Origin of the sequence: Pseudomonas sp. WC1 (assembly GCF_050586565.1) — a bacterium.
GTDB lineage: Bacteria > Pseudomonadota > Gammaproteobacteria > Pseudomonadales > Pseudomonadaceae > Aquipseudomonas.
This window is the reverse complement of the sequence record NZ_JBOBDQ010000026.1, coordinates 1-54,630: the sequence shown is the minus strand read 5'-3', so window position 1 is coordinate 54,630 and position 54,630 is coordinate 1. Positions and strand designations below refer to the sequence as shown.

53 protein-coding genes and 1 pseudogene (1 of these 54 only partly in view) are annotated in these 54,630 nt (G+C 64.8%); 27 read left to right on the top strand and 27 right to left on the bottom strand.

The window, feature by feature from the left end:
* The 3 genes in view from ACQ4OD_RS13935 to arsH are tightly spaced (at most 27 nt apart) and all read left to right on the top strand, a layout consistent with a single transcriptional unit that may run on beyond the window.
* A protein-coding gene (locus tag ACQ4OD_RS13935; RefSeq protein WP_258598145.1) for an arsenic transporter crosses the window boundary here: on the top strand, nucleotides 1-972 show its 3' portion. Its footprint begins 312 nt before the window's first position; only the last 972 of its 1,284 coding nucleotides appear in the window; the start codon falls outside the window, past its left edge; it ends in the stop codon at nucleotides 970-972.
* A gap of 27 nt (nucleotides 973-999) precedes the next feature.
* Nucleotides 1,000-1,470 carry an arsenate reductase ArsC gene (locus ACQ4OD_RS13930; RefSeq protein WP_139670753.1) on the top strand — a complete coding sequence of 157 codons (471 nt, stop codon included), beginning with the start codon at nucleotides 1,000-1,002 and terminating at the stop codon, nucleotides 1,468-1,470.
* Between the two features lie 12 nt (nucleotides 1,471-1,482).
* Nucleotides 1,483-2,184 (top strand): arsenical resistance protein ArsH, encoded by a 702-nt coding sequence (gene arsH, locus ACQ4OD_RS13925; protein ID WP_139670755.1) that lies wholly within the window; start codon nucleotides 1,483-1,485, stop codon nucleotides 2,182-2,184.
* 170 nt (nucleotides 2,185-2,354) lie between these two features.
* Here arsH and ACQ4OD_RS13920 read toward each other — a convergent pair whose 3' ends face one another.
* Nucleotides 2,355-3,077: a tellurite resistance TerB family protein gene (locus ACQ4OD_RS13920; protein ID WP_258598141.1), complete on the bottom strand. Its 723-nt coding sequence runs from the start codon at nucleotides 3,075-3,077 to the stop codon at nucleotides 2,355-2,357.
* A 277-nt stretch (nucleotides 3,078-3,354) separates the two neighbouring features.
* Between ACQ4OD_RS13920 and ACQ4OD_RS13915 the strand changes: the two genes are divergently transcribed.
* Genes ACQ4OD_RS13915 through ACQ4OD_RS13900 form a run of 4 tightly spaced genes read left to right on the top strand, consistent with a single transcriptional unit; the run spans nucleotide 3,355 to nucleotide 5,471 of the window.
* Nucleotides 3,355-4,008: a hypothetical protein gene (locus ACQ4OD_RS13915; RefSeq protein ID WP_139670759.1), complete on the top strand. Its 654-nt coding sequence runs from the start codon at nucleotides 3,355-3,357 to the stop codon at nucleotides 4,006-4,008.
* A gap of 22 nt (nucleotides 4,009-4,030) precedes the next feature.
* The gene (locus tag ACQ4OD_RS13910; protein WP_139670761.1) at nucleotides 4,031-4,555 is read left to right on the top strand and encodes a hypothetical protein; all 525 of its coding nucleotides are present in this window, start codon (nucleotides 4,031-4,033) and stop codon (nucleotides 4,553-4,555) included.
* A complete protein-coding gene (locus ACQ4OD_RS13905; RefSeq protein WP_430944444.1) occupies nucleotides 4,552-5,106 on the top strand; it encodes a hypothetical protein in 555 nt (184 codons plus the stop codon). The genes ACQ4OD_RS13910 and ACQ4OD_RS13905 overlap by 4 nt, the downstream gene beginning before the upstream one ends.
* 50 nt (nucleotides 5,107-5,156) lie before the next feature.
* The gene (locus ACQ4OD_RS13900; protein WP_139670763.1) at nucleotides 5,157-5,471 is read left to right on the top strand and encodes a hypothetical protein; all 315 of its coding nucleotides are present in this window, start codon (nucleotides 5,157-5,159) and stop codon (nucleotides 5,469-5,471) included.
* A 97-nt stretch (nucleotides 5,472-5,568) separates the two neighbouring features.
* Here ACQ4OD_RS13900 and ACQ4OD_RS13895 read toward each other — a convergent pair whose 3' ends face one another.
* From ACQ4OD_RS13895 to ACQ4OD_RS13885, 3 genes are read right to left on the bottom strand one after another with little or no spacing between them, the layout of a single operon-like run.
* Entirely contained in the window at nucleotides 5,569-6,807 is a 1,239-nt protein-coding gene (locus tag ACQ4OD_RS13895; protein ID WP_139670765.1) for an MgtC/SapB family protein, read from the bottom strand.
* Entirely contained in the window at nucleotides 6,792-7,601 is an 810-nt protein-coding gene (locus ACQ4OD_RS13890; protein WP_139670767.1) for a helix-turn-helix domain-containing protein, read from the bottom strand. Before ACQ4OD_RS13890 ends, ACQ4OD_RS13895 begins: the two co-directional genes overlap by 16 nt.
* 2 nt (nucleotides 7,602-7,603) lie before the next feature.
* Complete coding sequence (locus tag ACQ4OD_RS13885) at nucleotides 7,604-7,822, bottom strand: hypothetical protein (RefSeq protein WP_198754523.1); 219 nt, start codon at nucleotides 7,820-7,822, stop codon at nucleotides 7,604-7,606.
* A gap of 315 nt (nucleotides 7,823-8,137) precedes the next feature.
* Here ACQ4OD_RS13885 and ACQ4OD_RS13880 point away from each other — a divergent pair, with 315 nt between their 5' ends.
* Nucleotides 8,138-9,064, top strand: coding sequence for a universal stress protein (locus tag ACQ4OD_RS13880; RefSeq protein WP_430944443.1), 927 nt, complete (start codon nucleotides 8,138-8,140; stop codon nucleotides 9,062-9,064).
* Between the two features lie 28 nt (nucleotides 9,065-9,092).
* On the opposite strand, the pseudogene ACQ4OD_RS13875 reads toward ACQ4OD_RS13880, so the two are convergent.
* Nucleotides 9,093-9,641, bottom strand: a pseudogene (locus ACQ4OD_RS13875) (GNAT family N-acetyltransferase).
* A gap of 181 nt (nucleotides 9,642-9,822) precedes the next feature.
* On the opposite strand from ACQ4OD_RS13875, the gene ACQ4OD_RS13870 reads away from it, so the two are divergent.
* Genes ACQ4OD_RS13870 through ACQ4OD_RS13860 form a run of 3 tightly spaced genes read left to right on the top strand, consistent with a single transcriptional unit; the run spans nucleotide 9,823 to nucleotide 12,772 of the window.
* Nucleotides 9,823-10,749 (top strand): universal stress protein, encoded by a 927-nt coding sequence (locus ACQ4OD_RS13870; protein ID WP_430944442.1) that lies wholly within the window; start codon nucleotides 9,823-9,825, stop codon nucleotides 10,747-10,749.
* Nucleotides 10,740-12,107: an MBL fold metallo-hydrolase RNA specificity domain-containing protein gene (locus ACQ4OD_RS13865; protein WP_430944441.1), complete on the top strand. Its 1,368-nt coding sequence runs from the start codon at nucleotides 10,740-10,742 to the stop codon at nucleotides 12,105-12,107. The genes ACQ4OD_RS13870 and ACQ4OD_RS13865 overlap by 10 nt, the downstream gene beginning before the upstream one ends.
* A gap of 20 nt (nucleotides 12,108-12,127) precedes the next feature.
* Nucleotides 12,128-12,772: a hypothetical protein gene (locus ACQ4OD_RS13860; protein ID WP_250888425.1), complete on the top strand. Its 645-nt coding sequence runs from the start codon at nucleotides 12,128-12,130 to the stop codon at nucleotides 12,770-12,772.
* A 219-nt stretch (nucleotides 12,773-12,991) separates the two neighbouring features.
* On the opposite strand, the gene ACQ4OD_RS13855 is transcribed toward ACQ4OD_RS13860, so the two are convergent.
* Together ACQ4OD_RS13855 and ACQ4OD_RS13850 are read right to left on the bottom strand one after the other, a co-directional pair.
* A complete protein-coding gene (locus ACQ4OD_RS13855; protein ID WP_430944440.1) occupies nucleotides 12,992-13,561 on the bottom strand; it encodes a GNAT family N-acetyltransferase in 570 nt (189 codons plus the stop codon).
* Nucleotides 13,562-13,760: 199 nt separating this feature from the next.
* A complete protein-coding gene (locus ACQ4OD_RS13850; RefSeq protein ID WP_139671358.1) occupies nucleotides 13,761-14,186 on the bottom strand; it encodes a potassium channel family protein in 426 nt (141 codons plus the stop codon).
* 286 nt (nucleotides 14,187-14,472) lie between these two features.
* Here ACQ4OD_RS13850 and ACQ4OD_RS13845 point away from each other — a divergent pair, with 286 nt between their 5' ends.
* Entirely contained in the window at nucleotides 14,473-16,551 is a 2,079-nt protein-coding gene (locus tag ACQ4OD_RS13845) for a PAS domain-containing protein (protein ID WP_430944439.1), read from the top strand.
* A gap of 94 nt (nucleotides 16,552-16,645) precedes the next feature.
* Nucleotides 16,646-18,016, top strand: a complete 1,371-nt coding sequence (gene chrA, locus ACQ4OD_RS13840) for a chromate efflux transporter (protein WP_111532429.1) — start codon at nucleotides 16,646-16,648, stop codon at nucleotides 18,014-18,016.
* Nucleotides 18,017-18,198: 182 nt separating this feature from the next.
* Here the strand turns inward: chrA and ACQ4OD_RS13835 are convergent, their stop codons facing one another.
* From ACQ4OD_RS13835 to ACQ4OD_RS13820, 4 genes are all read right to left on the bottom strand, one after another.
* Nucleotides 18,199-18,885 (bottom strand): anti-sigma factor, encoded by a 687-nt coding sequence (locus ACQ4OD_RS13835; RefSeq protein WP_139670785.1) that lies wholly within the window; start codon nucleotides 18,883-18,885, stop codon nucleotides 18,199-18,201.
* Nucleotides 18,882-19,430, bottom strand: a complete 549-nt coding sequence (locus ACQ4OD_RS13830; protein WP_111532427.1) for a sigma-70 family RNA polymerase sigma factor — start codon at nucleotides 19,428-19,430, stop codon at nucleotides 18,882-18,884. Before ACQ4OD_RS13830 ends, ACQ4OD_RS13835 begins: the two co-directional genes overlap by 4 nt.
* 103 nt (nucleotides 19,431-19,533) lie before the next feature.
* Entirely contained in the window at nucleotides 19,534-20,061 is a 528-nt protein-coding gene (locus ACQ4OD_RS13825) for a DUF3455 domain-containing protein (RefSeq protein WP_430944438.1), read from the bottom strand.
* A gap of 388 nt (nucleotides 20,062-20,449) precedes the next feature.
* Nucleotides 20,450-21,364: a LysR family transcriptional regulator gene (locus ACQ4OD_RS13820; protein WP_046855927.1), complete on the bottom strand. Its 915-nt coding sequence runs from the start codon at nucleotides 21,362-21,364 to the stop codon at nucleotides 20,450-20,452.
* A 207-nt stretch (nucleotides 21,365-21,571) separates the two neighbouring features.
* Between ACQ4OD_RS13820 and ACQ4OD_RS13815 the strand changes: the two genes are divergently transcribed.
* The 6 genes from ACQ4OD_RS13815 to ACQ4OD_RS13790 all read left to right on the top strand — a co-directional run bounded on the left by ACQ4OD_RS13815 (nucleotide 21,572) and on the right by ACQ4OD_RS13790 (nucleotide 30,949).
* Nucleotides 21,572-22,597: a zinc-dependent alcohol dehydrogenase family protein gene (locus tag ACQ4OD_RS13815; RefSeq protein WP_139670793.1), complete on the top strand. Its 1,026-nt coding sequence runs from the start codon at nucleotides 21,572-21,574 to the stop codon at nucleotides 22,595-22,597.
* A gap of 208 nt (nucleotides 22,598-22,805) precedes the next feature.
* Nucleotides 22,806-24,185 carry a hypothetical protein gene (locus ACQ4OD_RS13810; RefSeq protein ID WP_258598118.1) on the top strand — a complete coding sequence of 460 codons (1,380 nt, stop codon included), beginning with the start codon at nucleotides 22,806-22,808 and terminating at the stop codon, nucleotides 24,183-24,185.
* Between the two features lie 79 nt (nucleotides 24,186-24,264).
* Nucleotides 24,265-25,917, top strand: coding sequence for a VRR-NUC domain-containing protein (locus ACQ4OD_RS13805; RefSeq protein ID WP_258701609.1), 1,653 nt, complete (start codon nucleotides 24,265-24,267; stop codon nucleotides 25,915-25,917).
* On the top strand, nucleotides 25,914-28,169 hold the full coding sequence (locus ACQ4OD_RS13800; RefSeq protein WP_198754508.1) for an ATP-dependent DNA helicase: 2,256 nt from the start codon (nucleotides 25,914-25,916) through the stop codon (nucleotides 28,167-28,169). The genes ACQ4OD_RS13805 and ACQ4OD_RS13800 overlap by 4 nt, the downstream gene beginning before the upstream one ends.
* A gap of 79 nt (nucleotides 28,170-28,248) precedes the next feature.
* On the top strand, nucleotides 28,249-29,886 hold the full coding sequence (gene pgm, locus ACQ4OD_RS13795; protein ID WP_139670798.1) for a phosphoglucomutase (alpha-D-glucose-1,6-bisphosphate-dependent): 1,638 nt from the start codon (nucleotides 28,249-28,251) through the stop codon (nucleotides 29,884-29,886).
* Nucleotides 29,887-30,061: 175 nt separating this feature from the next.
* Nucleotides 30,062-30,949 carry a pirin family protein gene (locus tag ACQ4OD_RS13790; protein ID WP_139670800.1) on the top strand — a complete coding sequence of 296 codons (888 nt, stop codon included), beginning with the start codon at nucleotides 30,062-30,064 and terminating at the stop codon, nucleotides 30,947-30,949.
* Between the two features lie 95 nt (nucleotides 30,950-31,044).
* Here the strand turns inward: ACQ4OD_RS13790 and ACQ4OD_RS13785 are convergent, their stop codons facing one another.
* Together ACQ4OD_RS13785 and ACQ4OD_RS13780 are read right to left on the bottom strand one after the other, a co-directional pair.
* A complete protein-coding gene (locus ACQ4OD_RS13785; protein WP_023632135.1) occupies nucleotides 31,045-31,461 on the bottom strand; it encodes a RidA family protein in 417 nt (138 codons plus the stop codon).
* Nucleotides 31,461-32,777 carry a flavin-containing monooxygenase gene (locus ACQ4OD_RS13780; RefSeq protein WP_258598110.1) on the bottom strand — a complete coding sequence of 439 codons (1,317 nt, stop codon included), beginning with the start codon at nucleotides 32,775-32,777 and terminating at the stop codon, nucleotides 31,461-31,463. Before ACQ4OD_RS13780 ends, ACQ4OD_RS13785 begins: the two co-directional genes overlap by 1 nt.
* Nucleotides 32,778-33,033: 256 nt before the next feature.
* Here ACQ4OD_RS13780 and ACQ4OD_RS13775 point away from each other — a divergent pair, with 256 nt between their 5' ends.
* Nucleotides 33,034-33,711: a DUF1028 domain-containing protein gene (locus tag ACQ4OD_RS13775; protein ID WP_258700900.1), complete on the top strand. Its 678-nt coding sequence runs from the start codon at nucleotides 33,034-33,036 to the stop codon at nucleotides 33,709-33,711.
* Nucleotides 33,704-34,864: an acetylornithine deacetylase gene (gene argE / locus ACQ4OD_RS13770; protein WP_102684945.1), complete on the top strand. Its 1,161-nt coding sequence runs from the start codon at nucleotides 33,704-33,706 to the stop codon at nucleotides 34,862-34,864. The genes ACQ4OD_RS13775 and argE overlap by 8 nt, the downstream gene beginning before the upstream one ends.
* A 48-nt stretch (nucleotides 34,865-34,912) precedes the next feature.
* Here argE and ACQ4OD_RS13765 read toward each other — a convergent pair whose 3' ends face one another.
* On the bottom strand, nucleotides 34,913-35,350 hold the full coding sequence (locus tag ACQ4OD_RS13765) for a carboxymuconolactone decarboxylase family protein (RefSeq protein WP_038705936.1): 438 nt from the start codon (nucleotides 35,348-35,350) through the stop codon (nucleotides 34,913-34,915).
* A 198-nt stretch (nucleotides 35,351-35,548) separates the two neighbouring features.
* On the opposite strand from ACQ4OD_RS13765, the gene ACQ4OD_RS13760 reads away from it, so the two are divergent.
* Both ACQ4OD_RS13760 and ACQ4OD_RS13755 read left to right on the top strand, forming a co-directional pair.
* Nucleotides 35,549-36,007, top strand: coding sequence for a nucleoside deaminase (locus tag ACQ4OD_RS13760; protein WP_139670808.1), 459 nt, complete (start codon nucleotides 35,549-35,551; stop codon nucleotides 36,005-36,007).
* On the top strand, nucleotides 36,004-37,197 hold the full coding sequence (locus ACQ4OD_RS13755; RefSeq protein WP_258598106.1) for a cyanate transporter: 1,194 nt from the start codon (nucleotides 36,004-36,006) through the stop codon (nucleotides 37,195-37,197). The genes ACQ4OD_RS13760 and ACQ4OD_RS13755 overlap by 4 nt, the downstream gene beginning before the upstream one ends.
* Here the strand turns inward: ACQ4OD_RS13755 and ACQ4OD_RS13750 are convergent.
* The 7 genes from ACQ4OD_RS13750 to ACQ4OD_RS13720 form a co-directional block, all read right to left on the bottom strand.
* Entirely contained in the window at nucleotides 37,190-38,623 is a 1,434-nt protein-coding gene (locus ACQ4OD_RS13750) for a PLP-dependent aminotransferase family protein (RefSeq protein ID WP_430944437.1), read from the bottom strand. The two genes, ACQ4OD_RS13755 and ACQ4OD_RS13750, sit on opposite strands and share 8 nt — an antisense overlap.
* 106 nt (nucleotides 38,624-38,729) lie before the next feature.
* On the bottom strand, nucleotides 38,730-39,068 hold the full coding sequence (locus tag ACQ4OD_RS13745; protein ID WP_139670814.1) for a hypothetical protein: 339 nt from the start codon (nucleotides 39,066-39,068) through the stop codon (nucleotides 38,730-38,732).
* Nucleotides 39,069-39,262: 194 nt separating this feature from the next.
* On the bottom strand, nucleotides 39,263-40,501 hold the full coding sequence (glcF, locus tag ACQ4OD_RS13740; protein WP_110699499.1) for a glycolate oxidase subunit GlcF: 1,239 nt from the start codon (nucleotides 40,499-40,501) through the stop codon (nucleotides 39,263-39,265).
* 9 nt (nucleotides 40,502-40,510) lie between these two features.
* Nucleotides 40,511-41,557, bottom strand: coding sequence for a glycolate oxidase subunit GlcE (glcE, locus tag ACQ4OD_RS13735; RefSeq protein WP_430944436.1), 1,047 nt, complete (start codon nucleotides 41,555-41,557; stop codon nucleotides 40,511-40,513).
* Nucleotides 41,557-43,056, bottom strand: coding sequence for a glycolate oxidase subunit GlcD (glcD, locus tag ACQ4OD_RS13730; RefSeq protein ID WP_430944435.1), 1,500 nt, complete (start codon nucleotides 43,054-43,056; stop codon nucleotides 41,557-41,559). The genes glcE and glcD overlap by 1 nt, the downstream gene beginning before the upstream one ends.
* A 20-nt stretch (nucleotides 43,057-43,076) precedes the next feature.
* Nucleotides 43,077-44,297 (bottom strand): M20/M25/M40 family metallo-hydrolase, encoded by a 1,221-nt coding sequence (locus tag ACQ4OD_RS13725; RefSeq protein ID WP_430944434.1) that lies wholly within the window; start codon nucleotides 44,295-44,297, stop codon nucleotides 43,077-43,079.
* Nucleotides 44,298-44,369: 72 nt separating this feature from the next.
* A complete protein-coding gene (locus ACQ4OD_RS13720; protein ID WP_430944433.1) occupies nucleotides 44,370-45,158 on the bottom strand; it encodes an SDR family NAD(P)-dependent oxidoreductase in 789 nt (262 codons plus the stop codon).
* A 103-nt stretch (nucleotides 45,159-45,261) separates the two neighbouring features.
* On the opposite strand from ACQ4OD_RS13720, the gene ACQ4OD_RS13715 reads away from it, so the two are divergent.
* The gene (locus ACQ4OD_RS13715) at nucleotides 45,262-46,224 is read left to right on the top strand and encodes a GlxA family transcriptional regulator (RefSeq protein WP_139670826.1); all 963 of its coding nucleotides are present in this window, start codon (nucleotides 45,262-45,264) and stop codon (nucleotides 46,222-46,224) included.
* The gene (locus ACQ4OD_RS13710; RefSeq protein WP_139670827.1) at nucleotides 46,221-47,126 is read left to right on the top strand and encodes a LysR family transcriptional regulator; all 906 of its coding nucleotides are present in this window, start codon (nucleotides 46,221-46,223) and stop codon (nucleotides 47,124-47,126) included. Before ACQ4OD_RS13715 ends, ACQ4OD_RS13710 begins: the two co-directional genes overlap by 4 nt.
* Nucleotides 47,127-47,173: 47 nt before the next feature.
* Here the strand turns inward: ACQ4OD_RS13710 and ACQ4OD_RS13705 are convergent, their stop codons facing one another.
* From ACQ4OD_RS13705 to ACQ4OD_RS13685, 5 genes are all read right to left on the bottom strand, one after another.
* The gene (locus ACQ4OD_RS13705; protein ID WP_139670829.1) at nucleotides 47,174-48,184 is read right to left on the bottom strand and encodes a zinc-binding alcohol dehydrogenase family protein; all 1,011 of its coding nucleotides are present in this window, start codon (nucleotides 48,182-48,184) and stop codon (nucleotides 47,174-47,176) included.
* Between the two features lie 118 nt (nucleotides 48,185-48,302).
* Complete coding sequence (locus tag ACQ4OD_RS13700; RefSeq protein ID WP_094011156.1) at nucleotides 48,303-48,953, bottom strand: TIGR04211 family SH3 domain-containing protein; 651 nt, start codon at nucleotides 48,951-48,953, stop codon at nucleotides 48,303-48,305.
* 215 nt (nucleotides 48,954-49,168) lie between these two features.
* A complete protein-coding gene (gene ppnN, locus ACQ4OD_RS13695) occupies nucleotides 49,169-50,542 on the bottom strand; it encodes a nucleotide 5'-monophosphate nucleosidase PpnN (RefSeq protein WP_046855903.1) in 1,374 nt (457 codons plus the stop codon).
* A gap of 118 nt (nucleotides 50,543-50,660) precedes the next feature.
* Nucleotides 50,661-51,860, bottom strand: coding sequence for a nicotinate phosphoribosyltransferase (pncB, locus tag ACQ4OD_RS13690; RefSeq protein ID WP_430944432.1), 1,200 nt, complete (start codon nucleotides 51,858-51,860; stop codon nucleotides 50,661-50,663).
* Entirely contained in the window at nucleotides 51,857-52,507 is a 651-nt protein-coding gene (locus ACQ4OD_RS13685) for a nicotinamidase (protein ID WP_139670833.1), read from the bottom strand. Before ACQ4OD_RS13685 ends, pncB begins: the two co-directional genes overlap by 4 nt.
* 142 nt (nucleotides 52,508-52,649) lie before the next feature.
* Between ACQ4OD_RS13685 and ACQ4OD_RS13680 the strand changes: the two genes are divergently transcribed.
* Entirely contained in the window at nucleotides 52,650-53,351 is a 702-nt protein-coding gene (locus ACQ4OD_RS13680) for an NUDIX hydrolase (protein ID WP_139670835.1), read from the top strand.
* Between the two features lie 68 nt (nucleotides 53,352-53,419).
* Nucleotides 53,420-53,815 carry a hypothetical protein gene (locus tag ACQ4OD_RS13675; protein ID WP_046855898.1) on the top strand — a complete coding sequence of 132 codons (396 nt, stop codon included), beginning with the start codon at nucleotides 53,420-53,422 and terminating at the stop codon, nucleotides 53,813-53,815.
* 3 nt (nucleotides 53,816-53,818) lie between these two features.
* On the opposite strand, the gene ACQ4OD_RS13670 is transcribed toward ACQ4OD_RS13675, so the two are convergent.
* A complete protein-coding gene (locus ACQ4OD_RS13670) occupies nucleotides 53,819-54,436 on the bottom strand; it encodes a LysE family transporter (protein ID WP_038705946.1) in 618 nt (205 codons plus the stop codon).
* Between the last annotated feature and the right edge of the window lie 194 nt (nucleotides 54,437-54,630).

Below are 54,630 nucleotides of genomic sequence, written 5' to 3'. Positions count from 1 at the left end.
ATGTCGGCGCTGTTCGCCAACGATGGTGCGGCGCTGATCCTCACACCTATCGTCATGTCGATGCTGCTCGCGCTACGTTTCTCGCCCGCCGCGACACTGGCCTTCGTCATGGCGGCCGGTTTCATCGCCGACACGGCGAGCCTGCCGTTGGTGGTCTCCAACCTGGTGAACATCGTCTCGGCCGACTACTTCAAGCTGGGCTTCAGCGAATACGCTTCGGTGATGGTGCCAGTGAATCTCGCCAGTGTGTCGGCAACCCTGCTGGTGCTGTTCCTGTTCTTCCGCCGTGATATCCCGAGACAGTACGCGCTCGCGGCCCTGAAGATGCCAAACGAGGCAATTCATGACCGCGCAACCTTCAAGGTTGGTGGCTGGGTGCTGCTGGTGTTGCTGATCGGCCTGTTCGCTCTGGAACCACTGGGTATCCCGATCAGTGCGGTAGCAGCAACTTGTGCAGCGATCCTGTTTACCGTCGCCGCCCGTGGCCACCGCATCTCGACCCGGCGTGTGCTGCGCGAAGCACCCTGGCAGGTGGTGATCTTTTCTCTCGGTATGTACCTGGTGGTATACGGGCTGAAGAACGCCGGCCTCACCGACATGCTCACCCACCTGCTCGACCGCCTTGCGCAGCAAGGGCTGTGGAGTGCCGCCATCGGCACCGGGCTGATCGCTGCATTGCTGTCCTCGGTCATGAACAACATGCCCAGCGTGCTGATCGGCGCTTTGTCTATCCAGGCCAGCGAGGCGCAAGGGCTGGTACGCGAGGCGATGATCTACGCCAACGTCATCGGCTGCGACCTCGGCCCGAAAATCACCCCCATCGGCAGCCTCGCCACGCTGCTCTGGCTGCACGTGCTGGAGCGCAAAGGCATGCGCATCACCTGGGGCTATTACTTCAAAGTCGGCATCCTGCTGACGCTGCCAGTTCTATTGATCACCCTTTCGGCTCTGGCATTGCGCCTCAGCCTCTGAAACCCGCCACGAAGCGCAGGAGCCCTCATGCGAGTCCTATTCATGTGCACGGCCAATAGCTGCCGCAGCATCCTTTCCGAGGCCATGTTCAATCACCTGGCGCCTCACGGATTTGAAGCCGTCAGTTCCGGCAGTTACCCGAAAGGCCAAGTGTTGCCTCGCAGCCTGACCACCTTGCAGCATGCCGGCATCTCGATCGAGGGTCTGAGCAGCAAGGGCAATGACGCGTTCGAGCGTTGTCCTCCTGACATCGTCATCACCGTTTGCGACAACGCTGCCGGCGAAGCCTGCCCGGTGTATTTCGGCCCTGCGCTGAAGACGCACTGGGGGCTGGAGGATCCGTCCGCTGTCGTGGCTGACGAAGCGTCGGTCGATGCTGCATTCCGCGCAACGCTCGCCCGGATCAAGTCTCGCTGCCAGGCCTTCTTTGCGCTGCCATTCGAAAATCTCGACCGTGATCAGCTCAAAAATGAGCTGGATCGCATCGCTATGCTTTGAGCAGGAGGAAACGTGTCCGAGCAACTGCCTAATCTCGATCTCTCGCTGTTCGATCTACCGCCAGCGGCAACCCGCTCCAGCGAGCACAAACCGCGCATCTTGTTGCTGTATGGATCGACCCGCGAACGTTCCTTCAGTCGCCTGCTGGTGGAGGAAGCTGCACGCCTGCTGGAGCACTTCGGTGCCGAGACCAAGGTCTTCAATCCTTCGGGCCTGCCGCTACCTGACGATGTGCCTGTCGAGCACCCCAAGGTGCAGGAGCTGCGTGATCTGGTGCAGTGGTCGGAAGGCCAGGTCTGGTGCTCGCCAGAGCGCCACGGTGCAATGTCAGCAGTGTTCAAGGCGCAGATCGACTGGATTCCTCTGGCACTGGGGGCGGTTCGCCCCACTCAAGGCAAGACCCTGGCGGTCATGCAGGTATGCGGCGGCTCGCAGTCATTCAACGTGGTCAACCAGTTGCGCGTGCTTGGCCGCTGGATGCGCATGTTCACCATTCCCAACCAGTCTTCGCTGCCCAAAGCCTACTTTGAGTTTGATGACGCCGGGCGGATGAAACCCTCGCCGTACTACGATCGCGTGGTGGACGTCATGGAGGAACTGGTGAAGTTCACCGTTCTGTTGCGCGACCGCCAGGCGTTCTTGGTTGATCGCTATTCAGAGCGCAAGGAAAACGCCGAGCAACTCGCTGCCCGTGTAAACCAGCGCTCGATCTGAGACGATGCCCGGAATATCCGCTATTGGCCGAGGGCGTCCCATAGGGAATAGCCCGCTTGGGTCGTAAGCGCTCACCCGAGGATTGCACCTATCGACCCACGGCCATCGTTCGCAAAAGCCTTGCCCGCCCTGGCCCGGGATCAATGGTTAGCGCAGGCATCGCTGCCAAGTCAGGCGGCGCCCTTGGCCTGCTGCTCCAGATGCACCTGCAATGCCGGATCCAGTTGCAGTGCGCCGGCCAGCTCATCCAGGTAGGCCCGCTCAGCTGCCTGCTGGTCATCCACCAGCATCACGCTGGCCAGGTACATTTCCGCGGCCATGGCCGGGTCCCGCGCCGACTGCGCCACCTCTGCAGCATCGAGTGGCTTGCCGACTTCTTCATCCAGCCATTGCTGCAGTTGCGGGTCGCTGGTCTGGCGTTTGATTTCGGCATAGATCAACTGTTCTTCCTGCTGGTCGATGCGACCATCGGCCTTGGCCGCCGCAATCAGCGCGCGCAGGATCGCATGGCTGTGATCCTCGGCCTCGGGGCCGGACAGTTGATCCACCGTGCGAACCGCCTGCTGCGGGGCTGCCGCCTGGCTGCGCTGCCAGCTTTGATAGGCCTTGAATGCCATCATCCCCAGCGACGCCAGGGCCGCGTAATTGACGCCGCCCGCGGAACGCCCCTGGGTATAGCCGCCAGTGTTGCTGCCACCGCCGCCCAGCAGTCCGCCCAGCAATCCACCAAGGCCGCCACCGCCAGCCGTCGTACCGCCGCCGCCAAGCAGGCCGCCGAGCAAGCCATCCAAGCCACCCATGCTGTCTTGCGATGAGCTGCCGCCGCTCCCTTTTTGCATCTGCGAAGCTTGTCCTGCCCGAAGCAGCTGTTCGAGTAGATCACTGGTATTCATGGCACCGCCCTCGTCGGTCGTGGTCGCCCAGACAAGCAACGATAGCCCCCTGAAGGCGATCCGCCATGACCGCCTGACCAATGGGGCGTTCGGCTCAATGCGTTGTCGTTGCTTGGATTGAGGGAGGGCAATACCGCCTGCCCAACGATGGTGGCAAAAGGCCGTATTCCTGCTCGCCTGATCCCTTGCCGCGCTATATCATTGCGCCCCCGCAGCTGAGGTGCTTGCTCGCTGATTGCAGCTGCCGATGGATCGAGACCCGCCCCAAGGATTTTTCATGTCTGGATTGCTCCGTGCGTTCGCACGTCTGTTACCGCTTGCCCTACTTACCGGCTGCGCCGCCAAATCTCCCGCCTTGGTCAGCGAGGCCCTGCAACCGGCCGCTGGTGGTCCAGTAACGTACCTGGTAGGCAGCATCGGCCCCCTTGGCCGCGATAGTGCCTACACCAACCAGCGTATCCTCCTGCGCAAACGTGGCGCGCAGGACGGCGCGGCGGCATGGTGGGGTTTCGCCGAGGTGGCCCACACCCCGAAGGACATCGAAGAGGTGCGCGGCCCCGACAAGCAGGCGTTGCCCGGCGAGGCCAGCGTGTTCGTCATGCCCCTCAAGCCCGGTGACTACGAGTTCTATGACTTCCAGTTCTTCTGGAACGGCTACAACGGTGGCTACAGCTCCATCCGGGCACGGGAACAGTTCCTCGTGCCCATGCACCTGGAAGCCGGCAAGGCGTACTACATCGGCGAATTCCGTTCGCGCTGCCTCGGGACTTCCGCCTGCCTGTTCTTCCATGGTGACCAGCAGCCGCGCGATGAAGTGATCGCCCGGCGCTACACCCCCGCATTGCCGCCCCTGCAGGCCCTGAACTTGAACATGGCGCCGGCATTCCCCTTCGTCATGCCACTGCCCCAAGCCGCCCAGCCGGCGAAGTGACCCGTACCCAGGAAAACCCGCAATGAAAAAGACTCTGTTCCTCAGCGCCAGCCTGCTGCTGGCCGGCTGCGCAGGTACCCAGACCTTGCCCGATCCGCACATCGAGGCAGGCCAGGATTACCTGCCGCCGATCGCGGTAATGGTCGATTCGCTCGAGCACGGCACCGAGCTGCGCAATTACCTGCGCGAGAGCGGCGTATTCAGCAAGGTCGAGAATGGTGCTGCCGGCGAAGGGCAGACCCAGGTGATGGTCAAGCTGGATGCCCAGCGCAAGGTCGCGCCATTTCCTCTACTGTTCCTCAGTGCCGCCACTCTGTTCCTCTTGCCCTTGCAGAGTGACCTGGACACCAAGGCCGACTTCATCGTGATGCGTGATGGCAAGGTGCTCAAGCGTTATCACTATGAAAACTACATGGCCAAGTACGCCTGGCTGCTCGACCTCGGGGTTCCTGAACGCGAGGAAAACATCCGCCGGGTCGCCCGTGCCTTCGCCCGTGACATGCAGGCTGCCAACCTGGCCAGTAAGCCGCTGGAGGCGCAGCGATGAACAATCTGGTCAAGGCGGCGCTGATGGCGACCGGGCTGGCATTGCTCGGCGGCTGTAACCCGTCGATGAAGCCGCTGGGCTATCACGCGCAAAAGCCCTACGTGCCGATGAGCCTGCTGGTGCTGCCGGATGGCTACACCCGCTTCGACGTCCAGGAGCGTGACGAGCTGACCACCGCAGTCAGGTCGTCCGGCGCGTTCTCTTTCGTCGACCACGGACTGCCGCGCAAGGGTTACGCCCTGGTCATCAGCCAACCGCCAGGGGAAGGGGCTGGTTTTCTGGTCGCGCTCAACGCCCTGACGCTACTGACGTTCCCGATGCCCTACAGCTACGTGCACAACCTCACCGGCAAGGTCTACAAGGATGGCGAGCTGCTGCGCAGCTTCAGCTACAAGCGTGAGGGCATGAGCGTGGGCGCCTGGTATGTGCCGCCACCGATCACCGAGAACCAGCGGCAGATGCTTACCGAACTGATGCGCGACCTGGAGGCCAGTGCGCTGATTCCCCATGTCGACGATGCGGGGCAGGTTGGGTTGGTTGATCAACGGTAAGTCGTAGGCAGGCCAATGAATTCTCCGTCGCGCAGCAAGGGCGCTTGAACATGGGCAGAAGCGCAAGACTTCAAAAGAAATTGCACAAGCGCCATCTGATCGAGGTCGCCGAAGGGGTGGTGTTGAATGACAAGCTCGTCGAAATGCTATGGGCGCTCGATCATGGCGAGAGATTCGAGTTGAACTCGGGCTCGTTTAACGCTGGCGCCATCCTCCGATACCGCTTGAACTATGTGATAACGAGAGGGCCGGTTGCCGGGCACTGGTTATACAGAGCGTTCGACCCTGGGGAGTTGGCCTTGTTCTTCACGGCGAAAGACGTCGAAGGTTTGGGGCATGGTTGGACCTTGTTCGAGGATGAGTGATCCAGAACCTGCGTTGTTCGGAATGTGACTTGCCACCGCCCAAGTGTTCGAACTGCGCGTCAGCGACTGTGGGGCGATCGCTGGCGGCAATGGGGCGTTACGCCAGCATCCCCAGCCACATCGTCCCAAGAATGATGAGCTGCGCCGGCACCAGGTACCGTGCAAAATCGTAGCCACCATTGCTGAACGCCAAAACACATTTGGTCAGCGTGTTCCCCGTCAAAGCCATCATGCCCGGTACCACCAGCTCGGTCATTTGCAGCCGACCTGCAACCACCAGCGAGGCTGCCGACGCCGTTGCCGCGTGGGCATCGCCCAGGCCGCTGACGAACGCTGCGATGCTGGCACCGTTGTGTCCCAGGTGTTCGAGCAGAAACGCCGAGAGCAAAGCGATACCGGTCAGGGCGAGCGTGATGATGAGGGCTGTCCACAGATTGAAGGCGCCAGTGCCCGGATTCACCGCCGAGCAGTTCGAGTCGGCGCGCCAGGGCGCGAGCAGCAGCACGCCATAGAGCGCGGTAACCAGCGCGCCGAGGCCGACCGCTGGCAGGAAAGGGCCGAGCAGGTGACGGTCGATGAAGATCAGCACCAGGGCGAACTGGGTGATGGTGGCCAGGTTCGACAACACCGCCGCCGCCGCGAAGGGGCGCACCGCTGCGCTTTGTCGTCGGGCTTCATGGGCCAGCAGGGCAATGGTCGCCGAGCCGGAGGCAAAACCTGAAGCAATGGCACTCAAGGGCAGGCCATAGCGCGGACCCACGAGGCGTATGGCGATATGGCCCAACGCTGCCACCGTCATCAGCAGGACGACCAAGGTACAGATGGTGCGTGGGTTGAGCACGTTGTAGGGGCCCAGAAAGCGGTCCGGTGTAAGTGGCAATACCACCAGGGCTACCGTCAGCAATGTCAGCCCATCACGCAGCTCCTGTTCGCTCAGTCGCTGCAGCACGAAATGATGCAGCTCGTGGCGCAGGGCCAGCAATACGGTCGTGACCACACCTGCTGCAGCGCCGAGCTCAGGCTCGGCAACGCTCAGCGCGCCCAGGACCAGCACCAGCAAGAGGGCTATCTGCCCTGTCACATCCGGCATTCTCCTGCGCGAGTGGCGGTATTGCAGGCAGAGCAGCAGTACCAGGCCCAGGCTCGTTGTGCCGACCAGCACCGGTCCTGCCAGCAGCATGCTGACATAGCCAAGCAGGGCAGTGATGGCGAAGGTCCTCAGCCCCGCTGCGGCAGGTTCCTCGTCGCGACGTTTCTTGCGTTCGCGCTCAAGGCCTACCAGCATGCCGATCCCCAGCGCCACGGCGCCGTGGCCAACATTCAGCATGTCGAGCATGGCGCTTTCAGGCTTTGCTTGCGTTCACTGTCAGGGCCGCCTTGCTCGAGCGCCATCAACGCTGGCATGTCAAGTATTTCCACCAGCCTGCCGCACAGGCTGACGATGCCTTGCGCACGCAAGCGGGCGACCGAACGGCATACGGTCTCCAGGCGCAGGCCCAGGTAAGATGCCATGTCCTCTCGTGACATGCGTAACATGAAACCATGGGCGGAGTAGCCACGGTTGACGAAGCGCCTGGACAGTCCGATCAGAAAACTGGCCAGGCGCTGCTCGGCGGTGAGGTTGCACAGCATCAGCACGCGCCCGTGCTCACGCACGATCTCCCGGCTCATCAAGCGGTTCAGGCTTTGCTGCAATACCGGAAAGTCGCGTGCCAGCGCTTGCAGGCGACGATACGGCACTGGGCAGACTTCGCTGTCTTCCAGGGCAATCGCGTCGCAGACATGGTGGTCGGTGGCGATGGCGTCCAGGCCAAGCACATCACCCGTCATCCAGAAGTTGATCACTACACCCTGGCCTTCGACGCTGTTCAGGCTGGTCTTGAAACTGCCGCAGCGCACGGCATAGAGCGTGGTCAAGGGGTCATTGGCATTGAACAGCGCCGCCCCTTTGCGGATACGCATGCGTGGCCCGATCAGCGCGCCCAGGCAGCCGGAGTCATGCAAGGGCAGACCGGTGGGCAGGCACAAGCCGCTGACCCTACAGTCGCGGCACAATGTCGCCAGTGGTTCCAGGTGAGCCGCAGGTGAAGGAGGCTGCTCGAGCAGTGTGACTTTCAGTTGGCCAGACATGTTCAGGCCTCCTTCGCACATCGCCGGCCAGCCCGGACTGTCACGCCTGGGCGGGGCGACGAATCCGCGAGCATGTCCAGCGAATGCGGGGCGTTGAGGCGGGCGTTGAGCCGCTCGACAAACTGTTCGGCTTCAGCGGCGGTGCTGAAACCTACCCGCCAGTCGTCCATGCGGACCCAACAGCGGTTCCGTTCGGTGTTGTGCTCGATGTAGATGTTCATGGGTGCCTCCGGAGCATGCATGGGCAGGAAAACTGCGGAACAATGCGAAGCGAAGGCGTCCCTGCCAGCACGATTCGGTTTCTGTCGACGAACACCATTGCGTTGATGAGGGCCATGGCACGCCTCCGGAGGCTGGAGATTGTTGTTGATATGGGAGTAGCGTGCGCCCGGCAAGCGGCGATACGTTGATCCTCGTCAAGTTTTTGTGCAGCGGGATATGCCGTTGGTCCGTGGGGCGTCAGTTGACAAACGTCAAGTCTGCAAAGCACGGCTAAACGATGCTTGGGTTACGTATCGCAACCGCCGAGGTGTGCCATGGAAACCCTGCAAAGACTGCTGTTGATCGCATCGCCCCTGATGCGCCGAACCCCCGTCTACGACCGCGCCGCAGCACTGGCCAAGGCCAAGGGCATGGCGTTGCACATCGTGGCTTTCGATTATGTGGAAGGGCTTGCCACGGCGGGCCTGGTGAATGACCAGGCACTGGCGGTGATGCGCGAAGGCTACGTGCGGCAACACCGGGAATGGCTGGAAAGCCAGGCGCAGTCGATGCGGCGCAATGGTGTCACGGTCACCACCGAGGTGGTGTGGGTGCAGCATCCCTTGAGCGAGATCCTGGTGCACCTGCGCGAACAGCCGTTCGCCATGTTGATCAAGGCGTTCGAGCATGAACCCTGGTGGGCGCGTGCCATGTTCACCTCCCTGGATATCCAGCTGCTGCGCGAAACCCGCATCCCGCTGCATCTGGTGCACAAGGCCAGCCATGCGCTGCCGCGCCGGATCCTCGCGGCTGTGGACCTGTCCAGGCCCGAGGATCAGTTCGAAGGCTTCAACGACCAGATCATCAGCGAGGCGTTGAAACTGGCCCTGCAGTGCAACGGGCAGATCGAATTGCTGTATGCCTATGACCTGGGTTCGATGTACCTGGACGCCGGCGGCAGCCGGGAGCATTCGTTTCTGTTCGATTCCAACCTCGCCCAGACGCTTCACGAAGCCCAGAGCGATGCCTTCCAGGCCCTTGCCGAGCGCAATGGCATCGCTGTCGAGCACCGGCACATGCGCATAGGCGATCCAGCCAAGGTTCTGGCCGTGTTCATGGATAACAATGATATCGATGTGCTGGTGATGGGCAGTTATCACCACCACGGCATTGGATGGTTCATCGGCAGTACCGCGGAGCGGGTACTGCATCGCTTGTCCAGCAGTGTGCTGGTGATTTCCCCCGAACATGCCCAGGGGTAAGGTACAAGGCCCGCAAGGGCCTTGGTTTTCAGGCCCGCAGGTCAAGTTCGTGAAGGATCTCGCTGACATCGCCGCCCAGGTAGCGTGAGGTGAACCCCTGCGCCTTGGTCAGGCGGTGCATGGCGTAGTTGTTCGCCAGGTCCCTGGACATCATCCACTCTTAGCCATTGCGCCGCGCCGCTTCGATCAGGTGCAGCAACAGGCGCTTGCCCAGACCTCTACGCTGCCAGTCCTCCCGCACCGCCACGGCACACTCGCAGCACGGGCTACCCGATATTCCGGCGTAGCGGCTGACGCCAATCTGCTGCAAGCAGCCGTCGACGTGAGCCAGCGCGACATAGGCCATGCGCTGGTGGTAGTCGACGGGCATCCTTTGCGGGTCCAGGCTGGGCAGGCCGCTGCTGATCCCGGCGATGAAGCGGAAACGCCGGGCCTCGGAGGTGATCGACCTGAGGAAGTGCCGGTCGCGGTCGTGATCTTCCTCGCGCAGCGGCCGGATCAGCACGGGCGTGCCGTCATCAAGCTTTTCGACCCAGTGCTCGCAGGCGCCCGGCTGTTCGGTCTGCTGCGTATTCATGTTGCCTCCCATCACCCGGATAGATACCTGAAGCCGTTGTAACGTGGACGGCCGCCGCGGTTCTGACAATCGTCAAGTTCGGACCGGATCACGCGTTTCTGATCTGCATCAAGCGCCAGTGCGACCACCCCCGGAAAATCCCTTTCATCGCACCCCAGCGGCGCAAGTCCGGAGGTCCACCATGAGTCAATATCGACAGTTGCTGGTGCTGATTATCGACGTCGATCCGCATTCAGCCGCGCTGCGTAGGGGGCTGGCGCTGGCGCATGCCAGCGGAGCCCGCGTGCACGTGCTGGGGGTGTTCGTGCCAAGCGAGGCGCACCTGCTGCGCGAAGAGCGGCTGAATGAGGCCGATATCAAGCGCCAGTACGATCACTATCGCGAGCAGTTGCGAACGCTGGTCGAGCGGCACCGCAGCAGTGGCGTGGCACTGACGGTCGATAGCCTCTGCGCCGAGGATATCCGCAGCGAAGCCCTTGACTATATTCGCGAACTGCAACCGGACATGGTCATCAAGGACAGTGAAGCCGCGTCGGCCATGGCGCGGCTGTTCGGGACCCCGTTGGACTGTGCGCTGATGCGCGGCTTCAAGGGGCTCACCCTGTTCGTGCCGATGGCGGCCGCCTCATTGCCCCGGCGTGTTCTCGTAGCCGTAGACACCCGCTTCAGCGAGACGCCAGCCGTACAGGAACAGTTCAATCGTGGACTCATTCGTGTTGCCCAGGCCTTGGCACTGCAGTGCGATGCCCAGTTGCACCTGCTGTCTGCCTACAACATGGCCGGAGTGTTCGCGGCGGATATCAACCTCACCCAAGCGTGGATCGAAGAGATGCGCGAAGCACTGCAGGAATCCTTCAATGCCTTGGCTGAGGCCGAAGGGGTGGCGCCGGACTGTCGGCACTTCATGGAGGGCGGACCGGTGCAGGTGATCCGCGAACAGGTCGCGGCCCTGGAGGTCGACGCCGTGGTGATGGGTGTGGTGCAGCCCAAAGGGCTGGACAAGCTGCTGGGCGATACCACTGAACGTATCGTTGATCACCCACCGTGCAGCGTGCTGGCGGTTCATCCCCATGTGTTCGAAACCCAGGAGCCTTGGCCATGCAACTGACCTTTCTCGGCGGCACCGGGACAGTGACCGGCAGCAAATTCCTGTTGACCTACAACAGCACGCGAGTGCTGGTCGACTGCGGACTGTTCCAGGGCTACAAGCAATTGCGTCTGCGCAACTGGGAGCCCTTGCCACCGGCACTGCGGGCGCTCGATGCGGTCGTGCTGACCCATGCCCATCTCGACCATAGTGGCTACCTGCCGGTGCTGGCCAGGGAGGGCTATAGCGGGCCGATCTATGCCACCCCGGCAACCTGCGCCCTGGCTGAAGTGCTGTTGCTCGACAGCGCGCGGCTGCAGGAAGAGCAGGCCGAACATGCCAATCGCCACGGCTATTCCAGACACACGCCGGCGCGGCCGCTCTATACAGAACAGGATGCAAAGCGGGCGCTGGCACTGTTGCGCCCGGTGGAGCTGCACCAGGCAATGCCGATCACCGAGGGCATGGACCTGCTGTTGCGCACGGCAGGCCATATCCTGGGTGCGGCAACGGTGCAGCTCAGTTCCCAGGGGCAGACCTTGGTCTTCTCGGGTGACTTGGGCAGGCCGCAAGACCCGATCATGCGGGCGCCGGAGCTGATCCGGACGGCGGATGTGCTGCTGGTGGAGTCCACCTACGGTGATCGCCAGCACCCGACAGAATCGACCGAGCAGTACCTGGCCCAGGTGATCAACCAGACACTCCTGCGCCATGGCATCGTCCTGGTGCCGTCTTTCGCTGTCGGGCGCGCCCAACTGCTGATGTATTACCTGTACAAGCTCAAGCGTGACCGGCTGATCCCGGATATCCCGGTGTACCTCAACAGCCCGATGGCCACCGATGCCACCGCCCTGTATCAGCAGTTTCGCAACGAACATCGGCTAACGGCGGCGGAGTGCGCCGCGATGTGCAAGGGCACGCGGATCATCCGCACGGTCGATGAGTCCCGCCACCTCGACCAGCTGCGCGAGCCGGCGGTGATCATTGCCGCCAGTGGCATGGCTACCGGCGGCCGGGTGCTGCACCACCTGAAGGCGCTAGCCCCCAATCCGCGCAACAGCATCCTGTTCTCGGGTTTCCAGGCGGGAGGCACGCGCGGCGCCGACATCGTCGCTGGCGCCCGCAGCGTACGCCTGCAGGGCGAAGACGTGCCCATTCGGGCGCAGGTGCACGCCATGGAAAACCTTTCGGCCCATGCCGACGCCGACGAGATCATGGAGTGGTTGCGCGGTTTCACCCGGCCACCGCGGCAGACCTATGTGATCCATGGCGAGCCACATGCCGCTGACACCTTGCGACGGCGAATCAGCCTGGAGCTCGGTTGGCAGGTGTGCGTGCCGGAATATCAGGAAACCATTGCCATCGACCCTGTGCGCTGAACCCGGCGCGGGAGGTAGTCATGAACACGCAAGCACGAGCGAAACTACGGGCCTGGATGCACCGGCCCAGGGGCAGCCTGGGCTGGATCGTGGCCATTGTCGCGTTACTCGTCGCGGCATCTGTCTACCACGCCTTGAGCCCCAGCTGGCGCATGCCCATGCGTGATCCGGTCGTGCTCCTGAGCCTGCTGGCATGGAGTGTGGCGCTGGGCTGGGCCGTGCAGCACGGAGTGAAACGCACGGTCGGCAAAACCATTTTCAACGGCCAGGAGTCGGGCTGGCAGGCCAGGCTGGCATTGCTGCGCTCGATCAGCCGGGAGTCGAATGTGCTGATGGGCATGCTGTTGCTCCTGGCGGTGCTGGGCGCTGCGACCGCATGGCTGGCCGGGCGCTCTGTGGCGCAGATTGTTGAAAACTGCTCGGCCAACCTGCAGGCACAGGTGCAGGTGCCCGAAGATGAGCAGCTTGCGGCGCTGGTCGGCAAGCCCGTATGCACCTGCCTGGCGCAAACCTTTCTGGAGCGCAATGGGGTGATCCGCCTGGCGTTGTTCGAGACACCGCTGCAGAAAGTGAGCGGCCTGCGGGCGCTGACCCCTGCTGATGAGCAGCGCTGCCTCGCGCAGTTCGACCTGGTGCCCGAGGAAGGCAGTGCAACCAGGCCTTGAACCCAGGCGGTTGCCATCATGGGCATGCCTGCGCAGGTAGGCCGCCGCGCCTTAGGCTTTGTACGAAAAGTGCCTGCGCGACAATCATGCTGCGTTGAAAACAGGCTCGGAATGCTCATTTACAACCCGTAAGCTCCGCGTCCTCGCCTGTTTTTGCCTTGCCTGATCGTCGCTCGGCTACTTTTCGTACAAACCATAGGCCTGCGCGGCGGCCAGGGATCAACTCAGGATGAGCAGATGAATAACCTGGCTCAGGTCATCCGGGTCGGAGGCTGTGGTGAAGCCTGCCGCCTTGGCCAGGTCGCGCATGGGCTGATTGGCTGCCGAGTCGATCGAGTACATCTGCCGGAATCCCTTGGCCTTGGCGTGATCGATCAGGTGCCTAAGCAACAATTGGCCCAGCCCATGATGTTGCCAGCTGTCGAGTACCGTCACCGCGCACTCGCATTCATCCTTGCCGGCACAGGCGGCGTAGCGCGAAATGCCTACTTCCTGCAGTTCTCCGTCCACATGGGCGAGGGCGACATAGGCTGCCTGCCGGTTCTGGTCGACCATCATCAACTGGTCGAGCATGGCTTCACCGGGTTCCTTGACCTGGCAGAGGAAGCGAAAATGCCGCGACTCAGGCGACAAGCGCTCGATGAAGGCCTTTTCGCGTTGCCGGTCCTTGGCTTGCAACGGTCGGATCAGCACATGGCTGCCGTTGTCCAAGGCTTCGATCCAGTGCTCGCCAGGGGGTGTTGGAAACTCGGGTTTGGAGGGTTGGCGTGAAGTCTCGGCGGGGGGCATGGCAATATCCTCGGCAGTGATTGAACCAGGAAACACCAGTGTGGGCGATCGACCTGAAACTGACTTGACAGTTGTCAAAGGCGTGCAAGAGCCCCCGATCAAGCCTTCATCAACGCCGGCGGGAGGAAGATCTGCGCACCGAGGGTCTCTGAGCTTCTTCTGGCCTTTTGCGCTTTCTGAACACCTGGCTACTCGACCTTCATTTGGCTTTCCAGTACTTCTGCATCTCCAGAAACAGGAATGAAGCAGTCCAGGTGATCAGCACCAGGCCCGTCAGCGCCTGCAGGCCGGTGAGGTATTTGAGGTGACCGGTGGGGACGATGTCGCCGAAGCCTATGGTGGTGTAGGTGGTGAAGGAAAAATACACGCAGTCCAGAAGGCTCCCGTCGAAATGTCCGCTGAGCGTCCCCCAGCCCTCGGCATGGGCCATCAGGTAATAAGCCAGGGCGAAGCACCAGACTTCCACGGCATGGGCCAGCAACGCGCCGAACACCCCCGCGACGATACGGAACCGGCTCCACAGCCTCAGGCGTGGTAACCAGTCATTCAGGCGCAGCAGGCATTCGTAGTGGATGACCACCACCAGGATAACGATCAGCATGTTGATCAGCGTGACAGTGAGCATCATCGTTACTCGGGACGGGGTTGCACGGTCAATGCTAGCTCACGCCTGGCACCCACCAGGCTGCACGCTCGACGACTTCGCGCTTGCAGCAAATGGCTGGCAATCGTGTGATCCCAGGTACCTTCAAGTCTGTTGGGAACCATGAGTAGTGCAGTATTGATGTCAAAAGGCCGCCTTGCTGGAACGCCTTTGGTTGCCAGAGGTCTGAAGGGGTGGGTGGCCATTTACCAGCAACTATCAAAGCAGGTATCAGTCCAGAACGAAGCACAACGAAAGAAGGTGTGTAATGGACACGAAAGGCACTCACACAATCGAGCGAGAAAGTGGCGATAAGCCTCAAATGCTGCCGGCGGATGCGTGCGAACGTCTTCAGCTGGCACTGGAAGCAGGGGCTATCGTGGGCACGTGGGTCTGGGACATTTCAAAGAACTGTGTGACGGCTGACGAGCGCTTTGCCCGTACCTTCGACCTTTCACCGGCATGTTGCGCGCGCGGTATCCCCATTGAAGAGGCACTCACTTCGATCCATCCAGAGGATCATGTACGTCTGGATGAGGCCATTGAAGACGCCATGGTTCGCGGGGGCGCGTTCCGGTGTGAATACCGCGTCAAGCAGACTGATGGAGGCTACCGGTGGATCGAGGCCAATGGCCGTGCCCAGCACGATGATAATGGCGTAGCGGTCAGATTCCCGGGAGTGCTGATCGATATTGAATCGCGCAAGGCGGCGGAAGCTGAACGCGATCGCGCATCGGCGTTGCTTCGCGCGTTCACCGCGGCTGTTCCTGGAGTGGTGTACGCAAAAGACCGCGATGGCAGGCTCTTGATAGCAAACGATGGTGCCACGCGGTTGATCGGTAAGCCGCCGGAGTTTTATCTAGGCAAGACCGACTTGGAAATACTCGAGGACAAAGCGCAGGCCCTCAAGGTGATGGAGACGGACCAACGCATAATGCGCGGCGCCATGGCGGAGCAGATCGAGGAGCGAGTGGACATGCCGGATGGCTCGGAAACGATCTGGCTATCCGTCAAGGCACCGATGTTCAACGCTGCAGGCGAGGTGATTGGGCTGATTGGCTCATCTATTGATGTAACGGCAAGGAAGAACGCCGAGGCAGCATTGTTGGAACTGAACCAGAACCTGGAGGCGAGGGTTGGCGAGGCCATTGCCGAACGGGAGGCTGCGCAGGCGGCCCTTCGCCACTTGCAGAAGATGGAAGTGGTGGGGCAATTGACGGGAGGAATCGCCCATGATTTCAACAACTTGCTTGCAGGTATCGTTGGCAGTTTGGACCTGATCAAGGTTCGCTTGAGCAAAGGCCGCACGGCCGATCTTGAACGATATCTCTCGGTGGCCTATGGCGCTGCCCAGCGGGCTACGGCACTCACACATCGTTTGCTTGCCTTTTCACGCCGCCAGACGTTGTTGCCTCAAGTCACCAATGTGAACGAGCTGATCGCTGGCATGGAAGAACTGATCCGTCGTACCGTCGGCCCATTGATACGTTTGCAAGTAGATCTCTCTGCAACGAGCTCTACGTGCTTGATCGACCCTGGCCAGATGGAAAACGCTTTGTTGAACTTGTGCGTCAATGCAAGGGATGCCTTACCGGAAGGCGGAACCATCGCTATCGAGACGTCGAGCGTGACCCTTGAGGAAGGGGCCGGGCTGGATCCGGATTTACAGCCTGGAACTTACCTGAGCATCCGTGTGGTGGACGATGGCATCGGAATGAGCGAGGAAACCCTGGCCAAGGCATGTGAGCCGTTTTTCACCACCAAGCCAACAGGCGCAGGCACCGGCCTTGGGCTTTCGATGATCTATGGGTTTGCCAAGCAATCCCGTGGGCAGATGAAAATTGAATCGGCGTTGGGCAAAGGTACGAAGGTCTACTTGCAGCTACCCAATTGTGCCGAGCCGACCCAGGCGCCACCGCCCACTGCAGTCACAAGTGCGGTGCCGCAGGTCTGTGCGGGGGAAACGGTTCTGGTCGTCGATGATGAACCGTCCGTTCGAATGTTCGTCAGTGAAGTCCTTGGCAGCCTTGGCTATGTTGTCGTGGAAGCTGCCGATTCCCAGGCAGGTTTCCAGGTGCTGTGCTCGGACACGCGTGTGGATCTGCTCGTCACCGATATCGGCTTGCCGGGTGGGTTCGATGGCCGGGAGATGGCCGAAAAGGCCCGTCTAAGCAGGCCCGGATTACCTGTTCTGTTCATGACGGGGTACGTTGAACCGCAGATTCTTGAAGACTACCCACCAGGACCGGCAATGGCTGTGATTATCAAACCATTCAGTCTGGATGCGTTCAGGGCGAGCCTCCACGCAGTGCTGCAGGAGGCTCTCTCGATTGCGCAAGAGCCATGATTGACGGTTCGGCTATGGCGACGATTACTGGCAATGGTCGCAGAGGGCATTTTCGATGTAATGCTGGCAGCGCCTGCGCGTGAGGAAAAAAACAATGGTTGATACCACCCCCGCTGTGAGTAGACAGCCCCCATCGCAAGCGACTCAGCAGCCGATAGGCATTTATGAAGCTTTTCTGTTTTGGCTCAAGCTGGGCTTCATCAGCTTTGGCGGACCCGCCGGACAGATCTCGATCATGCACCAGGAACTGGTCGAGCGTCGCCGCTGGATCAGCGAGAAGCGGTTTTTGCACGCGCTGAACTACTGCATGTTGTTGCCTGGCCCTGAGGCTCAGCAGCTTGCCACCTACATCGGTTGGCTCATGCACCGCACCTGGGGTGGGGTGATTGCCGGCGCATTGTTCGTGCTGCCTTCGCTGTTCATTCTGATCGGTTTGTCCTGGGTCTACGTCGTGTTTGGCGAGGTGCCGGTAGTCGCGGGGATCTTCTATGGCATCAAACCGGCAGTCACGGCCATTGTGATCCACGCAGCCCACCGAATTGGATCGCGCGTACTGAAGAATGGCTGGCTGTGGGCTATGTCCGCAGCCTCGTTCGTGGCCATCTTCGCCCTCAACGCGCCGTTCCCCCTTATCGTGCTGGTGGCCGCCATCATTGGCTATATAGGCGGTCGCCTCGCCCCAGGCAAATTCGTGATCGGTGGCGGTCATGGGGGCGCGACGAACAGCTATGGTCCGGCTGTGATCGATGACGACACCCCACCCCCTGAGCATGCCCGTTTCAGCTCGAGGCACCTGGTACGCCTGCTGCTCACCGGTGCCGGACTATGGGCAATACCCATGGGGCTGCTGGTGCTGTGGTTTGGCTGGGATGGCACCCTGACGCAAATGGGCTGGTTTTTCACCAAGGCCGCTCTGATGACCTTTGGTGGCGCCTACGCGGTGCTGCCTTATGTCTACCAAGGGGCTGTCGGGCACTATGGGTGGCTGTCACCCACCCAGATGATCGATGGCCTCGCGTTAGGGGAAACCACACCAGGGCCATTGATCATGGTGGTTGCCTTCGTCGGCTTTGTCGGTGGCTACGTCCATCCGATGTTCGGTGCCGAACATCCATTCCTTGCTGGCGCAGTCGCAGCGAGTCTTGTCACTTGGTTCACCTTCCTGTCGTCGTTCATCTTCATCCTTGCTGGAGGCCCGGTAGTGGAGTCGACTCACAACGAGATTAAATTCACCGCCCCGCTTACAGGCATCACCGCCGCTGTAGTTGGCTTGATCCTGAACCTCGTTATGTTCTTCGGCTACCACGTGCTCTGGCCTATGGGCTTCAATGGGGCGTTCGACTGGCCGTCCGCAGTGATCACGGCTCTAGCTGCGATTGCTTTGTTTCGCTTCAAGCGAGGTGTGATTGAGGTGCTGTTCACCTGCGCACTGGCCGGCATCGCAGTGCACATGATGGGTATATGAGACCAGAGGTTGTGCCGAAAAGGGTTTCCCAGTGACCGGCGAGCCCTTGTCAATCCTTAGCCTGGCGCTGTAAAAAGCAGCGCTCAGATTACCTCTCGTCACTACCTGCTTGGGGGGGCGAAAGCGGAGTATTGTGGATAGCCTCTAACGACTCAGGCGGCCAGTATTTGCAGACTTGTGGGTCATATCACTTTTACCGCACGGCCAATGAACTTCACCGGCCCCGTCGGCAGCCCGGTGGGCGAACCGCCGGACTTCTCCAATGTCAGCTCGAACAACTGATTGGCCTCCAGTGGCGGCAGGCTCTGCAGCGGAACACGATAGGGCTCACCGGGTTTGACCAGGCCCAGCGAAACCGGTGCGCGCCACTGCTCGCCCTTGGTCCAGAACTGCAGGGCCATGCCTTCGGGGACTGCATCCTTGCCAAGCGGGATCAGCTCGATCATACGGCTGTCGCTGGTCTGTACCACCCAGCCAGGTGCCTGGCTGCTCGGTGCCACGAGCACTACCACGAATTGAGTGGTGGGCGGGGGTGTCGTCAGCAGCATGAACGTCAGCAACACGCTTGCTGCCAGCCCCGCAGTACTCAGTGCTTGCCACAGGCCGAGCCGTTGCCACCACTTGACTGAGGGGGTGGCCAATTCACTCAGGCTGCGCTGGATTCGGCCCCACAGGCGGGCGCTTGGTGGCCGCGCAGCAGCCAGCGCGGTCAGCTCCAGCAGGCGTGCCTCCCAGGCATCCACCGCGGCGCGCAAGTACGGGTCGGTGCCCAGGCGCTCGGTCACTGCGGCGTGTTGCTCCGGTGACAAGACCCCCAATACAAACTCGCCGGCGAGGGTGTCCAGTGCTTCGGCAGTATCCGGGTTCATTCCAGGCACTCCCGCAGAGCCTTCAGGCTGCGCTTGATCCAGGCTTTGACGGTGCCCAATGGCGCACCCAGTAGCCCGGCGATTTCGGCGTGGCTGCAACCGTCCACATAGGCGTGCAGGATGCAACGCTGGGGGGCGGGCTGCAATTGTTCGAGGCAACGGTAGATTTTCGCCGAGCCTGACCAGAGGTCAATGTCATCGAGCTCCCCGTGTAATGCAGTTGAAATGTCGAGGTGGGCGTCATCCAGCACGGCTTCACGGCGAGTATCGCGGATCGTATTCAGCGCCAGGTGGCGGGTGATGCTGTAGATCCAGCCCCGAGCTGAGCCGCGCGTCGGATCGAAGCTGGCAGCGCGGGTCCAGATGCGGATGAAGGCATCGTGGACGATATCTTCTGCGGTGGCGTCATCACGGGCAATGCGCCGGGCAACCCCCAACAGGCGTGCACCCTCGTGATCGTAGAGCGCCTGCAGGGCTCGGCGGTCGCCCTGTGCACAGGCCTTCAGGCAACGATCGAAATCGAAGTCGGTGACAGGCGAGTTCAACGTGTGCGGTTTCCTTGTTGTATGCAAGTTACCCCGGCCAATCAGCCGGGGGCTTGCCAACGAGCGTAGATGAACGGTTGCAACGTGTCTGCTCAAGCGTCCTTCACTTGGCTGTCCAGAACACATAGTCAGCCTGGTACTGGACGATCTGCTTGGCACCTTTGTTTTGCGCCGTGCAGTCGCTTGCCGGCGCCACGCCGCCGCGGGTGGCCAGGCGCTGGATATAGCTGACTCCCTGCATGGCGCCTTTGCCTTCGGCCGGGTTGGCCTTGACCAGTTGATAGGGTATGGCGCCCTTGTCGGCAGGTGCCACCGCCAGCTGGGTGCCGGTGACTTTCGATCCGTCCTTGGCCTGCCAGGTGGCGGGTGGGCCGAAGTAGTCGCCCACCCGTTTGCCTGTACGGTCATTGAGCACGGCCTTGGGGCCGACGAAGGTCCATTCGGTCTGGCCGGGGGTGTTGGCCTTGTCGCGGCACTCGTAGGTGATCTCGCCGACGCCTACGGTCTCGAGCAATACGCGATGGCCATCGGGGACCTTGACCGCATCAGGCAGCGCGGATTGGGCGTATGCGGGTTGCAACGTCAGGGCGAGGCTGCAGGCGAGCAGGCAGGCGGAGGATTTGAGGCTCATGGGTATGGCTCCTGACAGGTGATTGGGCTGGGCAGTCACAGGCCGCCCACTAGCAATACCCGCCAACGAGCAAACTGGATGCACTTAAATGGGAAAAATGGGTTTAGCCCACAACCTGCCAATAGGTCGACGCCTTTCCTGCGCATTTTCACCAACGCACCATGACTCCCCGGGGACTGAACACCTAGCCAGCGCATCGTGATGCTACTCAAGACACCGCGAACGCCCGCGATGGATTTACTCACCAGTCACTGTTCGGATACGTCACGGAAGGTGCGCTCTTCATCGAGCAACTGTGAAATGAGCGGAATACGATGGGCGGTTTTGGACTGATGTGCTCAACATCTCTATGAATCGATTAGTATTTTTTCATCTAAGTAGAAGCTTTTCACAAGCTATCCGGATCCCCGAAGAACATCTGTATCCGCGACCTCAACCACCGCTCTGCCGGATCATTGTCCTGCGCCCCGCGCCAGGCCATGTGCAGCTCGAAGCTGCGCACTTCCAGCGGCAGATCCTCGGCCCGCAGGCCGCCCGCTGCCGTGAGCGCATCGGCGGTGTAATCCGGCACGGTGGCAACGATATCCGTCCCCGCCAGCAAGCTCCCCAAGCCGTTGAACTGCGGCACGGCCAGCACCACATGGCGCTTGCGGCCGATCTCCTCCAGCGCCTCGTCGATGAACCCGGACAGGTCGCCGGCGAACGACACCAGCGCGTGGGGCCGGGCGCAGAAGTCGTCCAGGGTGATGTTGCCGGGCATGCTGTCGGCGCGCAGCAGCTTGGGCATGCTGCGGCGCAGTACCTTGCGCTTGGCGTTGGCCGGCAGGTCGCTGGTGTAGCTCACGCCCACCGAGATTTCGCCGGAGGCCAGCAGGGTGGGCATCAGCAGGTAGTTGACCCGGCGCACCACCAGCACGATGCCGGGCGCTTCGGCGCGGATGCGCTTGAGCAACTGGGGCAGCAGGGCGAACTCGGCATCGTCCGACAGGCCGATGCGGAACACGGCGTTACTGGTGGCCGGGTCGAACTCGGCGGCGCGGCTGACGGCGGTGGAGATCGAGTCCAGCGCCGGCGACAGCAGGGCGAAGATCTCGTGGGCGCGCGCCGATGGCTCCATGCTGCGGCCTGTGCGCACGAACAGCGGGTCGTCGAACAGGTTGCGCAGGCGCGACAGCGCGGCGCTGATCGCCGGCTGGCCGAGGAACAGTTTCTCGGCGGCGCGGGTCACGCTGCGTTCGTGCATCAGCGTCTCGAACACGATCAGCAGGTTGAGGTCTACGCGACGCAAGTCGTTACGATTCATTCGATGCGGCTCGCCTGAAGTGGGGCAGGGGTGAATCTTAAGGCCAAAGGCTGGTACCCTGCACCGATTTCCGGGTGCCAATGCACAGATTTGTCAGGGGCCCAATCAATGACAGGCATGTCGACTATTAACAGCCACTGATGGTCCAACCGTGAAAGCCCGGATAAAGTCCGTGGTAATACGAGATTCACAAAGGCGAGGTATGCGATGTCCCGCATGATCCGTTTCCACAAGTTCGGCCAGGCCGATGTGCTCCGTTGCGAGGAGCAGGCCGAACCGTCACCGGCCACCGGCGAGGTGCAGATCCGCGTCGAGGCGATCGGCATCAGCTGGTACGACGTGCTCTGGCGGCAGAACCTGGCGCCGTCCCAGGCGCGGCTGCCGGCGGGTATCGGCCATGAGATGGCCGGCGTGGTCACCGCGGTCGGCGAGGGAGTGGACGATATCGCGGTGGGCGACCGGGTCGCCAGCTTCCCGGCCACCAGCCCCAACGACCACCCGGTCTACGGTGACGTGATCGTGCTGCCGCGCAGCGCCATCACCCGTTATCCGGACGTGCTGACCCCGATCGAGGCCAGCGTGCACTACACCCCGCTGCTGATCGCCTACTTCGCCTATGTCGACCTGGCCCGGGCCAAGGCCGGGCAGACCGCGCTGGTCACCGACGCCAGCCACTGCGCCGGGCCGGCTTTCGTGCAACTGGGCAAGGCCCTGGGGTTGAAGGTGTTCGCCGCCACCAAGGAACCCGAGCAGCGTGAGTACCTGCTGGGCCTGGGCGCGGACAAGGTGATCGTCACCGAGGAGCAGGACCTGCTGATGCAGATCGGCAAGTACACCGATGGCCGTGGCGTGGACATGGTCCTCGACGGCATGGGCGGCCCGCAGATGTCGCTGCTCGGCGATGTCCTGGCACCGCGCGGCAGCCTGGTGCTGTATGGCCTGCAGGGCGGCAACCAGACGCCGTTCCCGGCCTGCGCGGCGTTCCAGAAGAACATCCAGTTCCATGTGCACTGCATCGGCAACTTCACCGGCAAGCCGGAGCTGGGCATCGCCCAGGACCAGGTGGCGTTGCAACGGGCCTTGCGCGACATCAACCAGTTCACCGCCGACCAGTTGCTGACACCGCAGATCATCAAGGTGTACCCGTTCGAGCAGGTGGTCGAGGCGCACCGGCATATGGACGCCTGCCCTTGCGGTGGACGGGTGGTGCTGGACATGGGCGGGCAGGGCTGACGCTGCCGACGCCAGCGCCGGGCAAGCCCGCTTCTACCGCCGTTGCATGACGCCCGCCCTGTAGGGGCGGGCCTTGGTTCGTGGCCTCACTGCCAAACATTGCTAATTTTCTTACCCGGTTTTGGGAAGTTTCCTTCAAGCCCGGTCAGCTATTCATCTGCCAGAATCGGACTTCAATTCGAAGCCGTCAGGGAGATGGAGCGATAGCATGACCGAGACCCACGACCAAGCCATGCACTATATCTACCAGCAAGTCCTGCAGCGCCTGCTGGAGCACATGAGCCAGGCCCAGCGCGCCTCGGTGCAGTTGCTGATCCAGCGCCTGCTGGTCATCGCTGGCGGCCAGGAATACATCGGCAACCTGCGGGTACTGGCCCTGCACGGCGTGGACCGGCGCAGCGCGCATCTGCTGGCCTGCCTGCGCGCCGCGCAACTGAGTATCGCCATTCGCCACGCCGCCACTTTCCGCCTGCGGGTGCTGGCGGCCCGCCTGCCCACCCTCGACGACACCGCCCTGGCCCTTCACGACCGTTGCTTCAGCGCACTGTTCCTGCACGATGATCCACGGGTGGAGCTGTTGCGCGCCGATGGCGGGCAGCTTGGCCCATTTGGTGCCCGACAGGCCTGTTCGGCCGAACAATTGGCCGCCGCGGGTAACGCCTGGCTGCTGTTCGGGCACCTCGCCGGCGGGCAGCCCGGGGCTTTGCTCGGCGCCAGGGGGTATCTGGATGTGGGGGCCAGCCTTGGGCAGGTGCTGGGTGGACAAGACGGCGAGCAGCTCCTGGTCAGCGCCGCGCCGCTTGCCCAGCGCCACCGCCTGCTGGCCTGGGGGCGGCGTTGCCTGCGCCATAGCGGGGAGGTCGCGCACACCGTGACACCCCACAGCGTCCTGGCCGCCGGTGTCGAACAGCTGCACCAGATGCTGTCCGACCCTTGGCAGTCGCCGACAGCGCCCATGCACGATCAGCCCTGGGGCGATACCCACCTGATGACGGTGGAGGATCTGCTGCGCCATCCCGATGACGGCGGGCACCTTGACCGCATGCTCGGGCGGGAGGAGGCGCAGGCCTGGCATGCCCAAGGGCCGGCAGGGTTGTTCGACCCCTTGCCGCTGGCCCACCTGCATGGCCTCAAGGCGCAGTACCTCGAGCAGCGTACCTACCGCGAGGGCGCGCAGGCGTTCTATCAGCGTTTGCGCCAGCCGGCGGTGGCCTGGCCGCAGGGGCGGGCCTTGCGCGACGAGGCTCAGGCGCGACTGCTTGCGGCCTATGGCGTCAATGAAGCGCAATTGGTCTGCCAGCTGTTCACCCCCTTCGACGCGCAGGGGCACAACCTCGAAGCCTTCGTGCTGCGCTGCCACCCCGGTATGCGCGTGGCGTTGCCATACCTGCACCGTGCCCTGCAGGGCCAGCCTTGTCCGGAGCCTGTCAGCCAGTGGCTGGTGGACACCAGCGGCCTGCAGCTCGCGCAGTTGCGGGCGCTGTACGCCGGCACGCTCGGCAGCCAGGCGCGGCGCCTGTATCAGTTGCTGGGGCGGCGCGACCTGTGGCTGCGGCCGCTGCCGACCGGTTCGTGGAGCAGCGCGTGACCGTTGATCCAGCGCACTTGCCCCAGCAGGCGGTCTGTATGTATAACCAGTGCTTGTTCCCCTGCGCCCGACCTGCACCGTGATCGCCCATTCTGTCGATGATCCCTTGTACTACCTGTATAACTTCCGTCAGGTCCTGAGCTGGGTCGGGCAACGCTACGCCGACCTGCTGGACCGCGATGAGCACCGTTTCATCCAGGTGTTCAGCGAGTTGCCTGTGTCAGCGCAGGCGCTGCTGGTACGGATGGTCATGCGCAAGGGCGAGTGGTTTCGCAGGGACAAGCTCGACTACGCCGAGATCGGCGATGCCGACGCGGCCCTGGTGCCGCTGTTGGCTTTGGGCTGGGTAACAGCCGACGCACCGTTGGCCGTCGAGCAATTGTGGGCTTTGCTGCGCAAGGATGAGCTGGCCGGGCTTTTCGCCGGGAAAATTCCCCGGCCTAGGGCCAGCAAGGCCGAATTGCTGGAACAGTTGCAGGCACTCGAGCTGGCGCCCAGGCCCCTGGCACAGTGGTGCCCCGATTTCCCGACGCTGATCCTGCACTGGAGCCGGCAGCCATTATGCGACCGGCTGCGGCTGTTGTTCTTTGGCAACCTGTACCAGAGCTGGTCCGATTTCGTGCTGGCCGATCTGGGCGTGTTCCGTTACGAACAGGTGGCGTTCAGCGCCGACTCGCGGGCCTTGCGCCAGCGTAGCGAGGTCGACCTGGCCATGGCCTTGCACCAGTGCGCCGAGCGCCTCGAGCAGGGCGCCGCGCCCGCCGAACTGCTCGCGGCACTCGCGGGCCTTGACCACAGCAACCCCTGGTTGGTCCGTCGTCGGGCGCGGCTGCTGTTCAGCATCGGCCAGCAATGCGAGCGTGCTGGCGACTGGGACCTGGCGTTGCAGGTCTATGCCGACTGCGCCCACCCCGAGGCGCGCATCCGCCAGGTCCGGGTATACGAGCGCAGCGAGCAGTGGCAGCCGGCACTCGCATTGGCCCAGGCCATGGCCCAGGCGCCTGCCAACGCGTTGGAATGCCAGGCGCTGGAGCGCATGCTGCCACGGTTGGCGCGCAAGCTCGGCGGCCCGCCACAACCGCGTCGGCGCACGAGCGCGGTCACGCTCATCGAGCTGGAACTGCCGGCCGTGATGGCGGCACTGGGGGTGGAGGAGGCGGTGCGTCTGTATCTGGAGCAGCAGGGCGGGGCTGTCCACTACGTCGAGAACACCCTGTTCAACAGCCTGTTCGGCCTGCTGTGCTGGGAGGCGATCTTCGCACCGGTACCAGGTGCTTTCTTCAACCCATTCCAGGCCGGGCCCCAGGACCTGCATGACACGGACTTCCAACTGCGCCGCGCCGAGCTGTTCGCAACCTGCCTGGGCCGGCTCGACGATGGCAGTCACCGTGAGGCCATTCGGGCCTGCCATGCGGCCAAGCAAGGCCTGCAGTCGCCGTTTGTGTTCTGGCAGATGCTCGATGAGCCACTGCTCGAACAGGCACTCGAGCACCTGCCGCCCGAGCATTTGAAAGCCTGCTTCCTGCGTTTGCTGCAGGACATCCGCGCCAACCGCGCCGGCATGCCCGACCTTATCCAGTTCTGGCCGGGGCAGGGCGGCTATCGCATGGTCGAGGTCAAGGGGCCGGGCGACCGCCTGCAGGACAACCAGCTGCGCTGGCTCGAGTTCTGCCACGCCCACGGGTTGCCGGTGGCGGTCTGCCATGTGCGCTGGCAGGCTACGCCGGCATGAGCTACACCGTGGCCGTCCGCGCCCTGTGCGAATTCAGCGCCAAGGTCGGCGATCTCGACCTGCGTTTCACGCCGTCGCCCAGTGCCCAGGAAGGTATCGCCGGGCACCGCCGGGTGGTGGCCAAGCGCGGCGCCGGCTATGAGTCGGAGGTGGCGCTGGAGGGCGAATACCAAGGCCTGAGGGTGCGCGGCCGTGCCGATGGCTACGACCCGGCACGCAACCGGCTGGAAGAGATCAAGACCCATCGCGGCGACCTCGCCCGCCAGCCCGACAATCACCGCCAACTGCACTGGGCCCAGGCCAAGGTCTACGCCTGGCTGCTGTGCCAGGCGCGGCAGTTGCCGGCGATCGACGTGGCGCTGGTGTACCTGGACGTCGACAGCGACGGCCAGACCGTGATCAGCGAGCATTGCGGCGCCGACGACCTCAGGCGTTTTTTCGAAGCTCAGTGCCAGCGCTTCCTGGCCTGGGCGCAGGCGCAGGAACGACGCCTGGCCGAACGCGACCGGGGTCTGCTGGCCCTGACCTTTCCTTACCCTGCGTTGCGTCAAGGCCAGCGGCAACTGGCCGAGACCCTGTACAAGGCGGTGAGCACCGGCCGTTGCCTGATGGCTCAGGCCAGCACCGGCATCGGCAAGACCCTCGGCACCCTGTTTCCGCTGCTCAAGGCCGTGGTGCCTCAGCAGTTGGACAAGCTTTACTTCCTCACGGCCAAGACCCCAGGGCGGGCCCTGGCCCTCGATGCATTGCGCCAGATTACCCAGGCGTCGCCGCAACCGGCCCTGCGCAGCCTGGAGCTGATCGCCCGCGACAAGGCCTGCGAGTTTCCGCAAAACGCCTGCCATGGCGAGTCCTGTCCCTTGGCGCGGGGCTTCTACGACCGCTTGCCCGCTGCCCGTGAAGCGGCCGCGCAGGTGCCGTTGCTCGACCGCGCCAGCCTGCGCGAGGTGGCCTTGGCACACCAGGTCTGCCCCTATTACCTGGGGCAGGAGATGGCGCGCTGGGTCGACCTGCTGGTGGCCGACTACAACTACTACTTCGACGCCCATGCATTGCTGTTCGGCCTGGCCCAGGCCAATCAGTGGCGCACGGCGGTGCTGGTGGACGAGGCGCACAACCTGGTCGAGCGCGGACGGCAGATGTACAGCGCCAGCCTCGACCAGGGCCAGTTGCTGGCACTGCGCCAGGCCAAGCCGGCCGGGCTGGGCAGCGCCCTGGACCGGCTGAATCGGCAATGGAACGCGTTGTACAAGGGGCAGGTCGCGCCCTACCAGGCGAGCGAACAGCTGCCCGACGCCTTCCTGCGCGCCCTGCAGCAGTGCATCGGGCTGATCCAGGAGCGCATGAACCAGGCGCCTGCCGAGGTCGAGCCCAAGGTGCTGGAGTTCTACTTCCAGGCCTTGCAGTTCAGCCGTATCGCCGAGCTGTTCGATGAGCACTTCCTGTTCGATATCAGTCCGCGCAACGGCCCCCGTGGACGGCGCCTGGCCACGTTGTGCCTGCGCAACGTGGTGCCTGCCCGGCTGCTGGGCCCCCGCATGAGCGCGGCGCGTAGCGTCACGCTGTTTTCCGCGACCCTGAATCCCCGGCACTTCTACACCGACCTGCTGGGCATGCCGGCCGACACTGCATGGCTGGAAGTCGCCGCGCCGTTTCGCGCCGAGCAGTTGCAGGTGCGCATCGTCAGCGAGGTGTCTACCCGCTACCAGCAGCGCCATGCCTCACTGGCGCCGATCGTCGAGCTGATCGCCGCTCAGTTTGCTGGCCAGCCGGGCAACTACCTGGCCTTCTTCAGCAGCTTCGAGTACCTCGAACAGGTGGCGCGACTGCTGGCCGAACGCTACCCGGCGCTACCCATCTGGCGCCAGTCTCCCGGCATGGACGAGGCCAGCCGCGAGGCCTTCCTGGCGCGCTTCGTGGAGCACGGTCAGGGGGTGGGTTTCGCCGTGCTCGGTGGCGCCTTCGGCGAGGGTGTCGACCTGCCGGGCAGCCGCTTGATCGGCGCTTTCGTCGCCACCCTCGGACTGCCCCAGGTCAATCCGGTCAACGAACAGTTCAAGCAGCGCCTGGGCCGCCAGTTCGGCGCCGGTTTCGACTATGCGTATCTCTATCCTGGGGTGCGCAAGGTGATCCAGGCCGCAGGCCGGGTGATCCGCGGCGACCACGACCGGGGTGTGCTGGTGCTGATCGACGAGCGCTTTGCCGAACCACGGGTTCGGCAGATGTTCCCCGGCTGGTGGCAACTGGCGTGAACGCCGCCATCGCCTGGCGCTGAAACTCCCAGTACACTGCGCGTTCCAACACCAACATCCGTTGATTTCGAGGTTCCGCATGACGCTCAGTCCTTTGGCAGGCAAGCCGGCTCCGGCCAGCGTGCTGGTCGATATCCCCCGCCTGTTGACCGCTTACTACACCGGCCGTCCTGACGCCGCGGTGGCGGCCCAGCGCGTGGCCTTCGGCACCTCGGGCCACCGCGGCACTTCGTTCGAACTGAGCTTCAACGAATACCACGTGCTGGCGATCACCCAGGCCATCTGCCTGTATCGCCAGGAGAAAGGCATCGACGGCCCGTTGTTCATCGGTGCCGATACCCACGCGTTGTCCGCCCCGGCCGCCGCCAGCGCCCTGGAGGTGTTGGCCGCCAACGGCGTGCAGGTGATGTTGAGCAAGGACGACGAGTACACGCCGACACCGGCAGTGTCCCATGCCATCCTCTGTTACAACCGTGGCCGCCAGCAGGGCCTGGCCGACGGCATCGTCATCACCCCGTCGCACAACCCGCCGCAGAGCGGCGGCTTCAAGTACAACCCGCCCAACGGCGGCCCGGCCGACAGCGACGTGACCAAGTGGATCGAGGCCAAGGCGAACGAGCTGCTGGCGGCGAACCTGGCCGGCGTCAAGCGCATGGACTACCAGCAGGCGCTGGCGGCGCCGACCACTCAGCGCCACGACTACGTGAGCAGCTATGTCGCCGACCTGGAAAACGTCATCGACTTCGACGTGATCCGCAGCGCCAACCTGCGCCTGGGCGTCGATCCATTGGGCGGTGCCGGCGTGCGCTACTGGTCGGCCATCGCCGAGCACTACCAGCTGAACCTGGAAGTGGTGAACACCGAGGTCGATCCGACCTTCCGCTTCATGACCGTCGACTGGGACGGGCAGATCCGCATGGACCCGTCCTCGCCTTACGCCATGCAAGGCCTGATCGGCCTGCGCGAGCGGTTCGACGTGGCCTTCGCCTGTGACCCGGACCACGACCGCCACGGCATCGTCACCGCCGATGGCCTGCTGCAGCCGAACAACTACCTGGCCGTGGCAATCGACTACCTGTACCGCAACCGCCCGCAATGGCGCAGCGATGCCGCCGTGGGCAAGACCGTGGTCTCCAGCGGCCTGATCGACCGCGTCACCGCTGGCCTGGGCCGTGAGCTTTACGAAGTGCCGGTGGGCTTCAAGTTCTTCGCCCAGGGCCTGTTCGACGGCTCGCTGGGCTTTGGTGGCGAAGAGAGCGCGGGCGCCTCGTTCCTGCGCAAGGACGGCTCTGTCTGGGCCACCGACAAGGACGGCCTGATTCCGGCGCTGCTGGCGGCCGAGATGACCGCCCGCACCGGGCGCAACCCGAGCCAGATCTACGCCGACCTGACCGCCAAGCTGGGCAAGCCGTACGCCACCCGTGTCGAGGCCAAGGCCGACGCTCGGCAGAAGGCGTTGCTGAGCAAGCTGGCGCCGGAACAGGTCAAGTCCACCGAGCTTGCCGGCGAGCCGATCCAGCAGATCCTCAGCCATGCGCCGGGTAACAACCAGGCCATTGGCGGCCTGAAGGTGATGACCGAGAACGGCTGGTTCGCCGCGCGGCCGTCCGGTACCGAGGATATCTACAAGATCTACGCCGAAAGCTTCATCGACGAGGCGCACCTCAAGCGCCTGGTGGCCGAAGCCCAAGTGTTGGTGGACGCGGCGATCGCCTGATCGACGCATCGCGGGGCAAGCCTGCTCCCACTGCCTGCTTCGTTCAGGCGTGGGAGCGGGCTTGCCCCGCGAGTCGTTTGGTTGTTCCACTGATGGAACGATCCATGCCGTTTCAGCTATCTACCGCAGTATTGGCCTCATCTGTAAGGTGTAACCCATCAACAGGAGGCTTCTCATGAAAAAGATCCAGGGTATCCACCGCAGCCCCAACGCCCACTGGGTGGGCGACGGCTTCCCGGTGCGCAGCCTGTTCACCTACGACCACCTGGCGCGGCATATCAGCCCGTTCCTGCTGCTCGATTATGCCGGGCCGCATGACTTCGCCCCGACCACTGCACGGCGTGGTGTCGGCCAGCACCCGCACCGCGGTTTCGAGACCGTCACCATCGTCTACCAGGGCGAACTGGAGCACCGCGACTCCACTGGTGCGGGCGGTCTGATCGGGCCGGGCGACGTGCAATGGATGACCGCCGCGGGCGGCATCATCCACGAGGAGTTCCATTCCCCGGCATTCGCCCAGCGCGGCGGCACGCTGGAGATGGTGCAGCTGTGGGTCAACCTGCCAGCCAGGGACAAGCGCGCCGCAGCGGGCTACCAGACGCTGTTGGCCAACGACATTCCCGTGGTGACACTGGAAGGCGAGGCGGGCAGCCTGCGGGTGATCGCCGGGCGTTACCTTGACCATCAGGGGCCGGCGCGCACCTTTACCGAGATGGACGTCTGGGACCTGCGCTTGAAGGCGGGTGCCACGCTGCAACTGCCGGCGGCCGCCGGGCGCAATGCCGCGCTGGTGGTGCTGCGCGGCACGCTGCGGGTCAACGATGAGCGCGAAGCCGGTGCGGCCAGCCTGGTATTGCTGGAGCGCGACGGTAACGGCGTGCGCCTCGAGGCACTGGCGGACGTCAGCGTGCTGCTGCTCAGCGGCGAGCCGATCGACGAGCCCATCGTCGGGTATGGCCCGTTCGTGATGAACAGCCAGGCCGAGATCGCCGAATCGTTCGATGATTTCCAGGCCGGGCGGTTCGGGCAGATGGGAGGTACCGAGCGCGGCGTCCGACAATGACAAAGCGTTGACTCCAATCGCCGGCAAGCCGGCTCCCACAGGATCTGTGCTATCCCTGTGGGAGCCGGTTTGCCGGCGATTGCTTTTTCAGACGATCACAGCTGATCCGGCACCACCGCGATCACATCGATCTCCATCAGCCACTCGGCCTGCGCCAACCCCGCCACCACCAACCCGGTGGAAATCGGGAACACGCCCTTGAGCCACTTGCCCACTTCCTTGTACACCGGCTCACGGAACCGTGGGTCGGTGATGTAGGTGGTGGTCTTGACGATATGCGACAGGTCCGAACCTGCCTCTTCAAGCAGCTGCTTGACGTTCTTCATCGCCTGTTCGGCCTGCGCCTGCGGGTCGCCCAGGCCGACCAGGCGGCCTTCGAAATCGGTGCCGACCTGCCCGCGCACGTAGATGGTGTTGCCGGCGCGCACCGCCTGGCACAGGTCATTGTCCAGGGTCTGGTTGGGGTAGGTGGCCTTGGTGTTGAACATGCGGATGCGAGTGTGAGTAGGCATCAGTGGGCTCCGAAAGTGCTGATGTTGCTGATCAAGGGTTGCTGCTCATCTGCCGCGCGCTGCTCGCGGTCGCGGTAAGCCAGGTAGGTACGCTGGGTGGCGATGTGACCGGCGACGTGCTTGGCGTCGTGCCACACGCCCCAGATGAACGAAGAGCCACGGCGCGACAGCCAGGGCAGGCCGAGGAAGTACACGCCTGGTTCTTTCGACACGCCACGCTGGTGCTGCGGCTTGCCATTGGCGTCGAAGGCGTCCACCTGCAGCCAGCTGAAGTCCACGCCGTAGCCGGTGGCCCAGATGATGGTGTTGACGTTGGCCTGGGCCAGGTCCAGCTCGCGCAGCGGGTTGCTGACGCAGGCAGGGTCGGGCAGGCGCTTGCGCGCTTCGGGCTCTTGCGGCAGGTCCAGGCCGTTGCGTTCGACATAGGCGTCGGCGGCGTCCAGCAGGGCCAGGTAGTTCTCGTCGCCGCGGTTGATGTTCTCGGCCAGGTTGTCCTGGAAGCGCGCCACGCCGCCCTCGAACGACTGGGTCAGGCCGACCAGGGTCATGCCCTGGTGGGCGAGGGCGCGGAAGTCCACGGTGTGGCCACCACGGGCGCCGGACACGGCGATGGTCACATGCTCGCGGCCGGGCTTGGCGATCTCGGCATCCCATTCGCCGAGCACGCCCAGCCACCAGCAGAAATCACGGTTGCGGTAGCTGCGTGGCGGGCGGTCGTGGGCACCCACCGACAGGTACACCTGGCGCCCGGCGCGCATCAGCTCCTCGGCGATCTGCACGCCGGAGGAGCCGGCGCCCACCACCAGCACCGCGCCTTCAGGCAGTTGCCCGGGGTTGTAGTAGGCGGCGGAGTGGATCTGGTGCAGGCCTTCGTCCTTTGGCGCGATGGCCGGGATCACCGGGCGCTGGAACGGGCCGGTGGCGGCCACCACGCGGTTGGCGTGGATCACGCCCTGGTTGGTTTCGATGGTGAAGCCCGGGCGGTCGGCGTTGCGCACCACCTGCCTGACCTCGACGCCGGTGCGCACCGGCAGGTTGTATTTGCGCACGTACTGCTCGAAGTAGTCGGCGACCTGGTCCTTGCCGGCGAAGGCGTCGGCGTCGAGGTCGAATTCAAGGCCCGGGAAGCGGTCGTGCCAGGCCGGCCCGTTGGCCACCAGCGAATCCCAGCGCCCGGTGCGCCAGGCCTCGGCGATGCGCTTGCGCTCCAGCACCAGGTGCGGCACGCCAAGCTTGCTCAGGTGTTCGCTCATGGCCACGCCGGCTTGGCCGGCGCCGACTACGAGGGTGTCGATTTCGATGTTGTTCAGTGTCATGTCCCAGCCCTTCTTCAGCGGCGTTCTTGTTCAGGTCGGTGGGGACCGCCTTTGCCTGGGGCCAGACTAGGGATGGGGGGGCAATCGCGAAAATAGTATTTAGCTGGGGCTTGCCGATAAATTGGCGAAGGGTGGATGGGCACCGCTGCGCGCCGCATCGCCATAGTTTTTTCCTGCCCTGTGCCGAGGAAAATGTTGGTTTCGCCGCTGCCTTGGCCCGCCGAGAATGCCGGTAACTCAACACAGGAGCTGCACCATGACCTTCTCCATCATCGGCCGCTGCCAGGAAACCGGCCAGGTCGGCATCGCCATCAGTTCTTCGAGCATCGCCGTCGGCGCCCGTTGCCCGTGGGTGCGCGCCGGGGTCGGTGCCGTGGCCACGCAGAACATCACCTTGCCGGCCCTCGGCCCGCAGATCCTTGATGCCCTGGAACAAGGCCAGCTGCCGCCTGCCGCGGCGCTGGACCGGGTGCTGAGTGCCAATGGCTGGAGCGAATACCGCCAGGTCACGGTGATCGACAGCCAGGGGCAGGTGGCGCTGTTCACCGGCAAGGAGGCGCTGGGCACGCACAATGCGGTAGCCGGTGAGCAATGCGCGGCGGCCGGCAACCTGCTGTCGTCGCAGATGGTGATCGCGGCCATGGTCGCGGCGTTCGAGCAGGCTGGTGGCCATCTGGCTGATCGTCTGCTGGCGGCCATGCACGCGGCAATGGCGGCCGGGGGCGAGGCGGGGCCGGTGCACTCGGCGGCCTTGAAAATCGCCGGCGAGCTGACCTGGCCGCTGGTTGACCTGCGGGTGGACTGGACCGAGCAGGACCCGATCGCCGAACTGGACTCCCTATGGCAAGCCTATCGCCCGCAGATGCAGGACTATGTGACCCGCGCGCTGAACCCGACCGCCGCGCCCAGCTACGGAGTGCCCGGCGATGAGTGAAGCGAGCAGTCGCGTGCTGCTGGAGCGGCTGGTCGGCTTCGCCACGGTCAGCCGTGATTCCAACCTGGAGCTGATCGCCTTCATTCGCGATTATCTAGCCGGGTTTGGCGTTCACAGCGAGCTGTTCCACAACGATGAAGGCACCAAGGCCAACCTGTTCGCCACGATAGGCCCGCTTGACCGGGGCGGCGTGGTGCTGTCCGGGCACACCGATGTGGTGCCGGTCGACGGCCAGGCCTGGAGCGTCGAACCGTTTCGCCTGAGCGAGCGCGACGGGCGCCTGTATGGCCGTGGCACGGCCGACATGAAGGGCTTCATCGCCTCGGTGCTGGCGGCGGTGCCGGCGTTTCTTGCCCAACCCCTGAAGATGCCGGTGCACCTGGCGTTCTCCTATGACGAGGAAGTCGGCTGCCTGGGCGTGCGTTCGATGTTGGCGGCCGTGGCGCAGCGCCCGCACAAGCCGCGGCTGTGCCTGATTGGCGAGCCCACCGAGCTCAAGCCGGTGCTCGGCCACAAGGGCAAGCTGGCCATGCGCTGCGAGGTGCACGGTGCCGCCTGCCATTCGGCCTATGCCCCCTATGGGGTCAACGCCATCGAGTACGCGGCGCGGTTGATCGGCAAACTGGGCGAGATCGGTGATGAGCTGGCGCATCCCGAGCATCACGACGGGCGTTTCGACCCGCCGTTCTCCACAGTGCAGACCGGGGTGATCAAGGGTGGACGGGCGTTGAACATCGTTCCCGAGGAATGCGAATTCGACTTCGAAGTACGCGCCTTGCCAGGCTTTGAAGCCCAGGCGGTGGCCGACCGCCTGCAAACCTACGCCGAGGCCGAGCTGCTGCCGCGCATGCGTGCGGTGAATGCGGCCAGTGCGATTCGCTTGCGGCCATTGAGCGCCTACCCGGGGCTGGCCACGCCTGCCGCCAGCGAGGCCGCGCAACTGGTGGCGTTGCTCAGTGGCTCGGATGACTTCGGCACGGTGGCGTTCGGCACCGAGGGCGGGTTGTTCGACCAGGCGGGGATTCCCACCGTGGTTTGCGGGCCGGGGAGCATGGAGCAGGGGCACAAGCCCGATGAGTTCGTCAGCGTCGAGCAGTTGCGTGGCTGCGATGCGATGCTGCGGCGCTTGGTCGAGTACCTGACGCAGGCATGATCGATGGCGATGCAAACCCGCCCCGGCAGGGGCGGGGACCCGGTTGACTTAAGCCGGCACCATCGCAAAGCCCACGCCGAAGCGGTTCCAGGCATTGATGGTGGCGATGGCCAAGGTCAGGTTGGCGATTTCCTTGGCGCTGAAGTGCTCGAGCAACGCCTGGTACTCGTCTTGCGGCGCGCCGCGCTCCGGGAGGCGGGTCAGGCTCTCGACCCAGGCCAGGGCGGCACGTTCGCGGGGAGTGAAGTAGCGGGTCTCGCGCCAGACGCTCAGGGTCTGCAGGCGCGCCTCGGTTTCACCGGCCTTGCGCGCATCGTTGGCGTGCATGTTGACGCAGTAGGCGCAGCCATTGACCTGCGAGGCGCGCAGGCGGATCAGCTCCAGCAGCGAGTGTTCCAGGCCGGAGGCGACCAGCGCCTGTTCGAGGCCGATCATGGCCTTGTAGGCTTCCGGCGAGTGCTTGGCCCATTCGATACGGTCATGCATGGTGAGGCTCCAAAGGTGTTCAGGTGGCAAGTGGCACTACCTTAGCGCCGCGTCGCGCCGTGCCGAATAGCCAATCCCGCGCTTTGCCAGGAGGCCAATCGCGCATTTGGATGGCCACTGACAGGCATCCAATCTCTTCATTTCTGTCGGCGCGTCGCAGCCGGGATAATGGCCGGGTCAATACCGGAGAACCGTTTCATGTCCGCAGATCGCTACATGCGCGAGGCCCTCGAGCTGGCCCGCGCCAATATCCAGGCCGGCGGCCGCCCGTTCGGCGCCGTGCTGGTCTACCAGGGGCAGGTGATCGCCCGCGCCGTCAACGAGATCCACAGCACCCAGGACCCGACCAGCCACGCCGAGATGCAGGCCATCCGCCAGGCCGCCCAGGTGCTCGGCCGGCCGCGCCTGGAGGGCGCCGAGATCTATGCCAGCGGCCACCCGTGCCCGATGTGCCTGGCAGCCATGCACCTGTGTGGCATCGAGCGTGCCTGGTTCGCTTACGACAACGACGAGGGCGAGCCCTATGGGTTGTCCACCGCCGCGGTGTATGCGCAGATGGCCCGCCCGCCGCAGCAGCAGAGCCTGCCCCTGCGCCCGCTGAAACCCGTGGGTGAGGGCGGCCTGTACCGTGAATGGCAGCAGGCCAGCCAAGGATGAGGGGCGCGCTGAACCTGTTGCTGGTGGTGCTGCTGGCCCTGAACCTGCGGCCGATCCTCACCAGCATCGGCCCTTTGCTCGAACCCATGCGCCAGGGCACCGGCCTGGGTTACCAGCAGGCGGCGTTGCTGACTGCGTTGCCGGTGCTGTGCATGGGCCTGATCCCGTTGTTGCAACCCTGGCTGCGGCGCTGGCTGAGCGAGCATGGCGGCATGCTCGCAGGGCTTGCGGCCATTGCCCTGGCCTGCCTGTGGCGCCTGCAGCTGGACAGCGCCTGGGCGTTGATCGCCAGCGCCGTGGTCGCCGGCTTGGGCGTTGCCGTGGTGCAGGGCATGATGCCGGGGCTGGTCAACCGCTGGTTCCCCAGCCGCCTGGCGGCGAGCATGGGGCTGTATTCGGCGGCGTTGATGAGCGGCGGTGGTTTGGCCGCGGTGCTCGGCCCTGCGATTGCCGCACACTTTGGCCATTGGCAATTCGGCCTGGGCCTCTGGGCGCTGCCGGCGCTGCTGGCAATGGCCGCCTGGGTGCTGCTGCGTCCGCGCCAGCTCACGCCAAGCCTGGCCGCCGGCAGTGGCGGGCACTGGTTCGGCAACCGCAGGGCCTGGCTGCTGGCGTTGTACTTCGGGCTGATCAATGGCGGCTATACCAGCATGGTGGCGTGGCTGCCGGCCTATCACCTGGAACACGGCGGCACGGCCCAGGGGGGCGGCGAGCTGGTCGGCCTGATGACCCTCTTCCAGGTCTGCGGAGCCCTGGGTCTGCCATTGCTGCTGCGGCGCCTGGTCGATCGCCGGCCTGGCCTGTGGTTGGCCTTGCTGATCCAGCTCGGTGGCTTCCTCGGCCTGCTGCTGGCGCCGGCCAGCGCCATGGGCCTGTGGGTGGCGATGATCGGCCTGGGCCTGGGAGCCTGCTTCAGCCTCAGCCTGACGCTGACCCTGGAGCACCTGCGCAGCCCCGGCGAGGCCGGCAGCCTGGCGGCGTTCGTCCAGGGCGTGGGCTTCATCGTCACCGGCATCGTGCCGTACATCACCGGCTGGCTGCGCGATGTCAGCGGCGACTTCCAGGCCTCCTGGACCCTGCTGGCCTGCACCGTGCTGGCGATGTTGCTGGTGACCGCGTGCTTTGCGCCGCAGGGCTACGCCAGGGCGATTGCCCGTGGCCAGCGGCCCAGTGAAGCGCTGGTCAACTGAGGCGCTGCAGGGTGTCGGCGATCCGGTCCAACGCCGGGTCGATATCCAGCAGCTCGATGGCACCGAAGCCCAGCAGCAGCCCCGGCCGCACCGGGGCTTCGCTGAAGAACGGGGCCAAGGAGTAGAGGCCCACCTCCACCTTGCGCGCCAGGCTGATCAGCAACTCGACATCCACTCCAGGCTTGGCCAGCGCGCTCAGGTGGAAACCGGCGCTGGTCGGCACCGCGTCGAACCACGGCGCCAGGTCGCCGCCAAGCCGCGCCAGGATCCGCTCGCGGCGGGCGCTGTACACCTCGTGGCAACGGCGGATGTGCTTGTTCAGGTGGCCTTCGCCAAGGAACCGCGCCAGCGCCCATTGCTGCAGGGTCGGGCTGTGCCAGTCGCTCAGGTGCTTGGCCACGCAGGCGGCCTGCAGCACGGCGGGCGGGAGCACCGCATAGCCCAGGCGCAGCTCGGACAGCAGGGTCTTGGAGAACGTCCCGACATACGCCACCAGGCCATGCCGGTCCATGCGTTGCAGGGCCTCGGCGGCAGGCCCCTGGTAGCGGAACTCGCAGTCGTAGTCATCCTCGATGATCAGCGCGCCAAGCGCGGCAGCTCGCGCCAGCAGCGCCTCGCGCCGTGGCACGGCCATGGGCATGCCCAGCGGGAACTGGTGCGAGGGGGTCACGTAGATCAGCCGGGTGCCATCCTCGATCTGCTCCACGCACAATCCCTGGTCGTCCACCGGCACTGACTGCAGGCGTGCGCCCAAGGCCTGGAACAACTGCCGGGCCGGTGGGTAGCCCGGGTCTTCCATGGCCACCTTGCAGCCGGGCTCGACCAGTACCCGGGCAATCAGGTCCAGGGCCTGCTGGGCGCCGTTGCACACCAGCACATCACTGGGGTCGCTCTGGATACCCCGGGTGAAGGCAATGTGATGGGTGATGGCCTCGCGCAGTTCGGGCAGGCCCTGGGCGGAAAACTGCCGCTCGGGGTGACGCTGGCTGCGGCGCAGGGCGTAGTTCATGCAACTGCGCCACTGATCGTAGGGAAACTGCGACTTGCTCGAGGCGCCGCCGATGAAGTCATAGCGCGAAGGCGCGTCCAGCGCCCGCTGGGCCAGTACCGTGGCGCGCTGGCGCCAGCCTTCGAGGGTGTCGGCGGCGGCTAGCGGTATATGCTCGCTGTCGCCCTGGCGCAAGGTGTGGCGTGGGGTAATGAAGGTGCCGCGGCCAACCACGCCGCTGAGCAGGTTGTCGTAGGTCAGGCGTGAATAGGCTTCGGCCACGGTCTTGCGCGAGACCCCCAGCTGTTCGGCCAGCAGGCGGGTGGGCGGCAGTTGCGTGCCGGCGGCGAGGTGGCCGCTGTCGATGCCGGCGCGCAGTTGCCGGTAGAGCTGCTCGGCAAGGCCTTTGCGGCCTTCGAGGCGGATGTGCAGTTCCATCGTGGGAAGGGTCCGAAGCGCAGGGATGTAGAAGCTTCGGGGTTTATCGGCAAAGCCGCAAGGGCCGCAGGCGCGAGCCAGACCCGCGCCTGCAGGCTGCGGGTGTTCACAGGCGGGCGGTGCTGATGGTGATGTAGCCTTTTGCGGGCAGCGCGATGCGGATCACCGTTTGGTCGTCGCAGGCCTTGCGTTTCTGCCTGATGCATACGCCATCCACCGTGGCCTCGCGCATGCGGGCGGGGATGGCGCGGCCCTTGGCGTCGAAAAAGGCCTCGCTGGCGAGCAGCTCGACGCGCTCGATCAGTTGGCGGGTGTGCTCGTCGGTGGCGCAGAAGAAGCGCACGCCCGACAGGTTCGGGTTGTCGTCGGGGTTGCTGACTTCATGGGCCAGCAACTGGCGCAGGGTATGGCGCAGTTCGCGGGTGGGGCGGTCGTGTGTGGGCATGGCATGGCCTCGTCTGGATGGGGTTGGCCGCGTCGGGGCGACCGTAACGTCTCCAGGTCGGATGATGTTTTGCCGAGGGTGTGGCAACAATCAAGAAGCGTCCTTGCTTTTGGTAGGAGGGTTCCGAAAATATAGGCAGGAGGTTGAACATCGCCTTGATCCGCGTCAGCTCCAGCGCCTGTTGCCGAGTCCGTTCATGCCCAGTCAGAAGGCTTGGGATCGAGCGCCGCCTCGACGATCTCGACCCAGTGCCGCACCGGTGTTCGCCCAGCGCTTCCAAGGTGCACCTGGCAACCGATGTTGGCAGTGGCAATGACCTGTGGGCTGCCGCTCTCCAGGGCATGCAGGCGATCATCGCGCAATTGCCGCGCCAGCGTCGGCTGGGTCAATGAATAGGTGCCGGCCGAGCCGCAGCACAGGTGGCCATCGGGCACCGGGGTGAGGTGAAAGCCCAGGCGCGTCAGCAGGCTTTCCACCGCGCCGCCGAGCTTGAGCGCGTGCTGCAAGGTACACGGGCAGTGAAAGGCCAGGCGTTGCTCGGCGCACACCCCCAGTTGCTCCAGTGGCTCGGCCTGCAGCACCTGCACCAGGTCACGGGACAGCGCGCTGACCTTGGCGGCCTTGTCGGCATAGCGTGGGTCGCCTTCGAGCAAGTGACCATAGTCGCGCACGAATGCGCCGCAGCCGCTGGCGGTCTGCACGATGGCCTCGGCGCCGGCCTCGATGGCCGGCCACCAGGCGTCGATGTTGCGTCGGGCACGCTCCAGGCCGCGTGCCTGGGCATCCAGGTGATAGTCCACGGCCCCGCAGCAAGCGGCCTCGGCTATCGGTTCGACACTGATACCGAGGCGGTCGAGCAGGCGTGCGGTGGCAGCGTTGGTATTGGGTGAGAGCGCTTGCTGCACGCAACCCTCAAGCAGCAATACGCGGCGGGCGTGACCCGTTGGCGGGCGCTGGCCGGCGGCGGCGATCCGTGGCGGCAGCTTGGCCTTGAGGTTGGCAGGGAGCAGGGGGCGCAGGGCTAGGCCGGTGTGGAGCAAGGCCTTGAACAGCGCCGGCCGCGGCACTACCGCACGCAAGCCGCCGCGCAGCAGGCGCTGGCCCAGTGGTCGCGGCACCTGACGGTCGACCACCGCACGGCCGATATCCAGCAGGTTGTGGTACTGCACCCCTGACGGGCAGCTCGTCTCGCAATTGCGACAGCTCAGGCAACGGTCCAGGTGCGTCTGGGTGCTGGCGCTGACCGGTTCGCCTTCGAGCACCTGCTTGATCAGGTAGATGCGCCCGCGTGGGCCGTCCAGCTCGTCGCCGAGCAACTGGTAGGTGGGGCAGGTGGCGGTGCAGAAGCCGCAGTGCACGCAAGAGCGCAGGATGCGCTCGGCCTCGTCGGCGCGGGCCAGGCAGCGGGCGGAGTCACTCAGTCGGGTTTGCATGCCGTGGCCTCACAAGTGTGCATACAGGCGGCCAGGGTTGAAGATGCCCTGGGGGTCGAGTTGGCGCTTCAGCGCCTGGTGGTAGCGCAGCGTCATCGGGTCCAGAGGCGCGCTGCTGTCGTCGCCGGGCGCGTAGGCGGTGGCATGGCCGCCGACCTCGGCCAGCAGGGCACGCAGGGTGGCCGCCGGCGCCTCGGACTTGAGCCAGCGCTGGGCGCCGCCCCAGTCGATCAGCTGCTGCCCGGGCAGATCTAGCACGCCGCAGGTGATGGGCAGGGACAGCCGCCACAACGTGGCCGGCGCGGTGAAGAACGCCAGGCGTTGCTCGCGCAGGTCGCCCCAGTACTGCGGGTCGAGTACCTCGCCGCCCAGGCGCTCGCGTGCCGAGCGCACCGAGCCTTCGCCGCCCTCCAGGCGCAGGTGCAGCGCCTCGCCGTCGTGGCTGGCGGCGCTGATCGGCAATGGCTGCTGGCCCCATTCGGCCAACCTGGCCAGCGCCTGGCGGGCATCCATCTCCAGGCGCAGGCCCAGGCACTGGCGCGGCCTGGGCAGCACCTTCAACGAAACCTCGGTAAGCAGCCCCAGGCAACCGAAGCTGCCCGCCATCAGCCGCGATACGTCGTAGCCGGCGACATTCTTCATCACCTCGCCGCCAAAGCGCAGGTGCTTGCCGTGGCCGGTGATCAGCCGGGTGCCAAGTACATAGTCGCGCACCGCGCCTGCCCAGGGCCGGCGCGGCCCCGAAAGCCCGGCGGCGACCATGCCGCCCAGCGTCGCCTCGGGCCCCAGGTGCGGCGGCTCGCAGGCCAGCATCTGCCCGGCCTCGCCCAGCGTCGCCTCGATCTCCCGCAGCGGCGTGCCGGCGCGGGCAGTGAGCACCAGTTCGGTGGGGTCGTAGCTGACGATACCGCGGTGCCCACGGGTATCGACCAGCTCGCCGGTCACCGGGCGGCCGAGCATGGCCTTGCTGTTGCCGCCCTGGATGCGCAGCGCGGTACCCTGGCGCAACGCCTGGTTGACCTGCTCCAGCCACTGCTGGCTGAGATCCGTGCCCATCAGAAGCGCTCCAGGTCGGGGAAGGGCAACTGCCCATGGTGCACATGCAGCGCGCCGAACTCGGCGCAGCGCTGCAGGGTGGGGATGTTCTTGCCCGGGTTGAGCAGGCCCCGTGGGTCGAAGGCGGCCTTGACCGCGTGGAACAGGGTGATCTCGTCGCTGTTGAACTGGGCGCACATCTGGTTGATCTTCTCCCGGCCCACGCCGTGCTCGCCGGTGATGCTGCCGCCCACCGCCACACACAGCTCGAGGATCCGGCCACCGAGGGCTTCGGCGCGTTCCAGCTCGCCGGGCAGGTTGGCGTCGAACAGGATCAGCGGGTGCATGTTGCCGTCGCCGGCATGGAACACGTTGGCGACCCGCAGGCCGTATGTCTCGGACAGTTGGCTGATGCCAGCGAGCACGCGCGGCAGCTCGCGCCGCGGGATGGTGCCGTCCATGCAGTAGTAGTCCGGCGAAATGCGCCCCACCGCCGGGAAGGCGTTCTTGCGCCCGGCCCAGAAGCGCACGCGCTCGGCTTCGTCGCAGGCCAGGCGCACCTCGCGGGCACCAGCCTGGCGCAGCACGGCATCGACGCGGGCGCAGTCGTCGTGCACATCGGCCTCGACCCCGTCCAGTTCGCACAGCAGGATCGCCGCCGCGTCCACCGGGTAGTCGGCGTGGATGAAGGCCTCGGCGGCGCGGATCGCCAGGTTGTCCATCATCTCAAGGCCTGCCGGGATGATCCCGGCGGCGATGATATCGGCCACCGCGCGCCCGGCGTCCTCGACGCTGGCGAAGCTGGCCAGCAGCACCCGCGCCACTTGTGGCCTGGGCAGCAGCTTGACGGTGACCTCGGTGACGATGCCGAGCAGGCCCTCGGAGCCGGTGAACAGCGCCAGCAGGTCGAAGCCGGGGCTGTCCAGGGCGTCGCTGCCGAGGGTCAGGCGCTCGCCCTCGACGGTGAGAATGTCCACCTTGAGCAGGTTGTGCACGGTCAGACCGTACTTCAGGCAGTGCACGCCGCCGGCGTTCTCGGCGACATTGCCGCCGATCGAGCAGGCGATCTGCGAGGAGGGATCCGGCGCGTAGTACAAGCCGTAGGGTGCCGCCGCCTGGGAAATCGCCAGGTTGCGCACGCCGGGCTGGACCCTGGCGAAGCGGCCTTGCGGGTTGACTTCGAGGATGCGGTTGAACCGTGCCATCACCAGCAGGATGCCCTGGCTCAGCGGCAACGCGCCGCCCGACAGACCGGTGCCGGCACCGCGCGCGACCACCGGCACGCCGCGCTGGTGGCAGAGCCGCAGTAGCGCCTGCACCTGTTCCAGGCGCTCGGGCAGTGCCACCAGCAGGGGCAGCGTGCGGTAGGCCGAGAGGCCGTCGCACTCATAGGGCTTGAGGTCTTCGCTGCGGTGCAGGATGTCCAGGTCGGGCAGGGCCTCGCGCAGTGCGGCCAGCAGCGCCGGCTTGTCCACGCTGGGCAACGGGCCGTCTACACGTTCGTCGTAGAGGATGTTCATCGGCGCTCCTGCGCAGTGGCCTATTGCGCCAGTTGCCTGATCATTGCCACCGTCAGGTACAGGCGCGGCGCCACGCTGGCGATCTCCATGTACTCGTCGTCGCCATGCAGGCCGGCGCCGACCACGCCCAGGGTCTCCAGCACTGCGGGCTTGTCGCTGTCGGGCACGTAGGCGTAGCCGGCGTCGGTGCCGAAGCGCATGGCGATGGGCTGCAGTTGCCGGTCGATCTTGCTGTAGAGCTGCCGCGCAGTTTGTGCAAGCTGCGTGGAGGCGTCGTTCTTCGCCAGAGGCGGACGGCCTTTTTCCATGACCAGCTCGACCTGGGTATCGGCGACCAACTGCTTCTTGATGATCCGCAAGGCATCCTCCTGCACCCGCTCGGTCTCGCTCAGGTCGGAATAACGCATGTCGGCCTCGGCGCTGGCCAGGGCAGGGATGATGTTGGCCTTCTCTCCGGCCTTGGCCAGGGTCCAGTTGACGGTGGTGCCCTTGTCCTTGTCGCCGAGAGCGTTCAATTGCAGCAACTGGTGCGCCAGTTCGATCAGCGCGTTGCGCCCGGCTTCGGGCGCGGAGCCGGCGTGGGAGGCACGGCCCTTCACCGTGAGTTTCAGGCGGTTGATGCCGTTGGTGGCGACGGTCACCGCGTCCTTGTCCGGTGGCTCGTAGGAAAAGACGAAGTCGTGCTGGCGTGCCAGCTCGGCGATTAGCTGCCTGGAGCCTGCCGAGCCCATTTCCTCGTCCGGGTTGAACAGCACGGTGAGGGTGCGATAGCCCTTGTACTGCTGGTCCTGCAGCAGCTTCAGCGCATGCAGGATCATCGCCACGCCGCCCTTGGCATCGGCCACGCCAGGGCCATAGGCGCGTTCGCCTTCGATACGGAACGGGCGCTTGGCCACGGTACCGGGGCCGAACACCGTGTCGTAGTGGACCATGAGCAGGAAGTCCTTGTTGCCGGTGCCCTTGAATGTGCCGACGATGTTGTCGCCCACCGACGGCGTGGCCGGCTGGGTGGTGACCTTGGCGCCGAGGGCCTCAAGGCGTTTCACCAGCTCGGCGCCGACCTGTTTCAGGCCCGCCTCGGTACCGGTGCCGGTGTCCACCGAAACCAGGGACTTGAGGGTTTCCAGGTAATGAGGCTGTTCTGCCTGGGCCTGGCTGTACAGCTCCTGGGGCGTGGGCTCGGCGGCCTGGGCGGTAGCGCAGGTGAGGGCGAGGGCCAAAGTGCAAAGTCGCAGATGCATGGGCAGGGTCTCGTTGTCATGAACCCTTCAGCGTAGACCCTACCCGATGAATGGCTGCCCGAGCCGTCGTGTCTACAGGCCGTAACGATGCGCCAGACGCTGGTTTGACAACTGCCCGGCCAGGCCCAGGCGGGCACCTTCAAAGGCTTCGTAGCGCTCGAACTCATGCAGTGACGGGATCGAGATCAACCGCTGCGCATCGAAGTCCTGCAACGCCGCCTCGACCAGGTCCTGCGCCGTCATCACGATAGCCGGGTCGAGGTTTTCCACCGGCAGCCCGCCGATGGCCCAGAAGTCCGTGGCGGTGGCGCCGGGCAGCACGGCCTGGACCTGCACGCCGCTGCCGGCCAGCTCCTTGTGCAACGACTGGCTGAAGGCGGTGACATAGGCCTTGCTCGCGCCGTATACGCCGTTGAGCAGTTCGGGCGCCAGGCTCACCACCGACGAGATGTTGATCACCGCGCCGCGCCCGCGGCCGACGAAACCGGGTACCGCCGCGTAGGTCAGGCGGGTGAGGGCGGTGACGTTGAGGGCGATCATCCGGCTCATCTGCTCCACGTCGCTGTCCAGCAGCGGGGTGTGGGTGCCGACCCCGGCATTGTTGACCAGCAGGTCGATGCTGGCGTCCTCGCGCAGGCGCGCCTCGATGCGTGCCAGGTCCTGGGCATCGGCCAGGTCTGCCGGCAATACCTCGACGCTGTGGCCGGTCAGGGTGGTGAGGCGCTCAGCCTGCGCGTTGAGGCGTTCGCGGTTGCGCGCCACCAGGATCAGGTCGTGGCCACGGCGGGCCAGCTGTTCGGCGTACACAGCACCGATGCCGGTGGATGCGCCAGTGATGAGTGCGGTGCCTTTCAAGTTCATGGTTGTGACTCCGTGGGTTGGGGTGAGGCCATGATGCTAGGCTTTGCCGTTGGCGCAAATGACGCATATAGTACGTATTCGAGACATGCTCTGGAGTGTACCCATGCATCGGGTCGGTTATCTGTTGTGCGAAGGGTTCCAGGTGATGGCGCTGGCCTCGCAGTCGGTGTTCGAGTTCGCCAACCTGCTGGCCGGGCGGCCGGTCTACGCCTTGGGCAACTTCAGTGTCGCAGGCGGCCCGCTGCGTTCGTCGCTGGGCCTGGTGCTCGACACCCAGGCGGTAGGGTCGCCGAGCCATGCCGATACCTGGCTGGTGGCGGGCACCTTGTCGCCGGTCGACTTACCGCCTACACCCGAGTCGGTTGCGCTGGTGCGGCGCCTCGGCGGCCAGGCCCGGCGCACGGCGGGCATCTGCACCGGGGCTTTCATACTGGCGCAGGCCGGCCTGCTCGACGGGCGCCGCGCCACCACCCACTGGGCCTTTGCCCGTGAGTTCCGCGAGATGTTTCCGCGCATCCAGCTGGAGGAAGACCGCATCTTCATCGCCGATGGCAACCTGTGGACCTCGGCCGGCATGACCGCCTGCATCGACATGGCCCTGGGCATGGTCGAGCAGGACCTGGGCGCCGAGATCGCCCGGGGCGTGGCCCATCGCCTGGTGATGCACCAGCGCCGTTCGGGCGGGCAATCGCAACATTCACAGCTGTTGGCCATGGCGCCACGCTCGGACCGTATCCAGGCGGCGCTGGAGCATGTGCGCGGGCACCTGGGGCAGCCCCTGACCGTCGAGACACTGGCCGAGGTGGCGCACCTGAGCCCGCGTCAGTTCAGTCGCGTGTTCAGCGCCGAGACCGGTGAATCGCCGGCCAAGGCCATCGAGCGCCTGCGCCTGGAGGCGGCGCGGCTGCTGATCGAACAGAGCCGCCACAGCCTTGATGTGGTAGCTCGCGAGACCGGTTTTCGCGATCGTCGGCATCTGCGCGAGGCGTTCCTGCGCGGCTTCGGCATTCCGCCGCAGGCCGTGCGCCGCGATGCGCGGCGCCTGGACAGCGAGGTGCCGGCATGAAGAAACTCGTGCGCATGGACGACCTGCAGGTGTTCGTCAGTACCGTGGCAACCGGCAGTTTCTCCGCCGCGGCGCGTCAGCTGGACATCTCGCCGGCCCTGGCCAGCGGCGCCGTGCAGCGCCTGGAACGCAGCCTGGGGTTCCGCCTGCTGGTGCGTTCGACCCGGCGCCTGCGCCTATCGGATGAAGGCCAACGCTACCTGCCCCATGCGCGCCAGGTGCTCGAGGCACTGGTGGAGGGCGAAATGGCCCTGGAGCAGGGGCGTGAGGAGATCGGCGGGATGTTGCGCCTGTCCATGCCCTCGGACCTGGGGCGCAATGTGCTGCTGCCCTGGCTCGACGAGTTCCAGTTGCAGCACCCGGGCATCAGCCTGCAACTGCGTCTGAGCGACCAGGTGGCGGACATGGTTGGGGATCGCCTGGATGCCAGTATCCGCTATGGCCAGTTGGCCGATTCGGGCCTGGTGGCGCTGCCCCTGGCTGCGGACAACCGCCGCACGCTGTGCGCCGCGCCGGCCTACATCGCCCGCCATGGCGCGCCGCGCACGCCGGAGGAACTGGCCGGGCACAACTGCCTGCGCTATGTGATGGGCGAGCAGACCCACGAACGCTGGGGCTTCCACTTGGCGGACGGGGTCAGGACGGTGAGTGTTTCGGGCGATCGCACCAGTGACGACGCCGATGTCGTCCGCCGTTGGGCGGTGGCGGGGCTGGGGATCGTCTACAAGTCGCGGTTGGATGTGCTGGCCGACGTGCGGGCCGGGCGGCTCGTGGAGCTGTTCCCACCAGAATGCTGCCAGGCGGCGCCGCTGCAACTGGTGTGCGTGCACCGCCAGGCGGTGTCGCCGGCGATCCAGCGGTTGCGCAGCTACCTGGGGGAGAAGTTTGCCGAGCTTGGCTAGCAAGGCGCCTGCAGGTACGTCATCGCGCCTACAGGGCCCCTATCGGACTAGAAACCTTCCAGTACAACCTTGCCCTTGGCCTTGCCGCTTTCGATCAACTCGTGGGCGCGGCGCAGGTTGGCCGCGTTGATCGCGCCGAAATGCTCGCCCAGCGTGGTCTTGATCACGCCTTCATCGACCAGCCCGGCGATTCGCTCCAGCAGTGCGTGCTGCTTGATCATGTCGGTGGTCTGGTACAGCGAACGGGTGAACATCAGCTCCCAGTGCAACGACAGCGACTTGCGCTTGAGGGGCACCACGTCGAGGCTGGTCGGGTCGTCGATCAGTGCCAGGCGGCCTTGTGGGCGCAGCACCTCGACCAACTGGGCGAAGTGGCGGTCGGTGTGGGTCAGGCTGATCACCAGGTCCACCTGGCCTATGCCCACGGCCTCCAGCTGGGGTGCCAACGGCTGGTTGTGATCGATCACCTGGTGGGCGCCGAGTTGGCGTACCCAGGCCTGGGTTTCAGGGCGCGAGGCGGTGCCGATCACGGTGAGGTTGGTGAGCTGGCGCGCCAGCTGGGTGAGGATCGAGCCCACGCCACCGCCGGCGCCGACGATCAGCAGGCTTTGCCCTTCGCCGCCGCCTTCGCGCACGCCCAGGCGGTCGAACAGCAGCTCCCAGGCGGTGATCGAGGTCAGCGGCAGGGCGGCGGCGCTGGCATTGTCCAGGCTGCGCGGCTTGTGGCCGACGATGCGCTCATCGACCAGATGCAGTTCGCTGTAGCTGCCGGGACGGTCGATGGCACCGGCATAGAAAACCTCGTCGCCGGGCTGGAACAGGGTCACCTGTTCACCGATGGCGCGCACCACACCGACCGCATCCCAGCCCAGCACCTTGGGTTGGCTGGTGCTGCCGCTGCCGGCGCGGACCTTGGTATCGACCGGATTGACCGCGATGGCGCGGACCTCCACCAGCAAATCGCGTGGGCCGGGGACAGGGGCGGGCAGGTCGCTGTCATAGAGCGAGGCCGGGTCGGTAAGCGGCAGGCCGTGTTGGGTGAAGACGATGGCTTTCATGGCATCAGGGTCCCTGAGTGGTAGGTAGGGCAACCTTAGCCTGCAAGATTTATCGCAAAAACATCGCAATCACGGGAACAGTTTCAGCATTTTCTTGAAAATGTAGCGGCCATGCTGGTCAGAACCAGCGATCGTTGCGTTTGCGCCCACGGGTCAGCGCCGGCAGGATCAGCCCCGCCAGCAGCCCGGCGCCGGCGATGCTGCCGCCATACACCATGTAGCGCATCATCACCTGCTTGTTCTCGTCACCCAGGCGCGCCTGGGTATCGCGCAGGCTCGACTGGCTCTGCTCGAGCTGCTCGTTGAGTGCCTTGTTGCGGGTTTCCAGCTCGTCGATCAGCGCCTTGCGCGAGTCGAGGGTCTCCTGCATGCCCTGCACGCGGTTCTTCCAGCTGTCGTCGATGGTCTTGAGCTGGCCGGACAGTTCGGCCACCTGGGCGTCGAGCTGCGGCAGGCGCTCGCTCTGGCCGGGCACCGCCTGCAGGTCACTGGTGAGGATCCACACCAGGTCGCCGCTTTGCCCGCGTACCTGGCTGTAGTTGCCTTGGCTGGTGACCAGGGTGACCTTCTGCCCGGACTTGAGTGTGCCGACGATGCGATGGCCATCGGTAGGGCCGCTGCGTACGTAAGTGTTCAGGCTGTCACTGACCCAACGCGCATCAGTGGCCGGCTCTTCGGCGTGGGCCGGGGCGGCGAGGGCGATCAGGGCGGCGATCAGGCCACCGCGCAGGGCGGTGAGGGCAGGGGAAGCGGGCTGGATGTCTGGCATGCTGGTCTTCGCTGAAACAGGACGAATGAAGGCCCGATGACTGGGCCGGCGATCCGGTCGGGTGGATTGACCGTCAGCGAAAGACCGTTTTTTTGTAGGCAGGTTCACCATCTGGCGCAGGAAATATCTGCAAAATATTGCGAAAAACCAGGACTTATTGGCTGCTGTGGGCGCCGGCTCGCCGGCGAAAGAGCCGCAAAGCGGCCCCAGTGCCTTCAGGCCACTACTTCATAGCACGGCACATACGCCGCCCCACCGGGCAACTTCATGCGGTGCTGGTCGACGAATGCCTGCAGCAGGCGCCCGAGCGGGTCGAGGATCGCCGCATCGCCGCGGATCTGGTAAGGCCCGTGCTCCTCGATCAGGCGGATGCCCTTGTCCTTGACGTTGCCGGCAACGACGCCCGAGAACGCCCGGCGCAGGTTGGCCGCCAGCTCGTGTGGCGGCAGGTCGCGGCGCAGGGCCAGGTTGGCCATGTTCTCGTGGGTCGGGTCGAACGGGCGCTGGAAGCCTTCGTCGATCTTCAGCAGCCAGTTGAAGTGGAAGGCGTCGTTGCGCTCGCGGCGGAACTGCTTGACTGCCTTCAGCCCCTCGACCATCTGCCGGGCCACTTCGGCCGGGTCGTCGATGATGATCTGGTAGTGGCGTTGCGCCGCCTCGCCGAGGGTGGCGCCGACGAAGGCATGCAACTGCAGCAGGAACGGCTCGGCGCTGCGCGGCCCGGTGAGCACCACCGGGAACGGCAGGCCCTGGTTGTCCGGGTGCATGAGGATGCCGAGCAGGTAGAGGAACTCCTCGGCGGTACCGGCGCCGCCGGGGAAGATGATGATGCCGTGGCCGACACGCACGAAGGCTTCAAGACGCTTCTCGATGTCCGGCAGGATCACCAGCTCGTTGACGATCGGGTTGGGCGCCTCGGCGGCGATGATGCCCGGCTCGGTCAGGCCCAGGTAGCGGCTGCCGTGCATGCGCTGCTTGGCATGGGCGATGGTGGCGCCCTTCATCGGCCCTTTCATCACGCCCGGACCGCAGCCGGTGCAGACATCCAGCTTGCGCAGGCCCAGCTCGTGGCCGACCTTCTTGGTGTACTGGTATTCCTCGGTGCTGATCGAGTGGCCGCCCCAGCACACCACCATCTTCGGCTCGACACCGGGGCGCAGGGTGCGGGCGTTGCGCAGCAGGTGGAAGACGTAGTCGGTAATGCCTTGCGAGCTTTCCAGGTCGATGCGCTGGCTGGCCAGTTCGCTCTCGGTGTAGACGATGTCGCGCAGGGCGCTGAAGAGCATCTCGCGGGTACTGGCAATCATCTCGCCATCGACGAAGGCGTCGGCCGGGGCGTTGAGCAGTTCCAGGCGCACGCCGCGGTCCTGCTGGTGGATGCGCACCTCGAAGTCCTTGTAGGCCTCGAGGATGGTCTTGGCATTGTCGACATGGGCGCCGGTGTTGAGGATGGCCAGGGCGCACTGGCGGAACAGGGTGTAGAGGCTGCCGGTACCGACTTCGCTCAGTTGCTGGACTTCACGTTGCGACAGCGTCTCCAGGCTGCCCTTGGGGCTGACGGAGGCGTTGATGACATTGCGTTGGGGCATCTGGTCTTTCCTGTGCGGGTAAAACATCCTTCTTGGACAACACCATACAAGCAAATGTGCGTGGCAACGAGGGGCCGGCTGAAAAAGCCTGTGGGCAAGCCCGCTCTCACAAGGTGCCTCACGCCACCTTGAACACATGTTTCAGGTATGCCACGAAGTTCTCGTCCCGGCACTGGGTCTTGCCCGGGCTATCGGAAATCTTCGCCACTGGCGCGCCGTTGCAGGCGGTCATCTTGATCACGATGTTCATCGGCGTGACCCCGGGAATGTCGCAGGTCAGGTTGGTGCCGATACCGAAGCTGACGTTGATCCGCCCGTGCAGGGCGCGGTAGAGGGTCAGCATCTTCTCGAAGTCCAGCCCGTCGGAGAAAATCAGGGTCTTGCCCTTCGGGTCCATACCCAGCCGTTCATAGTGGGCGATGGCTTTCTCGGCCCAGGCCAGCGGCTCGCCCGAGTCATGGCGCAGGCCATCGAAGAGTTTGGCGAAGTACAGGTCGAAGTCCTTCATGAACGCGTCCATGCCGATGCAGTCGGTCAGGGCGATGCCCAGTTGGCCGCGGTACTCGCGCACCCAGCACTCGAGGGCGGCGGCCTGGCTGTCCACCAGGCGCGGGCCGAGCTGCTGGTGGGCCATGAACCATTCGTGGGCCATGGTGCCGATAGGCTTGACCTGGTACTCGCGGGCCAGGTGCACGTTGCTGGTGCCGACGAAACGCCCGGGGAAGTCACGTTTGAGGATGTGCACCACCTCTTCCTGCACCCGGTAGGAGAAACGCCGGCGGGTGCCGAAATCGGCCAACTGCAGGCCGGCCAGCTCGTCGCCGCTGGCCTCGGCCTTGAGCCAGTCGAGCTTCTGGTAGAGGCGCTCACCGACCTGTTCGATCACCACCTCGCGGTAGCGATAGCGGTTGCGTACTTCACTGATGATCGCCAGCAGCGGGATCTCGAACAGGATCACGTGCAGCCAGGGGCCGCGCAGGCGGATCGCCAGTTGCCCGGCGTCGTCCAGGCCCACCTGCACATAACGCAGGTTGAAGCGGAACAGGCTGAGGAAGCGAATGAAGTCCGCCTTGATGAACGGGATCTTTTCCAGGTAGGCCAGCTGGTCGTGGGTAATCGACACATCGGCCAACTGCTCGACCTGGTAGCGGATCTCGGCGAGATAGGGCGCCAGGTCCTCGTTGTTGCGGCAGCGGAATTCCCATTCCACCTCGGCGTTGGGGTAGTTGTGCAGCACCGCCTGCATCATGGTGATCTTGTAGAAGTCGGTATCCAGCAGGTTCTGGATGATCCGTGGGCCGAAAACGCTGTCGCTCATGGGCGATCCTCCTTGAGTTGCGCCAGTTGGCGGTCGAGGTCCTGTTCATCGGGGCACAGGTGGATGCCGGCGGTGGCCATCTCTGTGCACGCCTGCTGCGCGCCCTCGGCGCTCAGTGCGCGGCAGGCCGGCAGGTACAACAACACCTCGAAACCGGCGCGGCGCAGTTGCAGGGCGGTGGTGCGCACGCAGTAGTCCAGCGCCAGGCCACCAACGATGATCGCCTGTACCTGTTGCACCTTGAGGAACTCGATGACACCGGTGGAGCGGCGTTCCGCCAGGTCGTGGTAGCAGGCGCCGTAGGGGTGCAGGTCGGGTTCGACGCCTTTCCAGACGAAGTAGTCGTAGTCGATGGGGGCGGGCAGGCCGGGGAGCAGTTCGAAGCCGGGCGTGCCGGGGACACAGTGGCTGACCCAGGTCAGGTCGGCGTTGGGCAGGGCCAGGGGTTGCAGCATCTGGGCCGGCTCGGCGACTGCCCAGGCGGCGTTTGCCGGGTGGGCGTCCTTGCTGCCCAAGCGCAGCGTGGCACGCTGGGCCATGGTGTTGAGCGCAGGCGCGATCAGGTGGCCGCCAGGTACCGGCAACTCCTGGGGAGCGTTGGCGGTAAAGCCGTTTTGCGCGTCGACGTCGAAGCTGGCGATGATCATGGGCAGAGGTCCTCGGCTGAGATGGTCATATAATTCACCTGGTGTACTATGTGTGTCAAGGCTATTCCCACATTAGAATTAGCCCTTGATAGATTTAATGGCCCTGGTGGAATATAGGCGGGTTATCAGAAGGAATCGTACCGTGAGCACAGCAGAAGTCCTGGCCAGCGTGGATATCATTGCCCTGCGCCTGTCGCCGCACAGCCTTCGCCTGGAGGTGTTGCTGCACCGGCGTGGACGCGAGCCCTACGAAGGGCAATGGGCCCTGCCAGGTGTGATCGTCAATGGCAGCACCTCGGACAACAGTCTGGATGCCGCCGCCGCCCGTGTCCTGGCGGAAAAGGCCAAGGTGGTCCCCCGCCATCTGGAACAGGTAGGCACTGAAGGCAATGGCGTTCGCGACCCACGGGGCTGGACCTTGAGCACCTACTATCTGGCGCTGCTCGATCCGGCGGTCGTGGTAGAAAACGCGCAGGTTGCCTTCTTTGACCTTCAAAGCGTTCTGTCGCGTGAGCTGTCGCTGCCGTTCGACCATGGCCTGCTGGTCGAGCGCGCCAGTGAGCGGTTGGCGGCCAAGGCCGTGTACACCAACCTGCCGTTGTACCTGGCGCCCGAGCGGTTCACTGTGCTGGACGCCCTGGCAGCGGTGCAGGCGTGCCTGGGGCAGGTGGTCAACAACACCTCGCTGCGCAAACGCCTTGAACGCATGAAGAGCGAAGGCTGGGTGCAGGACACCGGCGAGAAGGTCCAGCCCAGGCTCGGGCGGCCGCAGCAGCTGTACCGGCACACCCCGCAGGGGGCGGGGGCGTTCATGTTCGACCGGAGCCTGCTGGCGGGAGGATAGCCAGGACAGGCCGCAATCGCGTCACGGCCACTTCCTGCTGTTGTCGAGTAGCGACTATCCTTGCCCCCATGACCAACCTGCCTCCCTTACGCCACCCGTGTCCACCAGGCGCCTGCGACTGCGGCCGTGAACGCCTGGCCGACGGCCCGGAGCGGCGCATCCTGTTGCTCACCCGAGAGGAGGAAAAGCGCCTGGTCGAGCGCCTGGAGAACCTCAGGGATCTTGAAGACCTGCAGCGCCTGCAGTCACGCCTCTACGAGCAGCTCGGCATCCGCGTGCACATCGCCCCAGGCTTCAACGAAGTGCGCACCATGCGCGGTATCGTCATCGAACTGGAGGCGCAGTTGGGCCTGTGCCGCAAGACGCGCCAAGCCATTCCCGCGGCGATCCGCCGGGGGCTCGAGCGCAACCCGCAAGTGGCCTTCCGCCTGCTCGACGCCCACGACCTGCTGCGCGACGCCTGAGCCTCAGCGCATCGCCGCCAACTTGATGCCGAAGCCGACCAGGCAGGCGCCGGCCAGCCGTTCGAGCAGGTTGGCGATGCGCGGGCTGGCGCGCATGCGCTCGGCCAGTCGGTGGGTAAGGAACACCGCGATCAGGCCGTAGAGCAAGGTAAGCCCGGCCACTGTCAGCGCCATGAAGGCGAAGGTGACCACGCCCTGGTGGCGCACCGGGTCGATGAACAGCGGGAAGAACGCCATGTAGAACATGATCGCCTTGGGGTTGAGCAGGGTGATCATCATGGTCTGGCGCAGGTAGCGGCCGCTGGCCATGCGGCTCTCGCGCGGGGCGCCGCCGGGCTTGCTCAGCACCATGCGCAGGCCGAGCCAGGCCAGGTAGGCGGCGCCGGCCCACTGCACCACGTGGAAGGCGGTGGGGTAGGTGGCCAGCAAGGTGGCCACGCCGGCCACCGCCAGCCACATCAGCACCTGGTCGCCGAGGATCACCCCGAAGGTGGCGGCCAGCCCGCCCTTGATGCCGCCCTTGCCGGTGGCGGTGATCAGGGCGAAGTTGCCGGGCCCGGGGATCGCCAGGAGGATGAGGAACGCGATCACGAAAGCGCCGTAGTCGGTCACGCCGAGCATGGGGATTCTCCTGGGGGTGTTGGGCGGGCAGATTACGATATATGCCATTATTCGCGGCAGTTGCAAAGCCATGACGGCACAGGGAGGTGTTGCTGGCGGTCAAGAGCGTGAGGCCGATCCTAGGTCTTTGCGCCCGAGACTATTGACCGAGTAAGGGCCTCCAGGTGTTCACCGCAAGCCTTGCTCTGCCTATC

Coding starts and splice junctions, on each gene's coding strand:
- ACQ4OD_RS13930 (WP_139670753.1), top strand. CDS start 1,000: ATGCGAGTCCTATTCATGTGCACGGCCAATAGCTGCCGCAGCATCCTT.
- ACQ4OD_RS13920 (WP_258598141.1), bottom strand. CDS start 3,077: ATGAATACCAGTGATCTACTCGAACAGCTGCTTCGGGCAGGACAAGCT.
- ACQ4OD_RS13915 (WP_139670759.1), top strand. CDS start 3,355: ATGTCTGGATTGCTCCGTGCGTTCGCACGTCTGTTACCGCTTGCCCTA.
- ACQ4OD_RS13910 (WP_139670761.1), top strand. CDS start 4,031: ATGAAAAAGACTCTGTTCCTCAGCGCCAGCCTGCTGCTGGCCGGCTGC.
- ACQ4OD_RS13905 (WP_430944444.1), top strand. CDS start 4,552: ATGAACAATCTGGTCAAGGCGGCGCTGATGGCGACCGGGCTGGCATTG.
- ACQ4OD_RS13900 (WP_139670763.1), top strand. CDS start 5,157: ATGGGCAGAAGCGCAAGACTTCAAAAGAAATTGCACAAGCGCCATCTG.
- ACQ4OD_RS13895 (WP_139670765.1), bottom strand. CDS start 6,807: ATGCTCGACATGCTGAATGTTGGCCACGGCGCCGTGGCGCTGGGGATC.
- ACQ4OD_RS13890 (WP_139670767.1), bottom strand. CDS start 7,601: ATGTCTGGCCAACTGAAAGTCACACTGCTCGAGCAGCCTCCTTCACCT.
- ACQ4OD_RS13885 (WP_198754523.1), bottom strand. CDS start 7,822: ATGAACATCTACATCGAGCACAACACCGAACGGAACCGCTGTTGGGTC.
- ACQ4OD_RS13880 (WP_430944443.1), top strand. CDS start 8,138: ATGGAAACCCTGCAAAGACTGCTGTTGATCGCATCGCCCCTGATGCGC.
- ACQ4OD_RS13870 (WP_430944442.1), top strand. CDS start 9,823: ATGAGTCAATATCGACAGTTGCTGGTGCTGATTATCGACGTCGATCCG.
- ACQ4OD_RS13865 (WP_430944441.1), top strand. CDS start 10,740: ATGCAACTGACCTTTCTCGGCGGCACCGGGACAGTGACCGGCAGCAAA.
- ACQ4OD_RS13860 (WP_250888425.1), top strand. CDS start 12,128: ATGAACACGCAAGCACGAGCGAAACTACGGGCCTGGATGCACCGGCCC.
- ACQ4OD_RS13855 (WP_430944440.1), bottom strand. CDS start 13,561: ATGCCCCCCGCCGAGACTTCACGCCAACCCTCCAAACCCGAGTTTCCA.
- ACQ4OD_RS13850 (WP_139671358.1), bottom strand. CDS start 14,186: ATGCTCACTGTCACGCTGATCAACATGCTGATCGTTATCCTGGTGGTG.
- ACQ4OD_RS13845 (WP_430944439.1), top strand. CDS start 14,473: ATGGACACGAAAGGCACTCACACAATCGAGCGAGAAAGTGGCGATAAG.
- chrA (WP_111532429.1), top strand. CDS start 16,646: ATGGTTGATACCACCCCCGCTGTGAGTAGACAGCCCCCATCGCAAGCG.
- ACQ4OD_RS13835 (WP_139670785.1), bottom strand. CDS start 18,885: ATGAACCCGGATACTGCCGAAGCACTGGACACCCTCGCCGGCGAGTTT.
- ACQ4OD_RS13825 (WP_430944438.1), bottom strand. CDS start 20,061: ATGAGCCTCAAATCCTCCGCCTGCCTGCTCGCCTGCAGCCTCGCCCTG.
- ACQ4OD_RS13820 (WP_046855927.1), bottom strand. CDS start 21,364: ATGAATCGTAACGACTTGCGTCGCGTAGACCTCAACCTGCTGATCGTG.
- ACQ4OD_RS13815 (WP_139670793.1), top strand. CDS start 21,572: ATGTCCCGCATGATCCGTTTCCACAAGTTCGGCCAGGCCGATGTGCTC.
- ACQ4OD_RS13810 (WP_258598118.1), top strand. CDS start 22,806: ATGACCGAGACCCACGACCAAGCCATGCACTATATCTACCAGCAAGTC.
- ACQ4OD_RS13800 (WP_198754508.1), top strand. CDS start 25,914: ATGAGCTACACCGTGGCCGTCCGCGCCCTGTGCGAATTCAGCGCCAAG.
- pgm (WP_139670798.1), top strand. CDS start 28,249: ATGACGCTCAGTCCTTTGGCAGGCAAGCCGGCTCCGGCCAGCGTGCTG.
- ACQ4OD_RS13790 (WP_139670800.1), top strand. CDS start 30,062: ATGAAAAAGATCCAGGGTATCCACCGCAGCCCCAACGCCCACTGGGTG.
- ACQ4OD_RS13785 (WP_023632135.1), bottom strand. CDS start 31,461: ATGCCTACTCACACTCGCATCCGCATGTTCAACACCAAGGCCACCTAC.
- ACQ4OD_RS13780 (WP_258598110.1), bottom strand. CDS start 32,777: ATGACACTGAACAACATCGAAATCGACACCCTCGTAGTCGGCGCCGGC.
- ACQ4OD_RS13775 (WP_258700900.1), top strand. CDS start 33,034: ATGACCTTCTCCATCATCGGCCGCTGCCAGGAAACCGGCCAGGTCGGC.
- argE (WP_102684945.1), top strand. CDS start 33,704: ATGAGTGAAGCGAGCAGTCGCGTGCTGCTGGAGCGGCTGGTCGGCTTC.
- ACQ4OD_RS13765 (WP_038705936.1), bottom strand. CDS start 35,350: ATGCATGACCGTATCGAATGGGCCAAGCACTCGCCGGAAGCCTACAAG.
- ACQ4OD_RS13760 (WP_139670808.1), top strand. CDS start 35,549: ATGTCCGCAGATCGCTACATGCGCGAGGCCCTCGAGCTGGCCCGCGCC.
- ACQ4OD_RS13755 (WP_258598106.1), top strand. CDS start 36,004: ATGAGGGGCGCGCTGAACCTGTTGCTGGTGGTGCTGCTGGCCCTGAAC.
- ACQ4OD_RS13750 (WP_430944437.1), bottom strand. CDS start 38,623: ATGGAACTGCACATCCGCCTCGAAGGCCGCAAAGGCCTTGCCGAGCAG.
- ACQ4OD_RS13745 (WP_139670814.1), bottom strand. CDS start 39,068: ATGCCCACACACGACCGCCCCACCCGCGAACTGCGCCATACCCTGCGC.
- glcF (WP_110699499.1), bottom strand. CDS start 40,501: ATGCAAACCCGACTGAGTGACTCCGCCCGCTGCCTGGCCCGCGCCGAC.
- glcE (WP_430944436.1), bottom strand. CDS start 41,557: ATGGGCACGGATCTCAGCCAGCAGTGGCTGGAGCAGGTCAACCAGGCG.
- glcD (WP_430944435.1), bottom strand. CDS start 43,056: ATGAACATCCTCTACGACGAACGTGTAGACGGCCCGTTGCCCAGCGTG.
- ACQ4OD_RS13725 (WP_430944434.1), bottom strand. CDS start 44,297: ATGCATCTGCGACTTTGCACTTTGGCCCTCGCCCTCACCTGCGCTACC.
- ACQ4OD_RS13720 (WP_430944433.1), bottom strand. CDS start 45,158: ATGAACTTGAAAGGCACCGCACTCATCACTGGCGCATCCACCGGCATC.
- ACQ4OD_RS13715 (WP_139670826.1), top strand. CDS start 45,262: ATGCATCGGGTCGGTTATCTGTTGTGCGAAGGGTTCCAGGTGATGGCG.
- ACQ4OD_RS13710 (WP_139670827.1), top strand. CDS start 46,221: ATGAAGAAACTCGTGCGCATGGACGACCTGCAGGTGTTCGTCAGTACC.
- ACQ4OD_RS13705 (WP_139670829.1), bottom strand. CDS start 48,184: ATGAAAGCCATCGTCTTCACCCAACACGGCCTGCCGCTTACCGACCCG.
- ACQ4OD_RS13700 (WP_094011156.1), bottom strand. CDS start 48,953: ATGCCAGACATCCAGCCCGCTTCCCCTGCCCTCACCGCCCTGCGCGGT.
- ppnN (WP_046855903.1), bottom strand. CDS start 50,542: ATGCCCCAACGCAATGTCATCAACGCCTCCGTCAGCCCCAAGGGCAGC.
- pncB (WP_430944432.1), bottom strand. CDS start 51,860: ATGAGCGACAGCGTTTTCGGCCCACGGATCATCCAGAACCTGCTGGAT.
- ACQ4OD_RS13685 (WP_139670833.1), bottom strand. CDS start 52,507: ATGATCATCGCCAGCTTCGACGTCGACGCGCAAAACGGCTTTACCGCC.
- ACQ4OD_RS13675 (WP_046855898.1), top strand. CDS start 53,420: ATGACCAACCTGCCTCCCTTACGCCACCCGTGTCCACCAGGCGCCTGC.
- ACQ4OD_RS13670 (WP_038705946.1), bottom strand. CDS start 54,436: ATGCTCGGCGTGACCGACTACGGCGCTTTCGTGATCGCGTTCCTCATC.